Raw genomic sequence first — 56,422 nt, 5'->3', positions numbered from 1 at the left:
GGGCACTTAGTGGCCCATTTCAACCTCACCGCCGTGTGTCGTGATTCAGAATGACCCGAGGTCTCAGGGACTGCAAGGCATGCAATGGATATATCCACCGAAATTAATGAAGCACCCGCCATATGCGCCTTAAATCGGCTCGATATCGCCCTGTTCTCTCTGCGCGTGGAAATCTGCCTGCCAGCTGTCAAATGTGCCCGCCGCAATCGCATCGCGCATTCCCTGCATTATCTCTTGGAAATAGTGCAGGTTGTGCCACGTCAGCAGCATGCCCGAAATCATCTCATTCGCCCGAAAGACGTGATGCAGATAGGCGCGCGAGTAATTTGAGCAGGCCGGGCAAGAACAAGCCTCATCCAAAGGACGCGGGTCATCGGCGTGACGGGCATTCTTGATATTGACCACACCGCGGCGGGTAAAGACCTGTCCGGTACGGCCAGATCGGGACGGCAGCACACAATCCATCATATCGATACCGCGCGCAACAGCGCCCACGATATCGTCGGGTTTACCGACCCCCATCAGATATCGTGGCTTATCTTCCGGCAGGAAACCGGGTGCATAATCGAGACACGAGAACATGGCTTCCTGCCCTTCGCCCACAGCCAAGCCGCCAACCGCGTATCCTTCAAAACCGATGCTTTTCAGGGCTTCAGCGCTTTCTTCGCGTAAATCGCTTTCAAGACCGCCCTGCATGATTCCAAACAGTGCATGACCCGGTCGATCACCAAATGCTTCGCGCGACCGCTCAGCCCATCGCATCGACAGACGCATGGATTCAGCGATGCGTTCGCGATCTGCAGGCAGCGCCGGACATTCGTCAAAACACATTACAATGTCCGAGCCCAAAAGCCGCTGAATTTCCATTGAGCGTTCGGGCGTCAATTCATGCTTTGACCCATCGACATGAGATTTGAAGGTCACGCCCTTTTCGGTGAGTTTTCGCAAACCAGCCAGCGACATGACCTGAAACCCGCCCGAGTCCGTCAGGATGGGACGTTCCCAATTCATGAACTTGTGCAGCCCGCCAAGACGGTCGATCCGTTCGGCCGTTGGGCGCAACATCAGATGATAGGTGTTGCCCAGCAGGATGTCTGCCCCTGTGGCTCGCACGCTTTCAGGCATCATCGCCTTAACAGTGGCGGCAGTACCCACTGGCATAAAGGCCGGAGTGCGCACTTCACCTCTTGGCGTTTGAATCACGCCGGTACGGGCCTTTCCGTCTGTGGCCTTCAGTTCGAATGAAAACTGCTGTGTCATATGCACGCCTCGGGTCGCTGAACCGGGCAGGCTTTGCCCGATCTATACAGCCATTGCAACCCGTCAGGGCAGCGAGGCCACTCTCTCGGTGAAAAGACGAACGACGCCTGCCCCATCCACGTCTTTACAGACTCGTACAGACGGACGCGATGGATGAGGTTGCGTCGCTCCAAACTCTTCCCCATCAAGGACGACCTTCAGGCCTGTTTCCACTGTATCGAACATGGGCTCGTGTGAGCAGGCGATGACAGCCGTTGAATCATGCAGGCCACAACCTTCGAGACCGCCGATATCCCTATAAAACTGAAGATAAAAACGCGATATATCTCGCAGAAAACTACCCATATCGGGCGAAGATTGAGCAAGCGCTTCAAAATCTGCGGTCTCGTAGAGAGTTTTGAGCGTTACATCCAAGCCTACCAGAACCGTTTCGGGTGGGTTGGAAAAGACCTCATCAGCCGCTTTCGCATCATGATAGATGTTCGCTTCGGCATGCGCCGTGATATTACCAGGACAATAAACAGCTCCACCCATGATGACCAGTCGACGGATGTTTCCGGCAAACCCCGGATCCAGCTGCATCGCATCAGCGATATTGGTCAGGGGGCCAACGGCGCAAACAACCAACTCGTCTTTGTGCCGCTGCGCCATCTCAACAAGGAATTCGGCGGCATTCAGGTGGTGGTTCTCACCTACTTGCGGAATATCGGTCAGATCGCCAAAGCCCTCGGGTCCGTGAACATGCTCGGACGGGCTATGACTTTCAGCATGACGACCGGCGGACGCCCCTTCGGCCACGGGAATACTCAGCCCCAGTTTATCCGCCAGGAAACGGGCGTTTCTGCTGGATTGATGGACATGAGTGTTGCCGAACACAGTGGTTAGACCAATCAGGTCAATTTCTGGTGCTGCAGCAGCATATGCGATGGCCATCGCATCGTCGATGCCGGGATCAGTGTCGATAATCAGTTTCATCCCGCCCCGATAGCGCAACCAGATCGGGATGCAAAGCGGTCACAGACAACAAATTCCCCACTACTTTACCGATTTCACGCATATGATTCCGGTCGCATTCCATCCATACCAGAGTTGAAAATTCACGACTCAATCCCCAGATGTATACCGTCGTACACAATAAACGAGGACAGATATGACAGAAGACCAGATTATCGGACTGCTCACATCAAACATAATTTACCTTCTGGCGGCAGTGCTGATCATCATTGTCGTCCTGAAAGGCATCAAAATCGTTCCGCAATCCGAAAAATATGTGGTCGAACGGTTCGGGCGGCTGCATTCGGTGCTTGGCCCGGGCATTAACTTTATTGTTCCTTTTCTGGATGTTGCGCGTCACAAGATATCCATTCTGGAGCGACAGTTGCCGAATGCTACACAGGACGCAATCACCAAGGACAACGTTCTGGTACAGATCGATACATCGGTCTTCTACCGCATTCTTGAGCCGGAAAAGACAGTTTACCGTATTCGTGACGTAGACGGCGCTATCGCGACCACCGTGGCAGGTATTGTACGTGCCGAAATTGGTAAGATGGACCTTGATGAAGTTCAGTCGAACCGTGCGCAGCTGATTACCCGCATTCAGGAAAGCGTCGAAACCGCCGTCGATGACTGGGGAATCGAAGTCACCCGTGCCGAGATTCTGGACGTGAACCTGGATCAGGCAACTCGTGACGCAATGCTACAGCAGCTGAATGCAGAACGTGCCCGTCGTGCGCAGGTTACCGAAGCCGAAGGTCAGAAACGCGCAGTCGAGCTTCATGCCGATGCCGAGCTTTATGCGGCCGAACAAACCGCCAAGGCACGCCGTATTCAGGCCGAAGCCGAAGCTTATGCAACCGGTGTTGTAGCCAAGGCCATTCAGGATAATGGCATCGAGGCTGCGCAATATCAGGTAGCATTGAAGCAGGTTGAATCGCTGAACGCATTGGGTAACGGCACCGGCAAACAAACCATTGTTGTTCCTGCGAACGCACTTGAAGCGTTTGGTGACGCCTTCAAAATGCTGAAAGGAGGCAAATGATGGCTGATCCCTTCTGGCTGACCTGGTGGCTCTGGCTGGCTGGAGCTCTCGCAGTCGGTATTCTTGAGGTCATTCTGCCCGGGTTCATCTTTTTGGGCTTTGCAATCGGGGCGGCCATCACAGGGATACTGCTGATCATCCCCGGGGTTACACCATCGCTCCCGATTTTGCTGTTGATCTTCGCAGTGCTGTCGCTGGTCGCGTGGTTGGTGTTGCGCCGCATGTTCGCCTTACCGCATGGACAGGTGAAGACCTTCAACCACGACATAAACGACTAAATTGCTTTGGCGCCCGGTTTCGGGCGCCATTGCCCCTCTGGACGCTGCCTAAGGCTTTCCCTATATAAATTCTCAGGTAACAGACCCGAGGCTTCAATGACCCACCCAAGTGAACATCTTGAAGGTACGCCGCTGATCGCGCCTTCAACCGTGGAACACCCGCTGTATGATCCAGTGGTCGAGGCTTGTAGAACTGTGTTTGACCCGGAAATTCCGGTAAACATCTATGATCTGGGTTTGATCTATACGATCGATATTGCCAAAGATAATGCCGTCAAAGTCATCATGACGCTAACCGCTCCGGGTTGCCCGGTTGCGGGCGACATGCCCGGATGGATCGTTGAGGCGATCGAGCCAGTGGCAGGTGTAAAGGAAGTCGACGTTGAGCTGACCTGGGAACCACCCTGGGGAATGGAAATGATGTCGGACGAAGCCCGCCTCGAGCTTGGCTTCATGTAGGATACGTATTTATCCACAGAAAACAGGCCCTTGTCATAAAACGGTAATCTATACGTTACCGTTTCTTGGGATTTCTGTCACATAGAAATCGGACAACTTAACTGCACCGCCTGAGTAAGTATCTCGTCCGCGACGGGCCATCAGCCCTGACGCAGATGTCGTTGATACGTAAGCAGAGTTTATGTGGTGCGTGGGCTCAGTGACCGCTTGCTATCCCCCTGGAAGGCGAGCCCGGAATTCAGGACCGCTCTTGCCCGAGAGCGGTCCTTTTTTGACCCTCACCAGCAGTCGCGCGATATCATTTTATCCCGCAAGTCTCCTTGATTTCAGCGGAACGTTCGTCGAGCTTTTTGACGTAATCCCCTGATAACATTTCCAGTCTCTTGTTTTCAGTACCGGAAACCAGTCCCAGCAACGCCCCGGCTGGCGTAATCGCAAAAACGCTTTCAGCCTGCTGATCCTCAGCATGTTTCTTTTCCGCTGCGATCGCACGCAGGTCACCCTCTGCTGTGGCGCAGTTGACAGGATGGGTCTTCTCGGCACCTGCTGCCGATGCGGTGCTGGCCATTCCAATCAATGCCAGGCACGACAGTCCTGCCAATGCACGCGCCACCTGTGTCATTACTTTTTGTTCCATCTCTAAAACCGCCTCTTCTTCGACAAACTGCCTTCAAAATATCGCCTCTAGGAAAGAGGCTTGAAGCAACGCTAATGTGATACATGACGTTGATGCAAGAAAAGGAATTCGATCACATACTAAGAAAGTTAAGCCAACTTGTATGCTCTCTCTTGAGCCCGACCGGTGTCAGACTTAAATTGGATACAACGCGCGACAACGGAGACCACTATGTTCGGCATTCCCGGCAAACAAGCCGTGACCATAACGCCAAAGGCTGCAGAGCAGATCGTTCGCCTGATGACATCAGGTGGGCATGCCGGGTTGCGCATTGGCGTCAAGAAGGGCGGATGCGCAGGCATGGAATACACCATGGACTACGTAGATGAGGCCGATCCGAACGACGAAGTGGTCGAACAGGATGGCGCAAAGGTCATGATTGCCCCGATGGCGCAAATGTTCCTGTTCGGAACCGAAATCGACTACGAGGTTTCCTTGCTGGAATCCGGGTTCAAGTTCAAGAATCCGAATGTCGTCGACGCATGTGGCTGCGGTGAATCCATCAAATTCGACGAAAACCTGGCTGCTCAGCGCTAAGCGTTATCCTGCAGATGGACATAGGTTTCATTGAACCGGCGGGTCAGATGCTCTCCGGCACCGATTAGCTGATCGGATCCCGGTGGGGCGACGTTGGTTTCATATGACGGGTTAAAGAACAGCGGCACAGATATGCGTTCTTCCTGCCCGCCCCTGACCCGATGTAACGTTGCCTTGACCTGCCCGGCCGTCCAGAACTCAAGCATCTCACCAAAGTTGATCACAAAAGTTCCCGGCGCGGCATTCACGCCTTCCCATGTGCCATTTGGCATTTGAACTTCGAGGCCAGAGTTTCCGTCGGTCGCCAATAATGTCAGGCAGCCGTAGTCTGTATGTGCAGCAATCCCAAAGTCTTTTTCTCCTGCCCAATCAGGGCGTTCCGGATAAAAGTTGCCACGCAACAGAGCCATCGGAGTGTCAAAAGCGGTATCGAAGCTTGCCGCGTCACGCCCCAGAGAAACAGCGATCGCCCGGAGAACTCGCATCGCAACACCACATGCATCGGCATAATAGCTTTGAACAGTCTCCCGAAACTCCGACAGACCATCTGGCCAGAGATTAGGTGCATAGACGCTCAAACCACTGCCGGTATAGCGATTGCCTGGGGGTAACTCGTACCCACAATCGAACACCTCTTTGTAGTCGGGGTTTGCATTTGGATCGACCTGTTCGGATTGTGGCGCACCCCACCCTCGGTTCGCCCCGGTGCGTGCCATATCCACGCTGCGTTTGAACGTTTCTGGCATGCGGAAAAAATTTCGATAGGCATCAATTAGCTGACCGATCCTTTCGGCATCCAGCCCGGTATTTTTAATGGTCAGAAAACCAACTTCGCTTACTGCAGTTGCCAATCGGTTCAGTTCTACCGGATCGCGCAAATCCAGTTTTTTGAGGTCAAGATTATCGATCATACTGCTCTTACCTTTTGCGCGGGCAAACTGCCGTTTAGACATTCCTTTCGCAAGCGGAATTGTCAGCACCCGCGCACGATGTTAACTGGCTTAAAGACATTAAAAAGATCAGGGAGATACCGACATGCGGCGCAAACTGGCGGCAGGCAACTGGAAGATGAACGGCACCGGACCTGCGCTGGCCGAGTTGGAATCACTGGCTCATACTTTTCCGGATCCGTCGGTAGACATCCTGATCTGCCCTCCAGCCACTTTGCTGCACCGGGCCTCTCAAACGGTTCACCATACCGGAATCGCTGTCGGCGGACAGGATTGTCACGCAGCCACCTCTGGCGCGCATACAGGCGATCTAAGTGCTGAAATGTTGAAAGATGCAGGTGCCAACTCGGTCATTCTGGGTCATTCGGAACGTCGTGAAGATCACGGTGAGCAAAACGAAGATGTTCGGGCCAAAGCACGCACGGCAATGGATGCAGGTCTGACCACAATCATCTGCGTTGGGGAAAGTCTGGAACAGCGTGAGGCGGCGAACACGCTGGATATCATCGGCGGTCAGATGTCCGGTTCAATTCCGGACCAGTCGACTGGCGAAAACCTCGTGGTGGCCTACGAACCGATCTGGGCAATCGGCACCGGCAAAGTTCCTACGCTGGAAGAAATCGGTGAGGTTCACGATTTTATGCGTGCGCGATTGGAACGCCGCTTTGGCGAGGGCGTGGGTCGTTCAGTCCGGCTTCTCTATGGTGGCTCAGTCAAACCCTCCAACGCGGCCGAGATCTTTGGTGTGTCGAATGTTGATGGCGCACTGGTCGGTGGCGCGAGCCTGAAGGCAGAGGATTTCTCGGGCATCATTCGCGCACTCGAAGGCGCTTAACCGCTTCACGGGCCGAGCGGCCTTATTCAGCGATATCTTCTGCCCATAACTTGGGCTTCTCTTCGATGAAGCGCCGCATCAAGGCAATGCAATCAGGGTCTTCCGCCAGGATGACCTCGACCCCGCGCTGACGCAGAAACTCTTCATTGCCCCCGAAATTCACAGTGTCACCGATGACTACTCGCGGAATACCAAACTGAACGATGGTACCTGCGCACATCATGCAAGGTGACAGCGAAGTATAAAGCACGGTGTCGCGATAGCTTTTTTGCCGCCCGGCCTTGCGCAGGGCATCCATCTCACCATGAGCGATAGGATCGCCCTTCTGCACACGTTGATTGCGGCCCTGCGCAACCACCTGCCCTGCACGCGCAAGAACAGAACCGATCGGGCAACCACCTTCGTCAAAACCAGCTTTGGCTTCTTCGTAGGCAATTCGCAGCATTTGTGCGTCAGTTTCGTTCAGCATGAGTGGTACGGCTCCAATGGCTTTCAGTGCAGCCTGCCGAATACCCGCTCAGCGGTCAACGGCAGGTTGCATCAGACATCAGGCCAGCTTCATCGTGATCAACCCCACTACGATCAAGACAGCCGCCAAAATGCGCATTGGCGTCAACGCTTCACCCAAAAGCATCACACCTACGAGGAATGCACCAACCGCGCCGATCCCGGTCCAGATCACATAGGCCGTCCCAAGCGGCAGCGTGCGCATCGACAGAGCCAATAAGCCAAAAGACCCCACCATTGAAACACCCATGATAGCGGTGGGCCACAAACGTGTGAAACCCGCCGATTGCTTCATGGCTACAGCCCAAACGATTTCGAGCAAACCTGCAAAAAGAAGATAAATCCAAGGCATAAAGAGACCTCAATATCCGTTCGGGTCGTCCCGAATGATATCCCGTGATGGTGAGGTCGTCCTCTGCTCTTCAGTTATAAACAGAAACTGAAATTGCAAGGTCAACGAGCGACAAAGCTTTGTGAGAACCGAGGCTATGACGTCCTGATACCAAAGGCCATTGGAGCTCCAAAGAAGTCGTCATCAATCAATCTTGGACGAACACAATATTTTGATGCTAGACACCCAAAAGTTTGAGTCTGAACTCCGCAAGGCGCGGAAAACAGGCCGTTTTGAAGAATGAGATCATAAGAGGCTCAGAGCATGTCGCGTCAGAAGTTCTGCGTTGTCTGCATGAAGTGGGGTACGATGTATGGCAACGAATATGTCAACATGCTCCATCGTGCGGTCAGCGATCATCTGCAGGTCGATCACGACTTCATTTGTATAACGGACAATTTCGAAGGTCTGGATTCGGGGATCAAATGCCGCCCCCTCGACTTCCCTCAGATGGCCCAGTCCAATTGGGAATATGGCAAGTTTCCAAAGGTCCTCATGTTCGACAGACGTATCGTCGAAGGATATGATGCAGCGCTGTTTCTGGATCTCGACATCATGGTGACAGGCGATCTGACACCATTGCTGAAAATAGTTCGGGATAAGGGCGGTCTGTACCTGATGCCCAAGTTCCGCGGTTTGCTCTGGCGCATGATCCCGGCTGCATTCTGGGATCTGGTTCCGGGGTTCATGAATCAGGTTACACGCGGGAATTCCTCGGTCGTTGGTTTCGTTCCAGCCGAGCAATTCCATTTGTACGATAATTTTGATGCAGCAAAACATCATGACGAATATGGGAATGACCAGAACTACGTGTCCAAACTGGCTTACAAGCGCAAGTGCTATCCCAAGAACTGGTGCATCGGGCTTGTCCATCTGGTGCCCTATTGGCCTTTTGGCCTGATCTTCAAGACCTATCGCAAACTTCCAGACCGGCCGAAGATCGTGATCTTTCATGGCCGGCCAAACCCCGATGAGCTGGTGAATGACGATATCGGCTATTGGAGTATCGGGCGGCGGCACGCCTACGGTGGTATCGGCTGGGTGGCCGATTATCTGCAAAAATATGGCAGCTGATCTTTCAAACAGTCAGGGCCGGTTTTTAAACCGGCCCCGAATGCGGAACGTGATTTCCTAGTTTGTCACTATTTCCGGCCCCATGAACGTGTTCGGCAAGAATGTCGAAAGCCATGGGATGTAGGTGACCATGATCAGGAAGACGAACAGTACAGCCAGGAAGGGCAGCGCGGCCTTGACGACGCGCATCATTGGCATCCCGGCAACGCCCGAGGTCACGAACAGGTTCAACCCGACCGGAGGTGTGATCATCCCGATCTCCATGTTCACCACCATGATGATGCCCAGATGAATCGGATCAATATTCAGTTCGATTGCTATCGGGAAAACCAGCGGTGCGACGATGACCAGCAGGCCTGAAGGCTCCATAAACTGACCACCGATCAACAGGATCACGTTGACCACGATCAGGAACGTGATCGGCCCAAGCCCGGCAGACAACATCGCCTCGGCGATATGTTGCGGCACCTGTTCATCGGTCAAAACGTGCTTGAGGATGAGCGCGTTGGCGATGACGAACAACAGCGTCACGGTCAGTTTTCCGGCTTCAAACAGCGTATGTTTGGTATCGGGATGGAAGAATGCAGTGATCAGCGCATATGGTTTTTTCAGCAGCGAAAGGTTCTGTGTCCCTTCAGCCGTGCTGAGCGGCCCCATGTCCTTGTAGACGAAGCTTGCGATGAAGAATGCATACACCGCTGCAACAGCAGCAGCCTCAGTTGGGGTAAAGATACCACCATAGATCCCGCCAAGAATGATCACGATCAGGAACAGGCCCCAGCCGGCCTCGCGTGCCGAAACAAAGATCTCACCCCAGCCCTTCCAATCTCCCTTTGGCAGGTCCTTGACCTTGGCCATGACGTAGATGGTTACCATCAACATAAGACCAGCCAGCAATCCCGGGATGACACCAGCCAGGAACATCCGGCCAACCGAAACTTCGACAGCAGCGGCATAGACCACCATCACAATGGATGGAGGGATCAGAATCCCGAGTGTGCCCGCGTTACAGATCACGCCAGCAGCGAATTCCTTGGAATAACCTACCTGCCGCATCCCGGCGATCACGATGGATCCGATGGCAACAACTGTCGCCGGAGACGACCCGGACAGTGCAGCAAACAGCATACAGGCAAACACACCCGCAATTGCCAGACCGCCGGGCAAATGCCCGACGCAGGCAATCGAGAACCTGATGATCCGGCGGGCCACACCACCGGTCGTCATGAAAGACGACGCCAGGATGAAGAACGGGATAGCCAGCAGCGTAAAGTGTCCCTCAAACGCCTCAAACAGAGTACCGGCGACCGATGCCAGTGAACTGTCGGAATACATCAGCAGAAACAGGGTCGAGCTGAGACCCAGTGCAACCGCGATCGGAACGCCGATCAATAGCAGGCCGATGACCATGGAGAATAGAATTACAACGTCCATTAGTCATGCTCTCCTTGCTGAGCCCGGACCTCTTCGATCTCGTCTTCAACTTCGTGGCTTGCGACAAGGCGATCCGTCTCTCCGCGCCAGATCTGAACAGCGACCTGCGCAAAACGAATGACCAACAACAACATCGACAGGGGAAGAACGAGATAAGGCACCACTTTGGGCAGCTTCTCGTAGTATTCCCCATAATTTATGAGGTCTTCGAGAAAGCGCAGCGGAGCGATCATCGGAATGTCATCGACTTCATAGAAGCTCTGACTGCGCGCGCCGGTGTCGAACCCTGTCGGGAACCATCTGCCCGATGTGGGTGGCAGGTCAGCGAAAACCGCCCAATAGTCATAAGTTCCTTTGAGCATCAGAAGCGAAAACGTCAAACAACATGCAACCGCCACCAGCGCCATAATCCGGCGAGGTGCAGGTGCTAGCATGTTCAGGATTGCGTCCACACCTAGATGAGCGTGCTTCTTGACCGCATAGGATGCCCCTAGCAGCACAAGCCACCCAAAGGTGAATACGGTCAGTTCCAGTGCCCAGAGAATGTTGGAATTAAAGACGAACCGCGCAATCACGTTGGCAAATGTGATGACCGTCATCAGGCCAAGTAGCAACGCGATCAGGGTTTCTTCGATTTGGTCGACCAGCCCCGATGGGCCGGATTTCGCACCAGACATCTCATTGTCCCCATATTTTTATGATGAGAGTGGAATGCGGCGGGCCTGTATCGGCCCGCCTGACCTGCGCGTCCACAACTCCCCAGTCCCTGGACGGCGCGGTCTAGAACCGGGATTAGAACCCGGCGTTGATTGCCTGTGCAGCGTCAATCTTGTCCTGACCTACATCATCGGCAAATTTGTCCCAGACAGGCTTCATCGCATCGACCCACGCCTGACGCTGTTCTGGGTTCAGTTCGCGGATGATGGCACCCGTGTCGGTGATCGATGCCTTGGCGGCTTCGTTCACGGCAAAGGCTTCTTTGTTCCGCTGTTCAGTGACTTCCGAAAGGATTGTCAGGAACTGATCACGCACTTCTGGATCCAGGCTGTCCAGCCAGTCCACAGATGTCACGACCAGATAATCGATGATGCCGTGGTTGGTTTCTGTGATACCGTCCTGCACTTCGAAGAACTTCTTGCCGTAGATGTTCGACCAGGTGTTTTCCTGCCCGTCAACAACGCCCTGCTGCAGCGCGCCGTAAACTTCCGAGAACGCCATTTTCTGGGGGCTACCGCCGATGGCTTCCATCTGAGCAACCAGAACATCCGAAGACTGAACACGGAATTTCAGGCCATCCGCATCCGAAGGGTCAACCAGAGGCTTGTTGGCCGACATCTGCTTCATGCCGTTGTGCCAAAAAGCCAGACCTTGCAGGCCGCGGCGCTGCATGCTGTCTTTCATCGCCTGACCATCTGCCGATGCCTGGAACGCATCAACAGCTTCGATGTTCTTGAACATGAAGGGCAGATCGAACAGACGGAATTGCTTGGTGAATTTCTCGAACTTGGACAGCGAAGGCGCGGCCAGTTGTACGTCGCCCTGCAGCATCGCTTCGAGGACTTTGTCGTCGTTATAAAGTGTGGAGTTCGGATAGACCTCCATACACATCACGCCGTTCATCTCATCATTGACGCGCTGTTCCAGCAGCGAAGCAGCGATTCCTTTGGGGTGTTTGTCAGTGTTGGTAACATGCGCAAACTTGACGACAATCTCACCGTCATCACAGGCAGCCATGCCCGCCGTTGCAGTTACAGACAGCGCAAGTGCGGTTGCAGCCGTTGTCAGGAACTTCATTCGTTTTTCCTCCCGGACTTCCTTGAAACTTCTTTTGGACACTGGATCAGCGTCGCATGACGCGAAGTGAAACGAATCGGGAGTTATCGCTCAACTTTTTGATTCATCTATGTCGTACTTGATTTAAATTATTATTTATCAATGCACTAGGAGATGTACCCGAACGGAAAAGACTGATAGCGCTGTAGGCATGTGCGAAATCCCGCACACCACAATCAAGATTTGTGCGGAATTTCGCACAGCCTCGAATCACATCCGCGAATCGAACCGTGAACTTTTCATTGCTCCAAACGCAGGTCGGGTAGCTTACCCCACCTAACCTTATGAAAATATGTATTAAGGATATAGGAACAGCGGGGTCACCGGCGATAGTCCTCCGGCCGAATCTGGTAACGCGCCAATTTGTCGTAAAAAGTCTTACGAGGCAGTTTCAGCGCTTTGGCAGCCTCAGACGCCTTACCATTGTGACGCCCAAGCGCCGCAATCAGAAGAGAACGTTCAACCCGTGCCATCTGTTCGTTCAGCCCCAGATCAGCAGCTTGGGTAACCTCCTCAGGCATTCCGAGCACAAACCGCATTGCTGCCGACATCAGTGATCTTGCATTACCCGGCCAATCACTCGCCATGAGGGATGCCATGTGTTCAGAACTGACCTCGGGTTCTGCGATACCAGCTTGTTCAGCGGCCTGAGCTACGTAATGGCGAAAGATCACCGGTATGTCTTCGGGACGTTCCGCCAATGACGGGATGCGCACGCGCATGACATCAAGACGATAGAAAAGGTCGGCAAGGAACCCGCCCTGCGATGACAGTTCTGCCAAATCTGCGGTCGTACCGGCGACAATCCTTACCCCGGCACCCTGCTCAATCAATTCCAGCGCTGCATATTGCGTGGCTTCCGGCATTGCGGAAACTTCATCAAGAAACAAAGAGCCACCCGCTGCATCTTCGCAAACGCGCAGGAGGTCTTCGGCCAACAATCCTGCTGCTGGGCGTTTGACAAACGGGCCTTGTCCACGCGGAGACATCAGGTGCACCACTTCGGCAACCTTGGAAATGCCGCTGCCCGGTGGCCCTGTCACAAGAACCTCTGCACCTGTGGGCGCGACGCTTCTAACTCGATCTCGAAGTGCTTCGGCCTGAGCAGACAGTCCAAATAGCAAACGCGCGGCAGGATCTCCGCGCTCCAGCTCACTTTTCAGCGCGCGCTGCTCCAGAATCGCGGTTCGGCTGGCAAACGCGCGTTCCAACACTGCCAAAAGATCTGCTGCGGCGCAGGGCTTTTCCAGAAAGTCAAAAGCACCCTGTCCCATTGCCTGAACGGCCATCGGGATATCCCCTTCACCCGTCAGAAGGATGACTGGCAGATCCGGATCTATTTCTCGGGTATAAGATAGCAGGTGAAACCCATCCCGCCCCGGCATCCTGATGTCCGAGACAACTACGCCGGCAAAATCCGGGCGGATGTGATCCTTGGCTGCTACGAATGAACCTGCAGCAACCGGGTGATAATCTGCAAGCTCCAGAGTTTGCGACAATGCTTCGCGAACTGCCGCATCATCGTCGACCAAAAGCACCTTTTTGATCATGCGGCCTTGTCCTCTTTGAAGTATTCAAGCTCGACCGTGAAAATCGCGCCGGAACTTGCATTCGTACCACGAATGTTTCCGCCAAAGCTTTGGACAAGGCCATAGGAAATCGACAAGCCAAGCCCCATTCCTTCGGAAGAACCTACCGCTTTGGTGGTATAGAATGGCTCAAAAAGCTTCTCAGGCTCTTCGATCCCTGGACCAATGTCCCGAACAGTGACCGCCAGCCGTTCTCCGTTGTCTATGGCGATGCGAATAAGACGCTCTTCCTGATTACTCATCGCGTCAGCCGCATTGTTGATCAGGTTCACGAATACCTGCACCAACCTCACCTCCCCGCCCCAAGCGTAGACGGGCTCGGTATTGGGGTGCCAGTCCAGTGTGACCCCATCAGCATGCAAACGGGGCTCGGTGAGCTCCACTGCCGTTCTGATAACCTGCACCAGATCCACCTTGCCCATTGGTTCGCTTTCATTGCGCGCAAATGCGCGAAGGTTTTTGATGATCCGCGCCATACGGGCGGCCATTTCCGAAATTCGCCCCAGATTCTCGGTGGCTTTTTCACTCTTTCCTCGCGTTAGAAATGCAGCACCATTGTCAGCGAATTGCTGAATGGCCATAAGCGGTTGGTTTAGCTCGTGACTGATACCCGCCGACATCTGACCCAATGCATTTAGCTTACCTGCCTGCACAAGATCGGCCTGCGCCCGCTTCAGCGCGGCTTCCGCTTCCTGACGCTCGGCCACTTCACGCCTGAGTGCGACGTTTGCTGCTGTCAAAGCTCGCGTTCTCTGCGCAACGCGGCTCTCCAAAACTGCATTGGCATCCGCGAGAGTACGTCTACGCTCGGTCGCAAGGAAAAGCAGCGCACCGAATGCCAGAAAGATCGCTGCCACGGCAGCTGCCTGCAGTGCGGCCAATCGCCGTGCGGGCGCGATATCCATCAGCACTTCACCTGTCATCCCGATCACTGGCAGATCACGGGTCAGGTGCAATGCGCGTACCGGCAGGTACGGTCCCCACCCAATGCTCCAAATTTCGTGCGGCCCAATCCTGCTCGAGGCGAAGCTCCCCGCTTCTGCATGTGGCGGCGTGATCCCTACTTGCCCGTCAAATCTCTGCCAGAACAAAAGCTCGGATCGGTTGGAAATGAAAACCAGACCACTTCGGTCAATGAAGAACACAGCCTCGGTACTGCCGCGCCATGTACGTTCGACGTCTTCGATGTCTGCGATGATCATAACGGAACCGACGACCTGACCATCAGGACCAAAAGCAGGCGCAGCATAAGAGAATATGCGGTTTCCAATACCCGAGAGCACACCATGCGAGCTTCCCAATGCCCCGTGCATTGCACGCTCGAATGCAGGTTGGCCCTTCACATTTCCCTGAACAACATCATGAGCGGCGGCCAGAACCTGCCCATCACGATCGGCGTAGATGACGTCGATGGCCGCCGTTTTGTCAGCCACTTCAAGCAACAACTCACGTGCGGCAAATTTATCCGCTGGATTATCAAGCTGTTTAAGGGCCGGATGATCCGACATCAGGACCGCAAGTTCCTGATACACCTGCAGCTGCGAACTCAGCCCGTCCGATGCCAGCGCAAGATCCGCCTCAGCCTTTTCGCTGAGTTGAGTGAGCGCTTGTCGGTAGCCATAAGACCAGACCATCGCTGATAACAGTGCGACGGCGAACAAGTACCCGACAATGATCCAAAACCTGTGCATGACATAGGGTCTTGCATTCGCTGCGCCCCATGGCAAGTCTGCGCCGCATGAAGACACTCGCCCAATCCCCGACTGATCCTGAATTTGTGCAGAACCCCTACCCGTTCTATGACCGGGCCCGCGGCTATGGCGATCTTGTCTATTGGGATGAATACGAAATGCCCGCAGCTGTTTCGCATGAGGCGGTTCAGTCTCTGTTTCGGGATCGCAGGTTTGGACGTGAGGTTCCTGAGGAACTAGCGGTTGAAGGTCCCGCTCACCTCACGCCTTGGTTACTGGTCGAAAAGCACTCATTGCTGGAGGCGGAGCCACCCCGCCACACAAGGTTGCGCTCATTGGTACTTCGGGCATTTACTTCACGGGCAATAACGGCCCTTGCGCCCGGAATCGAAGATCTTTGCAACGAATTGATCGACACGTTCCCACAAGAACCATTCGACCTGCTGGACGCTTATTGCACACAAGTTCCGGTCATAACCATCTGTCGATTGCTGGGTGTGCCGGAAGAGATGTCTCCGCATCTGCTGCGGTGGTCGCATGACATGGTGGCAATGTATCAGGCCAGCAGAACACGCCGGACCGAGGATGTAGCAGCGCAGTCCTCACAGGAATTCACGGATTTCCTTGATGAATACATCGGGAAACGTCGAACCGAACCGCGCGAAGATCTGATAACTCGCCTGATTGTAGCCGAAGAAGATGGTGAGAAGCTCTCGCGTGATGAACTGATTGCAACCTGTATCCTGCTGCTCAATGCCGGACATGAGGCAACGGTCCACTCGTTGGGAAATGGTGTCAAAACGCTGCTGGAAACCGGGGCGGGTGCAGAGTCTTTGATGCCAGACACGATCGATAACACCATTGAGGAAATCCTGAGAATTGATCCACCGCTTCATATGTTCACGCGCTATGCATATGAGGATGTAGAACTTTACGGACACCGGTTCTCTCGCGGTGATCAGGTCGCCTTGTTATTGGGCGCTGCAAATCGCGACCCCTCGATCTGGAACGATCCGGATAGATTTGATCCGACACGCTCGATAAAGACAAACACCAGTTTTGGCGGTGGTCTTCACTTTTGCGTCGGCGCACCACTCGCCCGTCTAGAGATGCGTATTGCGCTGCCAATCCTGTTTGAGCGTTGCCCCGGCCTTCGCTTGGCCGAGGCACCTGAGTATTCCAACAGCTATCATTTTCATGGGCTGACAAAGCTGATGGTTCAGATCTGACTTCAGATATCCCCTGATGTTTTGATCATCTGCGGATCGGGATTCAGGATTCAGTCAGTGCATTCAAGGGCAGCATCGTGGTGGATTTGATTTCTTCCATGGAAAGCAATGCCGTCACATTGTGCACGCGCACTTCTGAGATCAGTGTCTGGTAGAATGCGTCATAAGCACGGGCGTTCTTCACACGTACTTTCAGGATGTAATCAATGTCACCGGCAAGCCTGTGTGCCTCCTGAACTTCAGGCCGGTCACGTAGGGCTTTCAAGAAACGCCTTTGCCACTCCGCTTCGTGTTCAGAAGTTCTGATCAGAACAAAGAACGTCGCCTCAAAACCCAGCGCCTCTGCATCCAAAAGCACGGTCTGCTGACCGATGACACCGGCCCCCTTCAGCTTGCGAATTCGATTCCAGACCGGCGTCTTGGAACTGCCAACTCTGGCCGCAATCTCATCCAACGACTGACTGGCGTCGCGCTGCAACTCGGCCAGAATTTTCCGATCCGTGTCGTCTATTCGCACTGACATCCCAATTTTCCTTCCAATTCAAAACTCGCGTCCCGCTTCACACCGCAGGCAGAACGTATGTCCTTATTTGCGCGGATATATGGCGCATGACCGGGAATATTTCCTATATTGCAGGTCAAGTCAAACAAACGCCAAGGCACTCCAATGCAGGTTACGCAGACACAAGGGCACGCAGGTCACGTCGATTTCGTCGGCGCAGGCCCCGGTGATCCCGAATTGCTGACCCTCAAAGCGCTGACCGCCTTCGAGGCGGCGGAAGTCGTATTGCATGATCGCCTTATCAGCGATGAGATTCTGCTGTTGGCAGGCCAAACCGCTGAACTGGTCGATGTAGGCAAAGCTGGTTTCGGCCCTTCTTGGAAACAGGAAGACATTGATGCGCTTCTGGTCGAATACGCACTTAAAGGTCTGCGCGTTGTTCGCCTGAAATCAGGTGACGCCACTATCTTTGGACGACTGGACGAAGAAATCGATGCGCTCGACGCAGCGGGCGTCTCGTGGAACATCGTGCCCGGCATTACTGCTGCCTCAGCCGCAGTCGCCGGAATTGGTCAAAGCCTGACACGGCGCGGGCGCAACTCCTCGGTCCGGTTCCTGACTGGCCATGACATGAAGGGATTTGCAGATCACGACTGGACGGCGCTGGCGCGCCCCGGTTCTGTGGCCGCAATCTACATGGGTAAGAAATCCGCCCGTTTCATTCAGGGTCGTCTGATCATGCACGGCGCTGATCGTGCCACGCCTGTGACACTGGTCGAAAATGCCTCACGCCCGGACCAGCGCGTTGTGGCGACAACACTCGACCAATTGCCCACCGATCTGGCAGCTGCCGAACTCGATGGCCCTGCCCTTACATTTTACGGCCTTGCCCCGCGCGACGCGGCCAAAGCCGCAACTGAATTCAACAAGGAGCTTGCCTGATGGCCCGCGCTTTTACCCCCAAAGTCGTCACCGCAAATGACTTGCTGGAAGGCGATGTGATTTATCTGACCGAAGATGATCGCTGGTCTCGTGACCTGAGCGAAGCAGAGCTGATCACTGACGAGGCACATGCGCAGGTTCGCCTGCTGGATGCCGAGCGTCAGGTCAGCAAGATCGTGGGTGCCTATCTGGCTGACGCCGTAGCTGGTGAGAACGGCCCGGAACCCACCCATTTTCGGGAGGACTTCCGCCGAACTGGTCCGTCCAACTATGCCCACGGCAAACAGGAATCTTCCCAGCAGCCCCGGGTCTGACCTCAGGCCCCTCTCTCCCCTATATGGCCCCGGATCCGGGGCTGCAAAAAAGGACAGCTAGACATGTATCGCTACTCCGAGTTTGACAAAGATTTTCTGGCAGAGCGTAACGCCCAATTCCGTGCTCAGGTCGAGCGCCGCATTGACGGCTCGCTGACCGAAGACGAGTTCAAACCTCTGCGCCTGATGAATGGTCTGTACCTGCAGTTGCACGCCTACATGCTGCGCGTTGCGATCCCGTACGGCACCCTTTCCAGCGCACAGATGCGCCAATTGGCCCTGCTGGCCGAGAAGTGGGACAAAGGCTATGGCCACTTCACCACGCGCCAGAACATCCAGTACAACTGGCCGAAACTGAACGACGTGCCGGACATGCTCGACGCGCTGGCCGAGGTTGGCATGCACGCCATCCAGACCTCGGGCAACACAATCCGTAACGTGACCGCCGACCATTTTGCCGGTGCCGCCGCGGACGAAGTCGCTGACCCACGCCCATACGCTGAACTGCTGCGCCAGTGGTCCACCGACCACCCGGAATTCCAGTTCATGCCGCGCAAGTTCAAGATCGCCATCACCGGCTCGGAAAACGACCGTGCCGTGATCAAGGCACATGACATCGGCCTGCAACTGGTTGAGCGTGAGGGCGTGCTGGGCGCCCGCGTTATCGTGGGTGGTGGTCTTGGCCGTACCCCGATGATCGGTAAGGAACTGTCCGAATTCGTCGCCTTTGACGACCTGCTGGCGTATCTGGAAGCCATCGTTTCCGTGTGGAACCAGATCGGCCGCCGCGACAACAAGTACAAGGCGCGTATCAAGATCACCGTGCACGAGCATGGCATTGACGCCATCCGCGCCAAGGTGAATGAGCGATTCCTGCAAGTTCGCCCGCAGTTCAAGGGCGCCGATATGGCTCTGCTGGATGAGATCAAAGGCCACTTTGCACCTCCGGTCTTCCGCGAAGCTTCGGTTGCGTCGTTCGAAAGCGCCTATACCAACGATCCGGTCTTCCGTTCTTGGGTCGACACCAACATCGCGCCGCACAAAAACGCGGACCATGCGATCGTCACGATCTCGATCAAGAAGCATGGTCAGACACCGGGTGATGCGACTGCCGAGCAGATGCGTGTGATGGCCGACCTGGCCGAAGAGTTCGCCTATGATGAACTGCGCATCAGCCATGAGCAGAACGTGATCCTGCCGCATGTCCACAAGTCGGACCTGCCGGCAATCCATGCCAAGCTGAAAGAGTATGAGCTGGCCACCGCCAATATCGGCCTGATCAGCGACATTATCGCCTGCCCTGGCATGGATTACTGCGCGCTGGCAACTGCCCGTTCGATCCCGGTTGCGCAAGAGATTGCGACCCGCTTTGACGAGCTGAAGCTTGAGCATGACATCGGTCACCTGAAGATCAAGATTTCAGGCTGCATCAACGCATGTGGTCACCACCACGTAGGTCACATCGGCATCCTGGGTCTGGATCGCGCAGGCGTCGAGAACTACCAGATCACTCTGGGTGGCGACGCAACAGAGACCGCCGCTGTTGGTGATCGCACCGGGCCTGGCTTTGCTTACGACGAGATCGTGCCCGCCGTGGAACGTATCGTCGACGCCTATCTGAATCAGCGTGACAGCGCAGAGGAGACGTTCTTGCAGACCTACCGCCGCGTTGGCATGGCACCGTTCAAAGCGGCGCTTTACCCCGAGGCGCAGGCCAATGCCGCTTGACCTGATCCAGACGGAACTGGGTGCAGATCGCGCGGAACTGACCGAGAAGGTTGAAGCGCTGAACGCCCAGTTCCGCCACCACAGTGCCCATGACGTTATGCATGGCGCGTTGCAGGAAATCGAAGAGCTTGCTCTGGTCTCCAGCTTTGGTGCGGAATCGGTTGTGTTGCTGCATATGGCGGCAGTGGTCGACAAAGCCACGCCTGTCCTGTTCATCGACACGCAGATGCTGTTCACCGAAACATTGGAGTATCAGCAGGAAGTCAGTGAACGTTTGGGCCTGACCAATGTCAAAATTATCCGGGCGGATGACGAAGATGTTGAGCGTGATGATCCCTACGGTGCACTGCACCTGCGCGATACCGACGCTTGCTGCAACTTGCGCAAGACGTTTCCTCTGCAACGGGCGCTGAGCGGGTATTGCGGCTGGATCTCAGGACGCAAGCGATTTCAGTCCGGCACCCGTGCCGAGCTTGAGTTTTTTGAGGTCGAGGACGGCACCGGACGCATCAAGGTCAACCCGTTGGCCCATTGGGCGCCAGAAGATGTTCGCGCCTATATGGACGAAAACCGCCTGCCCCGGCACCCGCTGGTGGCCAAAGGATACCCTTCGATCGGCTGTGCCCCCTGCACTTCGCCAGTCAAAGAAGGTGAAGACCCCCGCGCCGGACGCTGGCGTGATCAGAACAAGGAAGAATGCGGCATCCATTTTGTCGACGGCAAGATGGTACGCGCAGGAGAGATACAATGAACGTAATCGTAACTGATGAAGGCTTTTCGCCTGATGACTGGACCGATGGCTACGTCACGTTGGAAGACGCCGCAAACGACGTCGTTGCGCTGGACGTGGCATCTGATACCGACCCCGATGAGCTGATCGACCGACTGGGCAGCGCCAAGATGGTGCGTGTGGACTTTCCGTCTTCAGCAGACGGACGTGGGTTCACAATCGCGCGCGTGTTGCGCCTGAAAGGCTACACCGGCCGTCTGCGCGCCAAAGGTCATGTCTTGGCTGACCAATATGCGATGGCGCGTCGCAGCGGATTCGACGAGGTTGAAATCGACAACGCTCTGGCCACCCGCCAGCCCGAGGATCAGTGGCTTGCCCGTTCTGATTGGCAAAGCCATAACTATCAGGCCCGCCTGCGCGGATAATCCCGCCAATCGCCAGCTTGTGACGAAATGGGGGCAACTTGCCCCCTTTTCCTGACTTGGATCAAAGATTAAACGGAGATGTCGGTTAAGCAGACCGATAGTGAAACGATGACAGAGATGAAATCCGTGACCGAAGCAACCGCCGTAAAGGCCCCTGTCCTTCCGGACGCACAAACCGTACTTGATGTGAAGCACTGGACCGACAGCTTGTTCTCGTTCAAGGTCTCACGCCCAGCCTCGCTGCGGTTCCGCTCGGGCGAATTCGTGATGATCGGCCTGCTGGGCGACAACGGAAAGCCGCTGCTGCGGGCCTATTCCATAGCCTCGCCGTCCTGGGACGAAGAGCTGGAGTTCTACTCGATCAAGGTTCAGGATGGCCCGCTGACCTCGAAACTGCAGCACATCAAGCCGGGTGATCAGATTATCCTGCGGCCCAAGCCTGTTGGCACACTGGTGCACGACGCGCTTCTGCCAGGTAAGCGTCTGTGGTTCTTTGCGACCGGTACTGGATTTGCGCCGTTTGCTTCGCTTCTGCGCGAGCCGCAAACCTACGAGGACTACGACGAGATCATCATCACCCATACCTGCCGTGAGGTCGCTGAGCTGGAATACGGTCGTCAACTGATCGAAAACATCCGTCAGGACGAGATGCTGGCTGAACTGATGGGCGAAGGCTTTGCCGACAAGATCCGTTACTACCCGACCACTACTCGGGAAGAGAGCCCCAAGATGGGCCGCATCACCGAGTTGCTGAAAGACGGTACTGTCTTTGCAGATCTGGGCATCGAAGGTGGCATTGAGGCGGAAACGGATCGCGCAATGGTCTGTGGCAGCCTCGCGTTCAACCATGATATCAAGGCGATCCTTGAGGAATTCGGCCTGCGCGAAGGCGCAAATTCGGATCCCAAAGAGTTCGTTATCGAAAAAGCCTTTGTGGGTTAAATTGCTTACCGGTCAGAGAATCGATCTCTGACCGGTCTACTAACTATCGTGAAACCCGCGAAAATCAGCTATTTCCGCGTTTATGGCGCTTGAAACACCGCCCGGGGCAGTCTAAATTCCGGGCTCGAAATTCTGCAATCATCAAAGGAATGAACCCATAGCCCGCAGACCTCACAACGCGCCGCCGCAAAGAGACACCGGCCCTCGCGTCAATGACAAGATCCGTGCCCCCGAAATTCGACTGATTGGTGCCGAAGGCGAAAATGTCGGAGTGGTTCATCCCGCCAAAGCCATGCAGATGGCTGCAGATGCCGGACTTGATCTGGTCGAGATCTCGCCCAACGCGAACCCGCCGGTCTGCAAGATCATGGATTTCGGCAAGTTCAAATATGAGCAGCAGAAGCGCGAAAGCGAAGCCCGTAAGAAGCAGAAAATCATCGAGGTGAAAGAGGTCAAGTTCCGGCCCAACACCGACACGCATGACTATGACGTCAAAATGCGCAACGTGGTTAAGTTTCTCGAAAACGGCGACAAGGTCAAAGTGACCCTGCGTTTCCGCGGACGTGAGATGGCACACCAGAATCTGGGCCGTGAACTACTGGAACGCGTTGCTGAAGATATCAAGGAAATCGGCAAAGTTGAAAACATGCCGAAGATGGAAGGCCGTCAGATGATCATGATGATTGGCCCTCTTCCGCAAAAGTAATTGCTGCGGATATCCAGTTTCGAACCCTGTCAGAGACACTCTGGCAGGGTTTTTTGTTCACCGGAAATTCAATTGGCGCGATTTGTAACGCCAGCAGCCAATCAACAAATTCAGAAAGTCTGAAACCGACGGAGTGTCGATTTCAGGCACTCTGATTTCGACGATTGATTGGCGCAAAGTGAAAAGCTCAGAATCCTCTTTTGCCTCAATCTGGTGCGACCAGACAAAGGAGGCGGCTATGGGTGAGATGTCTTTTTCCGGCGGCGTGTATCGATCGCTTCCTGCCCGGGCGTATTGTGACGAAGGCGTATTCACCCAAGAACGCGAACTAATCTTCAAGCGATCGTGGCAGTTGGTTGGGCACGCAACAGATATCCCGAACTTTGGAGACTATGTCGTCGAGGATATCAGCGGTGTTTCTGTGATTGTCATTCGCGGGCAGGATGGCAAAATCCGCGCCTTCTACAATGTCTGTGTACATCGCGGCCACGAATTGCTGAACGGCAAGGGCTGCACCAAGAAGATGACTTGCCCCTATCACGCGTGGACCTACGACACGACGGGTCAACTGCGCGCCGCCCCAAACGCTACGGCCTTTCCGGGGTTCGACAAAAGCCAGTACAAGCTGCGACCGGTTCGGGTTGAAATGTTCTTTGGTTTGATTCTGGTAAACCTCGATCCCGAAGCGCGACCAATGGCAGATCTGGCCCATAGCGCCCTAAGCGAGATTTCGGACTATGCCCCCAATCTTGCCACCTACAAACGCGCGGACCGGACGGAACGGCTTGCACAGGCTAACTGGAAGGTAGTCGCCGAGAATTTCAACGAATGCTACCACTGCGCGGTGGTTCATAAGACACTGACATCCGGCGTTGTCGACCCTGACCAATACCGGACCCGTGGCTTTGACTATGGCATTCGACACGCCAGCCCTGCCCGACCGGACTCGCAAAAATCCTACAGCTATGTCGCCGACCCCGAGGCGCGCACTGACAAGTTTCTAACCTGGTGGTTCTTTCCTCTGTTCGCACTCCAGGTCTATCCCGGCGGCATCGTGAACACCTACCGCTGGAAACCGCTTGGCGTGAACAGGACAAAGATCGAGGTTGACTGGTGGTTGCCCGCCTCCGAACCAAACGACGTCGAGCGCGAGATCATTCTACAGCATCGCAACACCACATTTGCCGAAGACGGCCCTATCGTGGATTCGGTGCAGCGTGGGCTCGAAAGCGGAGCGTTAGGTTACGGTGCACTTGTGGTTGACGATGCATGCTCATCTCAGTCTGAGCATCCGATCATGGCATTCAATGAGCATTATCAGAGGGCCATGGGCGACACCGCCCTCTGATTTTATTGTTCTCTTAAGCTGGCAGCGAAACGTCGATTGCCTTCGATAGCTTGCTGACAAGCTCGTCGATCTGCGCATCCTCGATGATGAATGGCGGCGCAAGCAAAACGTGATCGCCGATCTTACCATCGCGCGTCCCGGACATCGGATAGCAAATCAAACCTTCGGCCAAGGCTACCTTTTTGATCTTTCCGGCAATCCCTAGCGCGGGATCAAACGGGGCACGTGTTTCACGGTCGGCTACAATCTCAACCCCACGGAACAACCCCCTGCCGCGAATATCGCCGATGTTGGGATGTTGGCCGAAAGCGGCCTCCAACGCGGATTGTAGCTTTTCGCCCATCACACCGGCACGCTCAGGCAGTTTGCGCCCGGTCAGTTCGCGAACCACGGCCAGAGCGGCAGCTGTTGCAACCGGGTGACCGATATAGGTGTGCCCGTGCTGAAAAAAGCCCGAACCATCACGGATCGCATCATAGATTTTACCTGTACACATCATCGCACCGATCGGCTGATAACCAGCCCCCAATCCCTTGGCAATACACAGGATATCCGGCGCCACCCCGTCGTGATCACAGGCAAACAGATGTCCTGTCCGACCCATACCACACATGACCTCATCAAGGATCAGCAACACCCCGTACTGATCACAGATTTCGCGGATCCGTTTGAAATAACCGTCCACCGCAGGGACAGCACCAAGAGTTGCTCCAACCACCGGCTCGGCCATAAAGGCCATCACGGTGTCAGGACCCAGACGCAGAATTTCAGCCTCCAGTTCATTGGCGATCCGCTGGCCATAGTCAAAGCTGCTCTCATCTTCAGGCTTCTCAGCATACTCGTAGCAAGCCGAGATATGGGTCATGTCGATCAGCATAGGCGCGAACTGCGCGCGTCGCCATGCATTGCCGCCAGCCGACAAAGCACCCAGTGTATTCCCGTGATAGCTCTGTCTCCGAGCGATAACATGACGGCGTTCAGGCTGACCGATCTCGAGATAGTACTGACGGGCCAGCTTGATCGCCGCTTCGGTTGCTTCAGATCCGCCCGAAACAAAATACACTCGGTCCAGATCACCCGGCGCATGTTCAATCAGCAAGTCCGCCAGCTCTTCGGCCGGTTCCGAGGTCATGAACCCGGTATGCGCAAAGGCAATTTGTTCAACCTGATCCTGAACCGCCTTGATCACCGCAGGGTTGGAGTGTCCAAGACAGGAAACTGCGGCATCACCACAATCCAGATACCGTTTGCCCTGATCGTCAATCAGGTAACATCCATCTCCACCCGCTGCGACAGGAAGCACAGATTTTGTATGGCGTGGAAATACGTGGCTCATTTCAAATTCCTTTCAAACGATTGACCAGCGCTGCGACCGATGCCGCGTTATCCGCCCAGGGTTTATCCTCTGAGTTGGTCAGGCTGTTCTCAAAACCAACTCTTACATCCGCACCGCGGAGCGCAGCCGCTCGCAGACAATCATGCTCCTGCGATCCAAACGCGCAGATCATCCATGGGTCTTGATGCGTCGGAAACCGATCGAGATCTTCAGGCGTTGATTCCTGATCTGTGGAATAACGTCCCAGCACCAACAGACGGTCGACCTGATCGGTACGAACAGTTCCGATGCGTTGCCACTCACTCAACAACTCTGCATCAGCAGCGTCATACAGAATATGCTGAACGCGCGTACCCTGATCCGCGCACAACGCGTAAACGCTTTCAGCCATTTCGGGCATTCGCGCAATCTCACGTATCGAGATCGAGGCCCAACTGGGTTGCACTTTCTTCAGGCATTCGAATTGAGCCGGAACATCAAAAACACCGGCAGCTTCGGTGGTGATCTGGATATCCATCGAAGGAACCGCCCGCTGCACCTCGGCGATTGTCTCGCGGTATCTCCCTGCATCCAGTGAATGTGCACCCAGGTCATCGCGCACATGCAAATGCAATCCATTTGCCCCAACCTCGGAACACGCACGAGCTGTATCGACGATTTCATCCAGAGTTACCGGAAGACCAGCGTGATCATCGTGGCCTCTTCGCGCTCCGTTCGGGGCAACCAGGATATACGGCAAAACCACTCCGCTGCTTGAAACTTTGTGTTGTTGTTTGATGCCAGACATAGCTCAGCCTCCATGGGTCAAAGCCGATGTATCTGTTGAGAGAACGTTTTCAACTTGCTTATTTCAAAACATATGTTTTTTTCACTTTATGACACAGACAACGACCCAACTGATCGACCGGCTTCGCCGCGAAATCGACCAGATGCCTGCGCAACTTCAGGCGGCGACCAAGTACATCATAGATCACCCTGCTGATTTCGGGATCGATTCAATACGGGTAAGTGCAGATAAGATTGGCGTCAGCACAAATGTTATAGTGCGGCTGGCGCATTATCTGGGGTTTGAAGGATTCGAAGCCTTCCGCCACCCCTTTCGGCAGGATCTTGTAACCGACCGCGAACTCCTGCTCGGACAAGATTGGCTATCAAGAATGCAGGGCGGTGATTCATTTGCCGCATCGCAAGCAGTATTTGCCCGGAACGAACTGAACGTCGTCACGCGTTCGCTTCGTCTGTCTGAACCCGACAGAGTAAAGCAGGCCGTTGAATTGATCACTTCTGCCGACCGATGCTTTGTAACCGCGACCCGCGCCAGCTACGCCTTGGCGTATTACTTTCATTATGCCGGTCGCATGGCGCATCCGGGGCTTCAATTGATCCCACGGCATATGGGGTCAGCGATCGACGATTTGCTTAAGGCAGATCAGAATGATTGCCTCTTTGCCATAACGGTCCATCCCTATTCCGCTGATACCATTCAATCGATGCGTTTCACCCGTGATCGGGGTGCAAAGATCATAATGTTGTCCGATAGCGATGTGGTCGCACCTGGACTTGAGCCCGACGTCGTGCTGAAAATCAGCACCCGCTCTCAACATCATTTCTCCAGCTTTTCCGGCGCCATGGCCGTTCTGGAGTGCCTGTTAGGACATCTTTTCGAAGCCAACGGCGATGCTGCGCGTCGGCGTGTTGAAGAGTATCAGACGGCTCGGGAAGATACCGGTGCGTATTGGCGCGCAGCACCGCGCCCCAAGATCAGGCGAAAATAAAAGCCCCGAAGAAAACTCCGGGGCTTTGGGACGATTTGTTCAACCGTTCAGATGCAGGCTTCAACAGCGCGTTTGGTCATGACGCCAACAAGATGCGCACGATATTCCTTGCTGCCATGCAGATCACCGATCATGTTCATCGGATTAATCTTCAGATCCATCAGCGCATCAGGTCGAAACTCTTTGTTCAACGCCTCTTCTGCTTCTGACCAGCGGAACACGCCATCTTCGCTGGCACCAGTCACCGCTACACGCACCCCATCAGCAAATCGAGCGAGGAAAACACCAACTAGTGCAAATCGGGACGCCGGTTGCAGGAATTTCTGATAGCTCGCTGCTTGCGGGATCGGGAAGTGGACGGTCGTGATGATCTCACCTTCATCCAGTGCAGTTGTGAACATGCCCTGAAAGAAATCATCTGCCGAAACACTGCGATTGTTCGTGATGATCGTTGCACCCGATCCCAACGCCGCTGCCGGATAGCAGGCCGCCGGATCGTTGTTGGCAAGTGAGCCGCCGATAGTACCCCGATTACGTACAGCGGGATCACCGATATGACCGGCAAGATCGGACAGCGCCGCATATTTGTCTGCTGTCTCAGCTGCGACCATTGCGTGTGTCGTTGCTCCGCCGATGGCAAGTGAGCCGTCATCTTCGACACAAACACCCTGCATCTCGGGGATACTGCTTAGGCTGACCAAAGTCGTTGGTGCGGCCAATCTTTGCTTCAGCGTTGGGATGAGTGTTTGTCCACCCCCCAATGCCTGAGCATCCTCGGATCCAAGCGCGGCAACGGCGTCCGCGATGGTCGAGGGTTTTTCGAACTCGAAACTATACATTTCGCTTTTCCTTTCCGAAGAACGCAGATCCGTTCTTCATCTGGCTATAGATATTTCGGAGGTCCGGGAGGCAAAGCCCCCGGTCCACCCTCTCCATTCAACTGTTCATTGCTGCCCAGACACGCGACGGGCTGACAGGCATATCGATGTGATCGACAGCCTTTCCACCCGAGTTCAACGCATCGATAACAGCATTGACCACTGCCGGCGGAGAACCGATGGCTCCTGCCTCACCACACCCTTTCACGCCCAGCGGGTTGTGGGTGCATGGGGTCTGGCTGGAATGATCAACCTCATAAAACGGCAGATCATCGGCACGCGGCATTGCATAGTCCATGAAGGAAGCGCTCAGCAGCTGACCATTTTCATCATAGGCACAGTTTTCAAGCAGCGCCTGTCCGATGCCCTGACCGATACCGCCATGCACCTGACCGTCAACAATCATCGGGTTTATGATGTTGCCAAAGTCATCGGCGGCGGTGAAGGCCTCGATGGTCACCTGACCGGTCTCCGGGTCAACTTCGACCTCACAGGCATAAGCACCTGCCGGGAAGGTAAAGTTCGCCGGATCGTAAAACGCGGTCTCCTCCAGCCCGGGTTCAACCTCCAGCGGATAGTTGTGCGGCACATAGGCTGTCAGGGTCACATCGCCCCAAGCCACCGATTTGTCGGTGCCTGCGACGCTGAACTGACCGTCCTTCAGCTCGATATCCGCCTCGGAGGCTTCCAACAGGTGGGCCGCGATCTTCTTGGCCTTCTCGATCACCTTTTCAGTCGCTTTGACCATTGCCGAGCCACAGACCGCCAGTGAACGCGACCCATAGGTACCCATGCCAAACGGGATTTTCGAGGTATCGCCATGCACGATCTCGACCATCGACTCGTCGATACCGATCATGTCAGCCACAACTTGCGGGAAGGCGGTTTCGTGCCCTTGTCCGTGGCTATGTGCGCCAACCATTACGCTGATCGAACCGGTGGCGTTCACCCGCACAGTCGCGGCATCATAAAGGCCAGCGCGGGCCCCCAGCATGCCAACGATATTGGACGGTGCGATACCACAGGCCTCAATATAACAATTGACGCCCAGACCACGCAGCTTGCCATTCGCCTCGCTTTTCGCCCGACGCGCGGCAAAGCCTGCCAGATCGGCAGCGGCCTCAAGCTTGTCCATTGTCCCGTTATAGTCCCCGGTGTCATAGGTCAGCGCCACCGGCGTGTCATAGGGGAACTGGGTGACAAAGTTCTGACGGCGTAGGGCAATCGGATCGACGCCCAACTCTCGTGCTGCTTTATCGACGACACGTTCCAGCTGATAAGTCGCTTCGGGACGGCCAGCGCCACGATAGGCGTCCACCGGTACCGTGTTGGTGAACATCGCCTTCACATTCACCTGAATGACCGGTGTCTTGTAGTTGCCCGCCATCAGCGTGCCATGCAGCCAAGTCGGAACCGAACTGGAGAAGGTCGACAGATACGCGCCCAAATTGGCATAGGTGTTAGTCCGCAGACCGATGAAGTTGTTATCTGCATCCAGCGCCAGTTCGATCTTGCTGACATGGTCACGGCCATGGGCATCCGACATGAACGCCTCGGACCGGCTGGACGTCCATTTGACCGGACGGCCGCAGGCTTTGGCGGCAAAGGTACAAAACGCCTCTTCCGCATAGTGGAAGATCTTGGTGCCAAAGCCGCCGCCCACATCCGGGGCCACCACGCGGACCTTGTGCTCGGGCAGGCCTAGAACAAAGGCGCACATCAGCAGGCGGATCACATGCGGGTTTTGCGAGGTGGTATAGAGAGTATACTCATCCGTCCCGCGCTTGTACTCGCCCACCGCCACGCGCGGCTCCATCGGGTTGGCGACCAAGCGGTTGTTCACCAAATCCAGCGTCGTCACGTGCGCCGCGTTGGCAAAGACCTCGTTGACCTTTGCGTCGTCGGTCTCGCCCAACTGCCAGTCATAGCAGATGTTGTTCTTTAGATCGTCGTGAACCAGCGTCGCGCCATCTTGCGCGGCTGCTTTCATGTTCATAACTGCCGGCAGTTCTTCGATATCCAGATCGATCGCCTCGGCCGCATCACGGGCCTGTTCGAGGCTGTCGGCCACAACGGCGGCAATCGGGTCACCCACATGGCGCACCTTGCCTTGTGCCAAAATGGGGTGCGGCGGCTCCTGCATAGGTGCGCCGTGCTTGTCGGTCACTTCCCAGCCGCAGGGCATCCCGCCCACACCTTCGAAATCCTTGCCGGTGAAAACCTTGACCACGCCCGGCATGCCTTCAGCTGCAGACGTGTCGATGTTTTTGATCCGTCCATGCGCGATGTCGGACCGCAGAAAATGTACATAGGCCTGGCCATGTACGTTGATGTCGTCGGTGTAATTGCCCGCTCCGGTCAGAAAGCGTACGTCTTCGCGTCGCTTGGAACTGGCTCCGATGCCACTGTCTTTGGGCATTGCTTGTTCTCCTCCCATAAACGGATGCTGGTGCACCCTATGTCATCCCACGGGCGTCCTCCTCACGCCCGCAGCGGCATCATTCCGCAGCGATGCTGCTGACGTCCTGACCGGATGCGGCCATGATCGCTTTGACGATGTTGTGGTATCCGGTACAGCGACACAGATTGCCCTCCAGATACTTGCGTATTTCGGATTCTGTCGGGCGCGGATTCTCTTTCAGCAGGGCCGCTGCGCTCATCACCATTCCCGGTGTGCAAAAACCGCATTGCAAACCATGATGATCCTGAAACGCTTGTTGGATCACATTCAGCGAGCCATCCGCGTTGGCCTGCCCTTCAATCGTGCCCACATCCGCGCCGTCTGCTTCAAGCGCCAGCATGTTGCAGGATTTTACCGCCTCGCCATTCACATGCACCACGCATGCGCCGCATTGTGCAGTATCGCATCCGACATGCGTTCCGGTCAGCGACAGGTGTTCACGTAGAAAGCTGGACAGCAAAGTCCGGCCCTCGACATCACCGCTCACGGACTTTCCGTTCACGGTCATTGAGACCTGTGTCATAAGCTCCTCCCATTTGGTATTTTTTCCTCACGTCGAGTTAAACACGGGAAAATTTGTTTGAGAACAAAAATATTTGCCGTTTTTTGAGGCATTTCAGTCTCATGATCTCCACCAGCTATAGTGGCAGTCGCAGCGGTCAAATCTGCCGCTACGTCACTTTCCTTTGCCTGCCCTCGGCTGAGGTCTGGTGGGAATTTCCTTGAGCAGACCGCCGACGCCCATGCCAGCGATGTCTTCGCCTGTGGTCGCAATACCGCAGGCGACCCGGGACAGCACCCAGTCAGCACCATTCAGCGCAGGTGATCGCGCGCAGCCCGGCAGACCGATGACTGGTTTGTCTTTCAGCGCCCCTATGAACAAAAGATTGCCGGGATCGACCGGCATCCCAAATCGGTCTACGAACCCTCCGGCTACCCTCACCGCGCTTGGTGCGACATCGTTCTCATCCGACGTTGCGGATCCAGTCAGGATCATTGCGACATCGCCCTGCAGGTCAGATACAGCAGCGGCCAATTCATCAACACGATGCGGAACGATCTTGATATCGCTGAGGTCCATACCCAGGGCCTCTATCCGCCCCCGTATCGCAGCGATGCCCTTTTCGTTCGGTGGTCCACCCGGAATGTCGGTGACGATCAGGCCTGCTGTTCTGTGAACGGGCGCTGCCAAACGGATCGAAGCCTGAGCCAAACGCGCGGCATGCATGACGTCCGAACCGGGTACCGCATAGGAAATAACCTTGATCGTCGCGACCATGCCGCCCGCACCCATCTGTTGATACTGCGGAACAGTAGCAACGGTGATCATCGGGTTAACCAGATTGAACCGTTGCAGTGCAGCGGTATCCAGTACAACAACCCCCGGTCCATCGGCCAAAAGGTTTACACGGCCGGTAAACGGCTCTGTCACGCGAAGGTTCACCTGCGCTGGTTCCGGTGCCAATGCAGCAGCAAGCATTCGGGCTGCTTCATCTTCGTGGCAATCACCTGGCTCCAGCCTCGCGACGATGACCTCAGAATGGCCTGCCTGCTCCAACATGCTGATATGCTGGTCTGTCAGTTCAAGCCCTTTGCGGAGCTTTTGGTCTCCGGCTTTGACGGAATGTGCAAGAATTGCGCCTGCAGCCTCAGAAATCGGTACCGGACCAAACTTCATACTTTACCCCGAAGCACGGCTGTCATTTGTGCAAGAATGGCCACCGCGATTTCCGATGGCCCCGCTGCGCCAATGTCCAAGCCAATCGGGCCATGAATCCGGTCGATCTGTTCACCCGTGAAGCCAGATTCCTTCATACGCTCAACACGCTTGGCATGTGTGCGTGTCGAACCCAGCGCCCCAATGTAGAAAACGTTCGCCTCAAGAGCGGCCTCCAACGCCGGATCATCAAGCTTGGGATCGTGGGTCAGCAAAACCACTGCAGTGCGCGTGTCCAGCCCCAGTTTGGCGACCGCTTCATCCGGCCAATCTGTCAGGATCGTCTCGCCTGGAAATCTCGAACTGGATGCAAATGTCTCGCGCGGGTCCACGATCGCCGGATCATATCCGGCTATCCGGGCCATTGGTACAAGGGCCTGCGCGATGTGAACAGCACCCACTACGATCAGACGCAATGGCGGGTTGTGAACGGCCACAAATGTCTGACCATCCTCTTCAAAACCAGACCGGTCCATGCGCAGTCGGTCGGCATATGCATTTCGGCGCAATGCGCGTTGCCCGGTCTCCACGTTGACCTCGTATGCCAACGGCTCGCGCCGAGCGCGTGCTGCAACCAGTTCGGCCAACATCGGTTCGGGAAGGACTGACCCTACAGGTTCAACCAACACCCGGATCGTTCCACCACAGGCCAAACCGACCGCAAAGGCGTCTTCGTCACTGACCCCGAACTCGAGCAGACGCGCCTCGCCCTCTTCAATGGCCTCCAGTGCTTCGACAATAACTGCGCCTTCGACACAACCGCCAGAAACAGAACCTTCGATGCGGCCGTCGCCACCAATCACCAGCTGCGATCCCACACGTCGTGGCGCACTGCCCCAAGTCTGAACAACCGTGGCCAATGCGGCACCACTCCCATTGCGATACCAATCCAACGCTGTCTCGGGGCTGTTGTCGAATCGATCCATGAAAACCTCCGGGAATTTCATGGACTAACATAGGTAGGTTTGGCGCAATGAAAAGCGGCCCGGCAGTATCACGGGACGCCGGGCCGCGATGCGAGGGCGTGTCCATCTCACTGCGCCTCGCATGTTTCGTTGGGTTTATTCAGCAGGTTGCGCTTGTACCGTCTGTCCAATAAGCCTTTCTGGCAGAGCAAACGCGATCGCGACGAAGGCCAATCCCATCACGATGCCAACGATATCGCCGGGCAATGATGTCAGACCCTCGTATCCAGAACCCGAGACCGTCCCCAAGGTCACTTTGCCACCTGCGATCTTGTCGAGCAGGCCAGACGCTTTCCAGGCCGGGTAGGTCATCATGTACGCAGCAGCCCCCAGCAATCCTCCGGCGATAAAGAACAGTGCATCTTTGCGCCCTGACGCTGCAGCAACCACACCAGTCCCCGGGCAATATCCGGAAACGGCCCAGCCTGCGCCCAGCAAGAGGCCACCGATAAACACGCCTACATAGGCTGTTTTCACAGACATGTGCCCCACATCGACCAGCCCGAGCATTTGTCCACCAAACATAAGGATGGAACCCGTTCCGATGGCCAGCAAGATAGACTTCGCAAGGTTGATGTTCGTTAGATTCAGCATCCGGTTGATGATTGTAGGGTTGGATGCACCTACACGATCAAGCACTGCGCCGAAGGCTGCACCAATCACCAAAGCAAGTAGAATCGAGGTCATGGATCAGGCCTCCTTTTTGAACATGATCAGAGATACGGGGATCGCAGCGGCAAAGGCACCGGCAGCAAATATGTAGCCGCTGACAGCTGTTTGCATCATGCCGGACATCATGTGGCCTGAGGTGCACCCGCCTGCCAACCGCGCACCATACAGGACGATAAAACCACCAAGAAAAGCTGCTGCGTATCGCTTCTTTGCGCAGTCGCCGAAGTTAGCCCTCCAAAGCGCTGGAATGCTGCGATCGGAAGCTTCAATGCCGCCACGAAGCATTGCAGACAAAAACCCACCCAGCATCATGGCCACCACAAACACGAAGGAATAGTTCAACGGGTTTGAGACAGCCTTGGCATACTTGCCATCAGATTTGGCCAGATAGGCATTTGTCGAAGTGTATCCCTGGTCCGTTGCGGTCACGAGGCTCGGGTTTACGGCGTCAGCCACGATGCCGTCGAGAATGACGAACTGCGTTGACACACCAATTGGCTTGACCAGCAGGACCGCCATAAAAAAGACAAGGCCCAGCAGAACGCCGCCTAGTTTCCAGTTGAGTGGCACGGTTTGATTCCTTCGCGCTATTACATTCTAAATACGGAATACATAATACATTCCACTTTGTGAATGATATAAATCAAGTCGCATTCAAATGTTCTGAGCATTGATTGTGACTTACGCAAACACTAGCTTGCGCTTGTACAGGGTGACTTCCGCCCTCGTTACACCACCAAGAATTTTAAAATGGAGACAAAGAGTTGAAACGCATTCTTACACTAGGAACGGCAATTGGTCTTTTGGCATCGACTGCCGCTTGGGCTGATACATTTGTACGCTATGGTGAGGTCGAAGGCTGGAAGGTCTTCGTCGATAACGAAAAGAAATCCTGCTTGATCGAAGCCGTTGATGACGCTGAAAACGTGGTTCAGATGGGTCTGACCGAAGATCGCAGCGTTGGCTATGTCGGTGTCTTCACCAAGGCCAAAACCGATATCAAGCGCGGTGAAAAAGAGGCCGTGGCCATTCTGCTGGGCGACAATATCTATGTTGGCGAAGCTACTGGCATGAAAGGCAACATCACCAAGGGTTATTCGGGTGGATATGTCTTGTCAGATGATCCTCAATTCGCTGATGACATTGCAAAACAGAAAGTCATGGTCGTGTTCCCCGAAAAGGAATTCGCGTTCACCGTCGATCTGACCGGCACCTACAAAGCCATGGAAATGGCGCGTGAGTGCAACGAAAAGCAGCTTGGGTAATCCCTCAGGCAGAAAGCGCGGCCAGCAGTCGCGCTTTCTCTCCCTCATCATCAGGCTTCGAGATGACGTTCGCCAGATCCTCGAGTGAGGCGATGGAATGACCTGCACGGAAGCTGTCAACATGTGGCAGCATCGTCATGATCCCCTGAGCTTTGGGCGCAAATCCATCCCATCTGAGCAACGGATTGAGCCAGATCAGCCGGCGTGACGACAGATGTAGCCGCTCAATCTCTTTTTCCAGTTCCTCCGGCGCGCCGCGTTCCAAGCCATCGGTGATCAGCAGAACAACAGCACCCTGCCCCATGACACGGCGCGACCAGTCGCGATTGAATTGATGCAGGCAATCCCCGATCCGTGTGCCCCCCTCCCAATCCTGTGCTTCTGCACCAGCGGCAGCAAGTGCAGCATCGACATCCCTTTGATGTAGATGACGGGTAATGTTGGTCAGACGCGTTCCAAAGGTGAAAGCGTGAACTTTGGCCCACCCCGCACCTTTGGCATTTGAAACCGTATGGAGGAAATGCAGGATAATCCTGCTGTACTGGCTCATTGACCCTGAGATATCGCACAAGGCAACCAGATTGGGCCAGCGGGGTTTGGGCTGCAGACGGGCGATATCCCGCAGCTCGCCTCCCTGACGCATTGCCGAACGGAGTGTTCGCGCACGATCAATTCGATGCCCCAGATGACTGGCCTGCCCGCGACGCGAATTGATGGGTTTTACCGGCAGGTTGAGGCGCGACAGAATACGTTTGGCCTGAGCCACCTCTTCTGTACTCATTTGTTCGAAATCCAGATTTCGCAAGCGTTCTTCACTAGACGCAGTTTGCGTGGCATCTATCTCGATTTCTGTTTCACGCTCCTGTTCGGCGATATCAGGAAGATCGCGATCCACCCCATCCAGCAAAGCCTCAGCCGCCCGCTTTTCTCCAGCATCCGCCGTGCGTTCTTCCTGAACACCCCGAATGGCCGGCAGCATCATCGACATCATATGCTCCAGATATCGAGGGTCACGCCAGTACAGACGAAACACCTGAGCAAAAACAGTTCGATGTTCAGGCCGGTTCACAAAACAGGCGTGAAGGGTCCAGTAGAAATCCTGCTTTTTTGTGAAACCTGCTGCCTCGACGGCGCGGATTGCATCAACAACCCTTCCTGTTCCGATCGGCAGTCCCACCTTTCGCAATGCCCGCGCAAAATGAGTGATATTCTGCGCCAGCTTGGGATCGGAGGGGATATCCAGCGGGAGCTGTTCAGCCATCAGACCTTATGGAGGCTCCGCCGCCAACCCCATCAGCTTCTGAATAAAGATGAAGCATCATGCTGGTTCCAGCGAAGCTTTCGCCTGATCCAGAATACGCTTGGCTTCAGATCCTTGCAGCTTCTGAATGTCGTCCTGATATTTCAGGATTGCCCCCAGCGTGTCACCGATGACCTCGGGGCTAAGATTGATGACATCAAGCGCCAGGAGGCATTTCGCCCAATCGATTGTCTCAGCCACTCCGGGTTTTTTAAACAGGTCTTCTGTACGCAACCGCTGCACAAAGGCGACCACCTCTCGGCTGAGCGTCTCGGCAGCTTCCGGTGCACGTGCATGCAGGATTTCGATCTCACGATCAAAATCTGGATAGTCGACCCAGTGATACAGGCAACGGCGTTTCAGGGCGTCATGTACTTCGCGTGTACGGTTCGAGGTAACGATGACGATGGGCGGTTCGGGTGCTTGAACCGTTCCCAACTCGGGGATTGTCACCTGAAAATCACTCAAAGCCTCTAGTAGAAATGCCTCGAACGGCTCGTCCGTGCGATCCAGTTCGTCAATCAACAGGACAGGTGCACCATTTTCATCCGGTCGCATGGCCTGCAACAACGGACGTTCGATTAGGTATTCGTCCGAGAACAACTCTGACTGTAGCGATCCGCGATCTGCACCACCTGATGCCTCGGCAGTTCGAATAGCCACCATTTGCGCCGGAAAGTTCCATTCGTAGACAGCCGAGGATGCATCCAGTCCTTCGTAGCACTGCAACCGGATCAGTCGTCGGTTCAGCCCGGCAGCCAGCGCTTTGGCAATCTCGGTCTTTCCAACACCCGCTTCACCCTCCAGAAACAAGGGGCGCCCCAGTTTCAGAGACAAGAAAACCACCGTAGCCAGCGATCGCCCGCAAACATAGCCCTGTTCGCCAAGCATACTTTGAACCGCATCAATAGAATTCGCCTGCGTCATGACCTTGTCTCTCCTCCTCGCACAACAGGTCATGCCAGCGCCTGTGCGTCAAGACCGTGCTCCCCAAAAGGACTTACGGCGCGATGGTGAATTGGCAAGTATTTCAGTCGCACCAAGCCGCCAATCATTTGAGCGCCAGGGCATTGGTTTGCCTTTAATGCCCCCGGCGGCTGTGCTAGCGGAAGGGGCATGACCGATACCCTCACGATCCGCCGCCCCGACGACTGGCATCTGCATCTGCGCGATGGCGCCATGCTGCAGGCCGTCCTGCCCGAATCCGCCCGCCACTTTGGCCGCGCCATCATCATGCCAAACCTTGTGCCCCCGGTCGTGACCGGGGATCAGGCCGCAGCTTACCGCGACCGCATTATGGCTGTGCTACCTGACGACATGACGTTCGAACCGTTGATGACGTTGTATCTGACCGAGGATTCTGACGCAGATGATGTCGCCGCAGCACATGCCAGCGGATTGGTGAAGGCGGTCAAGCTCTACCCTGCAGGCGCCACAACCAACTCGGCCTCGGGTGTTCGCGATTTCGACAAGGTTCGTCCCGTACTCGAGAAGATGGCCGAAATCGGTCTGCCCCTTTGCGTTCATGGTGAGGTGACCGATCCAGAAATCGACATCTTCGATCGCGAGGCAGTGTTCATCGACCGTGTTCTTGACCCGATCCGAAAATCGACCCCAGGTCTGCGTGTGGTAATGGAGCACATCACCACCTCAAACGGCGTCGACTACGTTAAGGCGAATGAGGCTGATCTGGGTGCCACAATCACCGCGCATCACCTGATCATCAACCGCAACCACATTCTGGTGGGTGGCATCAAACCACACTACTACTGCCTGCCTGTTGCCAAACGTGAAGAGCACCGGCTGGCATTGCTGGCTGCGGCGACCTCAGGCGATGCGAGGTTCTTCCTTGGCACTGACAGTGCACCGCACACCGATGCGAACAAGGAAATGGCCTGTGGCTGTGCCGGCTGCTTTACGGCAACAAACACAATGTCACTGGTGGCAGAAATGTTCGACCGGGCTGACGCGCTGGACAAGCTGGAAGGCTTCACCTCGCTGAACGGTCCCGCATTTTACCGTCTGCCTGTGAACGAGGGGAGCATCACCCTGACCAAAGGTGAACCCGTTGAGTATCCCTCAAAAATCGAAAGCGGCGACGGCCCGGTGACGGTATTCGATCCCGGCTTCCCTCTTCACTGGCGCGTGGTCTAACCCTCAAGCCTGTCAGACAGTTCTGCTGCGCGCCCTCCGGTGCGCAGCATTGACCAGATCGCGTCGGCCTCTTCGCCGCCAATCAGCTTCGACGCTTTTTCGCGCACCCGATCCTCGCGATCTGACAGTGACATCGGCGCCAGCAAGTCATGCGTAGCCTCCCTCCGAATACCGTCACGGCGCAGCAATGACAGATGGGCCTGCGTTTCAGACAACCCGTCATCCGCTTCGACCGTGATCCGATCCCGCAGGGAACGCAAACGTGGGTCGGCGCATGTTTTGTCCGAAAAGTTCTCTGGCAAGGCAGTATCATACCCGATTGCGAGCATCGCGATCACCGTACGGTACGAGAACTTGGCCCCCAGACCTGTCGTTGGCGACAACTGGTTGCAAACACTCATCCAACGCGGATGGGTCTTGACCTTGATCTCGGCCACTTCGGGCTCAGCTATGTCGAGATCACGCGCCGCCTCCAGCGCTGCGTGAAGGCCGTGGCAACAAGCATGAAACTTATGGCTGACACTTTCAAACAACCACTCGTCCCCGATCCCATCGAGAGCGGCTGACAGGTCATCGGCACCTTTATGAGTCGCACCAAAGCCGTATTGCCCCTCCAGCGCACCCTCGTTCGGCTCGAAACCCCGGTGAATCAGCAATGCCGTTTCTACGCCTGCGGATGAAGCAAGACCGGCATTGTATGGTTTGCCCATCGTTCCAAACTGCGCCTTTAGGCCGGCCGCACGTGTAGCGGTCAGCCCCAAAGCCTGTCGCATTTGCGAGGGATTGAAGCCCAAGACACGCCCTGCAGCTGCCGTTGCCCCAAAAGCACCTGCCGTGGCGGTCTGGTGAAACCCGGCCTGATAATGATCCCGGCCCAGCCATAGCCCAAGGCGAATAGACAGCTCCATCCCGACAAGTGCTGCCTCGAGCAAATCTACGATTGGTTTATCTTCCCACGTGGCAACAGCCAGAGTAGCCGGAAACACCGCAACAGATGGATGACCGATATGTGCGAAATGGGTGTCGTCATAATCCAGCGCATGCGAGATGGTCCCGTTCGCCAGAGCCGCCGCACGTAACGGAGCCGCTCCGTCGCCGAAGATTCTGGCCTGTTCTGCACCGCCTTCAGCCAGAACCATTTCCCGGATGATCCGCGAAACCGGTTCTTCGGCCCCCGCCCGTCCCACGGCCAGCCAATCCAGCGCGGACAAAGAAGTGACAATGCGGGTCTGGAGCGTTGTCGAAACAGGCCCCGTCGCAAACTCGGCAAATGCAGTGGTCAGATCAGTCATGCGGCGCAGTCTAGCGCGCGCGTAGCCGGGGTAAAGCCTCAGCCGTACAGGTCAGCAGCGCGTTGTTCAAACGCGCGAACAATCCGGTTCATGGCCTCGTTGAAAACGACCCCGATAATACCCTGCAAAACCGCATTCTTGAATTCGAAATCCACATGGAAGAACACATTGCAACCGCCATCCGGCGCGTCCTCAAAATGCCAGTCGGATTTCATGTATTTGAACGGGCCATCCAGATATTCCGTGTCGATTTTCTTTTGTTCCGGAAACAGCGTTACTCTGCTGCCAAAGCGCTCGCGAAACACTTTGAACGAGATGACCAGATCAGCCTCAAGCACCTTGGCCTCATCAACCGCATAGGTGCGTCGGATTCTGGCGGCTGCGCACCAGGGCAGAAATTCGGGATACTTGGCCACATCCGCAACCAGATCATACATCTGCTGCGCGGTATATTGCAGGTGGCGAGTTTCCGAATGTACTGGCATGGCGTATCAGGTATTTGCAGGTGACAATGGCGCGTCATGTCGTATGTTGCGCGCCAAAGATCAAGGGGGCAGCGATGAGCCAACGCGCATATGTGATAGATGAGATGATCTCGGCCAAGGCGATTGCCGCCCGAATAGAAGAGCTTTGCCGCAAAATCACCGAAGAGTTTGGTAACACAGACAAGCTAGTTGTTGTCGGCCTTTTGCGCGGAAGCTTTGTATTTATCGCTGATCTGGTGCGCGAACTCGATCTGCCTATCGAGGTGGATTTCCTTGAAGCGTCGTCTTATGGCGACTCGATGGAAAGTAGCCGGGAAGTTCGCATTCTTAAAGACTTACGTGGTGCCATTGAAGGTCGAGACGTGCTGGTGGTCGAAGACATCGTCGATACCGGCCATACTCTGAATCACGTCACCAAGTTGCTAAAAAGCCGCAAGCCCACGCGGTTGAAATCGATTGCCCTGCTGGACAAGCCAAGCCGCCGCGAGGTTGATTTCCGCTCTGACTGGATCGGGTTTGAGATCCCTGATGAATTTGTCGTGGGGTATGGGATCGACTATGCTCAAAGAAACCGAAACCTGCCGTTTATTGGCAAAGTCAGGTTCGTCGAGGATTGATTTTGCCACCCTTGCATCGGAGGCCGAATGAACCCGCGTCATCTACTGCGTATGTCAATGTTGGTGAGAAAACCACCCTCGGAACGGCGCGTGCTGATGGTGTTCGGGATCATTGCCGTCTGCCTGATCGTCGGCGGAATTGAGTATCTGGGCTGGTGGCCTGAATGGGCGACCTCCCCTCCCCAAAAGATCAGACCCTGAGGTCTCCCTCCAGCACCTGCTCAATTGCACTCAGAAAAATACCTGTTCCGATTGGGATCAGGGCATCCGGAAAATCGTAGTCTGGATTGTGTAGCTGAGGATGGTTCTTTCCAGAGCCTAACCAGAACATGGCTGACTTGGCACCTTTCCCGAATTGACCGAAATCTTCAGAGAATCTTTGAGGTTCTGAAACCAGTTGGTACTGAACACTCTGTGTGGCACAGGCTTGAGCTAAAACCTCGGTAGCATCGGCATTGTTGGTGCAAGCTTCGAAAACATCATCGTACGAGATGTCCACTGCCAATCCTTCAGATTTGGCAGCAGACTGCACCAGGTTTTCGGCATCCTGAATCAGGCGAGACATGCGGTTGTCAGACACTGTTCTCAACGTCACCCAAAGCTCTGCGTGTCCCGGCGCAACACCAAAGGTTGCTTCGCCCAAACTGGCGTGAGTGACTGTTGTCAGCGCAAAATCTGCGTCAAGCGCCCCACCCTTACCAAGATCTGCCAAAACAGGAATGAGCTGGGACAATGCACCCGCAGGCGAAACACCATCTTGGGGTGCCGCAGCGTGAGAGGTCTTGCCCATGAACACAATTCGCATCCCACGCGATGCACAGTTGGCTGGCCCCTGGCACAGCTCAACCTCACCTAAGTCGAGTCCTGGCAGGTTATGCAGTGAAAACATGTAATCAGGCGCGATCTCAGCGAACTTAGGATCAGCACGATAAGCAATCGCTCCCTGCCCGGTTTCCTCGGCTGGTTGGAAAATCAGCACCACTTTTCCGTTTGGTGGCCGTGATTTCCCCAAGGCCTCGGCAACACCCAGCACCATTGTCATGTGACCATCGTGACCACACAGATGCCCCTTCCCAGGAATGCGCGAGACATAGGGTGCATCAGAGATTTCCTGAATCGGCAAACCGTCAAGCTCGCATCGGATACCAACCGTTGGCCCCGCCTGTCCGCTGTCAAACAGGGCAGCAAGACCGTGGCCACCGATATCCTTCAGGATCCGGTCGGGTGAATGTTGCTCCAACAACTCCGCAATCTGCGCAGCAGTGTTTTTCTCTTCACCGGAGATTTCAGGTGATTGATGCAGCTTGTGGCGCAGCGATGTCAGCCGCGCCAGAGTTTCAGGGGTCACGCCTGACCCAGCTTCTTCTGCCGCGCCTCGCGCAAGCGCGCAAAGTCATCGCCCGCGTGATAGGAAGAGCGGGTTAGCGGCGTTGCCGAAACCATCAGGAAACCCTTGCCATAAGCAGCCTTTTCGTAGGACGCGAATTCCTCGGGTGTAACGAAACGATCCACTCCATGGTGCTTGGGCGTCGGCTGCAAATACTGTCCAATGGTCAGAAAATCGATGTCCGCAGCCCTCATGTCATCCATGACCTGACGAACTTCCTGCTCCTGTTCGCCCAGTCCCACCATGATGCCGGACTTGGTAAAGATCGACGGATCAAGCTCTTTGACGCGCTGCAACAGTCGCAAAGAATGGAAGTAGCGCGCGCCTGGACGAACTTCGGGATACAACCCCGGAACCGTTTCAAGATTGTGGTTAAAGACATCTGGCTTTGCATCAACCACGATTTTCAGAACCGACGGATCGCATTTCAGAAAATCTGGAGTAAGAATTTCAATCGTGGTTTTGGGCGAACGGTGCCGGACCGCGCGGATGGTCTGCGCAAAGTGTTCCGCCCCGCCATCCTTAAGGTCATCGCGGTCGACCGAAGTGATCACCACGTGATTCAGACCAAGCTTTTCAACCGCATGTGCAACACGACCCGGCTCAAACGCATCCAGCGTATCCGGGCGACCGGTGGCGATATTGCAGAAAGTGCAGCCGCGCGTACAAATCTCGCCCATGATCATCATCGTGGCGTGACCCTGGCTCCAGCACTCACCCACATTCGGGCAACCCGCCTCTTCGCAGACTGTCACCAGATTGTTTTCGCGCATGATTTTGCGCGTATCGGCATACCCTTTTCCACCCGGCGCCTTGACGCGAATCCAGTTTGGCTTTTTCGGCTGAGCATTGTCGGGCCGATGGGCTTTTTCCGGGTGCCTTTGCTCCGGGATTTTCAGATCACGCACTGAAGAACTTCCTGACTTTGGGTCAATTCGGTTTACCCATAACATAAACTGATCAGGCTGATTACGCTACCCGTGCATACCTGCTATGCACACCCACCTTGCAAACGCAGAAATCAAGCTAAAAACAATAGACATTTGCCCTGTAATTTCATTGCGTTTCAACGGTTATTGGGAAATTTGCAAACGCGGCATATCAGTCATTGAAGCACTTTTAGAATCCTTTTAGATCGCAACTCAAACGCATGTGATTCACAGGAGTTTGAACATGAAGACTGGCGCGAAACTGCCCGAAGTGACCTTCCACACCCGCGTACGCGACGCATCGATCGAAGGTCCCAACCCATTCCGTTGGGAAGACAAAACCACAGCTGACTATTTTGCGGGCAAGCGGGTAGTCCTGTTCTCGCTGCCAGGCGCGTTTACACCGACCTGCTCGACCTATCAGCTTCCGGGTTTCGAGAAGGGTTTTGACGACTTCAAAGCTCAGGGCATCGATGAAATCTACTGCATGTCGGTCAATGACAGCTTTGTCATGAACAAATGGGCGCAAGATCAGGAACTGAGCAACGTCAAAGTCATCCCAGACGGTTCGGGCGAATTCACCCGTAAAATGGGCATGCTGGTCGATAAGGACAATCTGGGCTTTGGCATGCGTTCCTGGCGTTATGCGGCCATCATTAAAGACGGTGTCGTCGAAGCCTGGTTTGAAGAGCCCGGCCTGATGGATAACTGCCCCGAAGATCCATATGGCGTTTCTTCGCCTGAAAACCTGAAGAAGTATCTGGACGAAGCCAAGGAACCGGCACTCGCCTGATCCAGTCGTTCAAATGTCACGAAGGCCCGCATGATTGCGGGCCTTTTCTATATCCGTGTGCCTCCAACAATGTCCTCGCCAACCTGACGAATGACCTGAGCTAGCTTTTCAAACCAATCCTCATTCGCAGTCGATGCACGTCGCACAAGTCCAACCGTACGAGCGGGTTGCGGTGCGCTAAATCGCAACAAACGCAAACCCGGAACTGCGTCGGATTCGGACTGCGCGGCAATCTCTGGCATGAGAGTCAGCCCAAACCCTTCGGCCACAAGACGCGACAGCGTGGCAAGCGACGATGCCCCCATGTTGATCTGAGCACTGGTGCGGTCCTGACCGCACACTTCCAGCGCCTGATCGGTCAGACAATGGCCGTCTTCCAACAGCATTAACTGTGCAGAACCCAAATCGATCGGTCGCAACGCTTCGGGGCTGACTGACAATCGGCTCAATCGAGCTTCGCTTCCAGCCAGCAAAAATCTGTCTTCGAACAAAGGGAGCTCTTCCAGCTCGCTTCCACCTACTGGCAACGCTAACACTGCGGCGTCAATCTCACCCCTGCGTAGCATCGACAACAGACGTTCGGTGCGCGCTTCGCGTATTTGAACACGAAGCGAGACATCCGCGGCACGTAGACCAGCTAAAACTCCCGGCAACAAATATGGTGCGACGGTCGGAATGACGCCAATAGAAAGAGATCGATGCCCACCCGAATGGTCACGAGCGAACCGGTCCAGACGATCCGCTGCACCAAGAACACCCCGCGCGTGTTCAAGTACGTCACGCCCAAGCGGCGTGAGCAGAATATCCCGGGCCCGCCGCTCAAAAAGCGGTCCGCCCATTGTTTGCTCTAACGCTTTGATCTGCACCGAAAGAGCGGGCTGTGAGACATGGCAAACTTGCGCAGCGCGTCCAAAGTTACGCTGCTCGGCAACCGCTCTGAAGTACTGGAGTTGTCTGAGGGTGAAATTCATAACCCTTGATTATCACTCAGCCACAAAACTGCAAGATCGGCAAATGAATGATTGGGCTAGATCAGCCGATCATTCGGTCTTTCTCAGCTTGATCTTCGTAATGCCGTTTTAGGCGTTGCAGTGCGATACGCAGTACAATTTTCCCCGACCGGGCAGACCATCCCATTCGCTTTTCAGCTAACTCCAGACCTTCAAGGTAGCAGCAACAACGCAATGCCACATCGCTCAAACCTGGACCTAGATCCGAAAGCGCATTCGCGACCCGATCCCGAGCGTCGGAAGATCCTCGCCCCACATGGGCATCCGCCACGAAACCACCCCGGCCGCCACCAGTGAGAAACTTGTCCCAGTTTTGGGTGACCTGAGGCCCAATCTGCGCGAGTTCAAAGTCCTCGCGCAACCGCTCGCCCGCTGCTACAAGCGCCTCGTCAAGAAATGGGTTCCCATCTCGATCCCGGCGACGAGACAAAGCAATCAGAGGACTTTCTGCGGCACTGTAGCGGATACGTCTTTGCCGATTTGGTTGTGCGCTAGCCCCCGCCTTAACCCTTTGATCTGCCTGAAAGGGTGTCTGCGCTTCGGCCATGCCAAACTCATTGCGAGCCCGCGCCCGGTTTTCTGCCTCGGCAATCAGTCGACCCAGTGCAGATCGGCCCGTAGTCGAGATACGATAGCGAGAGATGCGCCCCGGGTTGTCGCAAGTAATCCAGTCTTGCAGCGCAAGCGCCTGCGCGATCTTGCAATCCACTACTGCTGTACGAGTTGCGCCAGCATCCCCGCTATCACGTACAACAACGGCTTTATCCATGTCCTCTGCAACGGCGAGTACCGAACCCGATTCGCACAGCCTGCGCAGAACTCGTAAAGCTTCACGATCAAACTCATTGTCTTCGTTGCTCGGCTGCAGGGCAAAGTCTTTGGTGCCTTGCGATGCGAAACCCCTCCTCCCTTGCTGATCTTCGGAAGGAAAATGGGTCTCGGCCAAGGATTGCAGCGCGGCATCAACCAGAGGGTCATCCCGACGCATTTCGATCCGCCTGATCTGTCGCAGAATTGTCGAAGCATGACACCCGGCCGATCGCGCAAGGTCTCGGATCGACCTACCAGCCTCGGTGTGGGCCAGATACCTTTGCGCGCCCTCAGGAACCCATGCCGGAACGGTGAAAGCCAAGCTGTTTTCCATATTTATTTGCCCTCGTCGACAACAACAAACTGTCAAATTTCGCCGTCAGATTTTTCGTTAACCAAATCTAACTAGAGCCGCTTTCGTTACTTGTTCGTTAACCACAAACGGCGTGAACCAGAATTGATTCAAAAAGATAAACAGTCGTGAAACCATCGTTCGGGGAGAACAGAAACAAGGCAACACCCGCAATGGTTGTGTGACAAATATCGCGTTCAATTCTGATAACAAGGAACGCTTTGATGCATGACCTGTCGACCATGATCGCCGCACTTCGTCGCCCTCGCTTGCTGACGCGAGCAGCCAGAATCGGGGCACAAGACTATGATCGGGAACGACATTTACAACGCATCCTTGGCTTTGGCACTCTGCCAAAACCAAGTGCGTCATTGATCCGCCTGATGGAGCTTGAGCGCGAGGTCAACGCCATGAGGAAGGAGTCAGATGCCGCATATTCATTGGTGCGGCATCTGGATTTGTTGATCGCAGTGATCGGTGAGGCGCAGCTGTACCGGGCCAGCCGCGCTTCACAATATCAGTGATCAGGTGAAGGCGTCTGGTACGGACGCCTTCTTTTCCGCAACATATGCGTTCAGTGCTTCGTTGACAGCAGGGTCGAGCTGCGGCTGCTGGTAATTTGCCAACAGATGTTCGACCCGTGACGTGGCCAACTGACGCGTGTCGCGGCCGCCTTCGTCTTCCCAGGTCTCGAAGGGTTTGTAGTCGAGAACCTCAGACTTCCAGAATGCGTCTTTGAAGTTTGCCTGCGTATGGGCGCAACCTAGGTAGTGACCACCTGGACCAACTTCGCGGATCGCATCCATCGCCTGCGCATTTTCGTCATACGCAACGCCTTTGGCCAGACCGTGCAGAACACCCAACTGATCGGCATCCATGACGAACTTCTCGAAGTCGGCAACCAGACCGCCCTCGAGCCAGCCACATGAGTGCAACATGAAGTTCACACCCGACATCAGGCCCATATTCAGTGAGTTCGCGGTTTCATAGGCGGCTTGTGCGTCGGGCAGTTTCGAGCCGCAGAATGACCCGGCCGAACGGAACGGCAGGTTCAGGCGACGCGCCAGCTGACCCGCGCCATAGGTTACCATTGACGCTTCGGGCGTGCCAAAGGTCGGCGCACCCGAGTTCATGTCGATCGAAGATACAAATGCACCAAAGATTGCAGGTGCACCCGGACGGATAATCTGGCTGTAGGCTACGCCTGCTAGAACCTCGGCCAGAACCTGAGTCAACGTCCCTGCCACCGAAACCGGTGCCATCGCGCCACCCACGATAAAGGGCGAGATGATGCATGCCTGATTGTTTGCAGCATATACTTCAAGCGAACCCATCATCACGTCGTCGAATGTCATCGGCGAGTTGATGTTGGTCAGCGATGTCATGACAGTGTTTTCCTGAACGAACTCTTTGCCGAACAGGATCTCGCACATCTCAACCGAATCCTGCGCGCGGCTGGGATCGGTGACCGAGCCCATGAACGGCTTGTCCGACAGGGTCATGTGCGCCATCAGCATGTCCAGGTGACGCTTGTTCACCGGAATATCCGTCGGCTCACACACCGTACCGCCCGAGTGGTGCAGCCACTTGGACATATAGGCCAGTTTCACGAACTTGTTGAAATCATCCATAGTCGCATAGCGACGGCCGCCCTGCGCATCCCGCACGAACGGAGGGCCATAGACCGGTGCCAGCACCAGATTACGACCACCGATGACAACAGATTTTTCGGGGTTGCGTGCATGCTGGGTGAACTGGCTGGGTGCTGTCTTGATCAGTTCGCGGGCCAAACCGCGAGGAATGCGCACACGCTCACCGTCGACATCGGCACCAGCATCTTTCCAGCGCTGCAACGCACCGGGATTGTCAACAAAGTTGACACCGACTTCTGCCAGCACGGTTTCTGCATTTGCCTCGATAATCTCCAACGCTTCTTCGTTGAGGATCTCGAAGTTGGGAATGTTGCGTTCGATGTATTTCGCCGTTTCGATGCGAACCGCGGTGCGCTCGGCCCGGCGGGCGGCGCCACCGCCACCTCGTGCTCTGCGCCGGGTGTTTGCCTCTGCCATGAGATAATCCCGTCTGGATGGTTAGATTTGCAAGTTTGTTACAGGAAGCTCGGACCTGACCAAATGTAGATTACGTCGCAATAGGGGTAAAAGCGACATGAATAGCCTGACGTGCGCCAGTTACCCCGCGTTCGGTCAGTCCAGCGATTTGAACATCCAGACTTTGTTGCCCTCAGTTTCTTCTTCGCGCCACCCCAAATGACGATAAACTGCCCGCGTATCCTGCATCTGTCGATGGGTCGCCAACCGAAGTACGTTGCACCCCTGCTCTCGCCCAGTTCGTTCTGCAATCTCCAATAGCTTCCGCGCCACACCTTGCCCTTGGGTCTCTGTAGACACAGCAATATTAAAGACTATGATCGCCTGGTCGATCCGGGCAAAGACTATGACACCAACAAGAGCGTCACCTATCTCTGCGACACTCACCCAATGATCTCGAATATCCTCTTCGATGCCCGCCGAAACATCGGGCAAATCCGGAATGTCACGCCGTGCCGCGGCATAAGCTTGGTCGATACACTTCCTGATTGCTTGCGCATCACCCACACTTGCATTTCGGAAACGAATATCAGCCATTGCGCCTCTTCCCTTCGATTGACTGGGCCACATCTCCGCCAATTGGTGTCATTGCGCTTGCACATGCAAGGCTTGCAACCTAAGAGCCGGGTATGACCCAGACATCCCACGACCGCCTTCTGATCATCGACTTCGGCAGCCAGGTTACGCAGCTTATCGCCCGCCGCCTGCGCGAGCTGAATGTCTACTGTGAAATCCACCCTTACCAGAACGTCACGATGGACTTCGTGCGAGACATGGCACCCCGCGCCGTGATCTTTTCTGGCGGGCCCGACAGCGTGACGCGTGACGGATCCCCCCGCGCCCCGCAGGAGATCTTTGACTACGGTGTGCCCATACTGGGCATCTGCTACGGTCAACAGGTGATGATGCACCAGCTGGGCGGCAAGGTTGAAAGCGGCCACGGCACCGCCGAGTTCGGACGCGCTTTTGTCACGCCGAAAGGGCAACTGGATATTCTGAACGGCTGGTTCACGGATGGCGACGAACAGGTCTGGATGAGTCACGGTGACCACGTCAGCGAGATTGCACCGGGTTTTGAGGTTTTCGGAACCTCCCCGAATGCGCCTTTTGCTATCACTGCGGACACTGAGCGGCATTTCTACGCTGTCCAGTTCCACCCGGAAGTGCACCATACTCCCAAAGGTGCCAAGCTCTATGAGAACTTCGTCAGACTGGCGGGGTTCAAGGGCGACTGGACCATGGGAGCCTACCGTGAGCAGATGATCGAGAAAATCCGCGAACAAGTAGGCGATAAGAAAGTCATCTGTGGCCTGTCCGGCGGTGTCGACAGCTCAGTCGCGGCTATCCTGATTCACGAAGCCATCGGTGATCAGCTAACTTGTGTGTTTGTGGACCATGGCCTTCTTCGAAAGAACGAAGCGCAGGAAGTCGTCTCGATGTTCCGCGACAACTACAACATCCAGCTGATCCACGCAGATGAGAGCGAGTTGTTCCTCGGAGAACTGGATGGGCAAAGCGATCCGGAAACTAAGCGCAAGATCATTGGCAAGCTGTTCATTGATGTGTTCCAGAAACATGCGGACACGATTGATGGTGCCGAATTCCTTGCTCAGGGCACTCTATATCCTGACGTCATCGAATCCGTATCCTTCTCGGGCGGTCCCTCGGTAACGATCAAATCGCACCACAATGTAGGTGGCCTGCCCGAGAAAATGGGCCTGAAGCTGGTCGAACCTCTTCGCGAGCTGTTCAAGGACGAGGTCCGCGCACTTGGTCGCGAGCTGGGATTGCCCCAGAGCTTTATTGGCCGCCACCCCTTCCCCGGACCAGGACTGGCGATCCGTTGCCCTGGCGAGATCACACGCGAAAAACTGGATATCCTGCGCGAAGCCGATGCGATTTACATCGATCAGATTCGCAAACACGGCCTGTATGACGAGATCTGGCAGGCCTTTGTGGCGATTCTTCCGGTTCGCACGGTCGGTGTAATGGGTGATGGTCGCACCTATGACTACGCTTGCGCACTTCGTGCCGTAACGTCAGTAGATGGCATGACCGCTGATTATTACCCTTTCAGCCATGAATTCCTTGGTGAAACGGCAACCCGGATCATCAACGAAGTTAAAGGCATCAACCGGTGCACCTATGACATTACGTCAAAACCACCGGGAACGATCGAGTGGGAATAAGTTGAAAAGCCGGGCTTTGTCCCGGCTTTTTTGTTGTATGTTCGGGCCAAAAAGAGATTACTCATCAATGCTATAGAACGAGACTTCATCGGAGTTCGGTGTGACCGAAAAGAAAGCTGAAATCGGTAAGGCCGCCCTCTGGATGACGGGTGCCATAGCTTCATTCTCGTCCATGGCGGTTGCCGGACGTGAGCTCAGCCTTTCACACGACACCTTTGAAATCATGATGTACCGCAGCGTGGTCGGTGTTTTCGTAGTGTCCCTGATCCTGTCATTTACCGGAAACTGGCACCAGGTATCGACGAATAGATTAGGCCTGCACGCAGTCAGAAACACGCTTCACTTCACGGGGCAAAATCTATGGTTTTACGCCGTAGGCGTCATCCCTTTGGCTCAGGTTTTTGCGCTGGAATTCACTCAGCCGATTTGGGTCATCCTTCTCTCCCCACTCTTGCTAAAAGAGCGTCTGACAGCCCTGCGAATGACGTCGGCGATTATTGGATTTGCTGGAATTCTCATCGTCGCGCGCCCCGGGGTGACGGCGATTAGCCCGGGCGTGATCGCGGCAGCCGCATCTGCCATTTTCTTCGCTTTAACAACGATTTCCACAAAAACACTCACGCGCCATACCAGCATCGCCTGTATCGTTTTCTGGTTGACGGTGATGCAGGCCATTCTTGGACTTGCCGCAGCTGGATTGGATGGTCAGATTGCACTGCCGACAGTGGAAACTGCTCCGTTCCTGATCCTTGTTGGGCTGGCTGGTTTACTTGCACATTTCTGTATCACAAACGCTCTGGCCATCGCGCCTGCAACCGTTGTGATACCCTTCGATTTTGCCCGCCTGCCAACGATCGCGATCGTCGGAATGATCCTGTATCACGAGCCGCTGGATCAATGGACCCTGCTGGGGGCCGCTGTAATCTTTTCGGGAATTTTCCTGAACGTCTGGTCTGAAAATCGTATCAATTCCGCAACACAGCCGCAGAACACTCGCTGAAACTAACGTTCGGTCACTGGTTGACGTTTTTTAAATGTCTACGCGATTATCAGGAACCTATAAAAAATAGCAGGGGTATGTCGGTCACTCTGACGCACCCGAGGCTATCGGATAGTGAAAAGGGAGGACGAAATGAAAAAAGCGCTGCTACAAGCGTGCGCGGTATGTGTCGGGGCGACGGCAGTACAGGCGGGCGGCCTGGACCGAAGCGGTCAGGGCGTCAATATCTTGTTCGAAGAAGGTTCGGTCGTGCAGTTCCGTTTGGGGTACGCAGACCCCAAAGTGAGCGGTGAGCAAAACGGCGTCTCTTCCGGTAACGTGGCCAAGAGCTTCTTCACACCACACCTAGCATACAAGCATTCGTTTAACGACAAACTGGATTTCGCGCTCATTTATGATGAGCCGTACGGTGCTGACGTTGAATATCCGTCGAACTATCCGCTATCACAGAACCCCTTGGCTGGTTTTGGTGGTCGTACCGACGTTCTGCGCGCAAAGGCGGATGTTGATGCCATTACCGCCTTGGTGCGCTACAAATTTGATGGTGGCTTCAGCGCAATCGGCGGCGTTCGTGCCCAACGAGCTAAGGCGACTGTCTCAGTTCCAGTAGTTGCAGGATATCAGTTCGACTCAGGTTCCGAGATTGACTTCGGTTATGTTGTCGGTGTCGCTTGGGAACGCGCTGACATCGCTGCGCGTGTCGCGCTGACCTACAACTCGAAAATCACGCACGACTTCGACTCGACGGAATCCCTCAACCAGAGGCCTCCGCCAGTTCCGGCACCGATTGTGACCACGCAGTCTCCAACGGAAGTTGTTACACCTCAGTCGGTGAACCTGGATTTCCAAACCGGCGTCGCACCTAAAACGCTGTTGTTCGGGTCGATCCGCTGGGTTGACTGGCCACAAACTGTTCTGGCGCCGCCGGTTTATACAGCTGCCGCGAGACAGAACCTCGTTGACTATGCGGACGACACTTTCACCTACACTCTGGGCCTGGGCTACAAGTTCACCGAAGAGTTTTCCGGCGCGGTCTCTGCAGGTTATGAAACCTCCAGTGGTTCGCTTGTTTCGAACCTCGGCCCGACCGACGGCTTCTGGAGCTTTGGTGTTGGCGGCACCTACACCTTCGAACAGGCTCAGATTTCGGGTGGCATTCGCTACACCGATATCGGCGATGCAACCACGACTACTGGCGGGCGGTTCACCGGCAACAGCGCCTGGAGTGTTGGCCTGCAGGTTACCTACGCCCTCAACTGAGCGTAACCTGATTTTAAAATCGGATTGCCCCGCCCCTTCGGCGGGGTTTTCTTTTCGCAAGAAACGGGTCGCATATCTGAGCCCAACGATGCGACACAGAGCCATGGCATCACATAAAACCCTTTCCCCCCGCGCCTGGTTTGAACTCACTCTCTTAGGAGTTATCTGGGGCGCTTCGTTCCTCTCCATCCGCATCGCACTCGACACGATCCCGGTCATGACATCGGTGTTTCACCGCGTCTTCTGGGCGTCCTTGGTGTTGTGGACTGTAATTCTGATACGCGGTCAGAAGGTCCCCACGAGCCTACGAATATGGGGGGCGTTTCTGATCATGGGGTTGCTGAACAACGTACTACCGTTCTCGCTGATGGCATGGGGGCAGCTTTATGTGGACACCGGTCTGACCTCGATCCTGAATGCTGCAACCGCGATATTCGGGGTTTTGCTCGCAGCCGTTTTCTTTCGGGACGAACGTCTTACCGGGCTCCGTTTGCTTGGTGTCGGGTTGGGGTTCTTAGGCGTTGCCACAACAATCGGAATTGAGAATTTCCTGAGCTTTGATTTGCGCAGCGTGGCGCAGATCGCCATCCTGGCCGGTACCGTGTCATATGCGTTGGCCGCTGTCTGGGCGCGGTTTCACCTTTCTGACCTTTCGCCCCAGGTTGCCGCAGCAGGGATGCTGACAGGATCAACTGTGATGATGCTCCCGATCATGCTGATCGTGGATGGGATCCCTTCCCTTTCATTACCCTTGGAGACCTGGTTAGCGATCGGATACTACGCGATCATCGCAACGGCCGGTGCATATTTGCTTTACTACCGAGTGCTGGCCATTGCCGGCAGTGGAAACCTTCTGCTGGTGACTCTGGTCATCCCACCGGTCGCCATACTGCTTGGCACTCTGTTACGTGGCGAGTCACTGCCTCCCAATGCCTATATCGGGTTCGCTATACTTGCAGTTGGCCTTGTTATCCTCAGCAGATCAGGACGGCGCAATTGACGCCGCCCTCGGGCCGATTTAGCTAGAGCAAAACAAGGGATAGCGGATCATGATCTACGGCTCGGCAAAGGATTGGCGCGATGCGGCGCGTAAAAAAGTGCTGTTTTTCGGCATGTCCGGGTTGGGCAAGACATATGTATCAAATGTACTGAGAGATTCCGGGGACTGGTTTCACTATTCCATCGATTACCGGATCGGCACCCGTTACATGGGCGAGTACATCACCGACAACGCCAAAGCCGAAGCGATGAAGGTGCCCTTCCTCCGCGACCTGTTGCTTTCGGATTCGATCTATATCGGATCGAACATCTCGTTCGAAAACCTCACACCTGTGTCCGCCTATTTGGGCAAGCCGGGCAACCCTGATCTGGGTGGTCTTGAGATTTCTGAGTACCGCAGGCGACAAGAGCAGTTTCGACTGGCGGAAATTCACGCCCTCCTGGACACAGAATACTTCATCGATCGGGCCAGACGTCTGTATGACTATCCTCACTTCATTTGTGACACCGGCGGGTCAATCTGTGAATGGGTCGACCCCAAAGACCCTGGTGATCAAGTGATGTCGGAATTGTCACGCCAGACACTCATGGTTTGGATCAAGGGCGACGAAGATCACACAGCCGAACTGATCCGCCGTTTCGACAAGGCCCCCAAGCCGATGTCTTATCAGGCCGAGTTTCTGACCAAAGTCTGGGACGAATACCTGGCCGAGCACGACTGCTCGAGCGCCGAGGTTGACCCTGACTCGTTCATTCGTTGGACCTATGCGCGGGCATTGGCCCATCGCCAACCCAGATACGAAGCTATGGCCAGGAACTGGGGCATCACGATCACTGCTGACGATGTGAGCAAAGTACGGGATGCACATGATTTCGATGAGTTGATCGAACGTACCCTTGAGACCAACCCAAAGCGCGCCTAAGTTCCAAACCTCCCTAGAAGCCTGAAAAGTCTGAACCAATGCCGATCAAGATTCCATCAAACCTGCCTGCCTTCGACGTCCTGACCCGGGAAGGCGTCATGGTCATGGCAGAGGATCACGCGGCCCGTCAGGATATTCGCCCTCTTCGGATCGGTCTCTTGAATCTGATGCCAAAAAAGATTCAGACCGAAAACCAGTTCGCGCGCCTCATTGGCGCAACGCCATTGCAGATTGAACTAACGTTGATCCGCATGACCGAGCACCGTACCAAGAACACGGCCGCCGAACACATGAGGGATTTTTACCGGCCGTTTCAGGAAGTGCGGGATCAGAAGTTTGATGGTCTGATCATCACTGGTGCGCCGATCGAGCATCTTGAATTTGATGACGTCACCTACTGGAATGAAATCTCAGAGGTGTTCGAGTGGACCCAAACCAACGTGCATTCCACATTTGGCGTGTGCTGGGGTGGGATGGCGATGATTAATCACTTCCACGGCGTTAAAAAACACATGTTGGATGCGAAAGCCTTTGGGTGCTTTCGCCATCAGAACATGTCACCGGCCTCACCGTTTTTGCGCGGATTTTCTGACGATTGCGTCATCCCAGTCAGCCGCTGGACGGAAATGAAACAAAGTGAGATCAGCGATGCTCATGGTCTGGTGACTTTGTTGGGCAGCGAAGATGTTGGACCTTGTCTGGTTGAAGATCCCGCGCACCGTGCGCTCTATATTTTCAATCACTTCGAGTATGACAGTGACACACTGAAGCAGGAATATGACCGGGACATAGAAAATGGCACGTCTATCAACGTACCGATCAACTATTATCCTGACGACGATCCCTCTCAAACACCTCAGAACCGCTGGCGTAGCCATGCACACCTGCTTTACGGTAACTGGATAAACGAGATTTACCAGTCTACCCCATTCGATATGAGCAAAATTGGCGACTAAAATTCTGATATCCCTCGGCGTTGTTCTGGTTTGCCTTGCTTCGGTAACCGCATGGTTATCTGCAAGAAACGAGGCACGCGCCGAGACAGAATTTCCACCCGAAGGACAAATACTCGATGTCGATGGGGTTCCCGTTCATGCAGTCGTCATGGGCGAAGGGCCTGACGTCGTCCTGATCCACGGGTCCAGCGGAAACACCCGCGATATGACCTTTGCCTTAGCCCCGATACTCGCTCAAAACTACCGGGTAATCGTTTTTGACCGTCCCGGGCTTGGATATTCCGGCAGCTTCAATCCTGACGGTGAAACCATCACCGAACAGGCGGAAATCCTGCAGCGTGCAGCAGCTTTGCTTGGGGCTGACAAGC

The 56,422-nt window shown here is 55.1% G+C and carries 59 protein-coding genes and 1 pseudogene (1 of these 60 cut by a window edge); 29 read left to right on the top strand and 31 right to left on the bottom strand.

What is annotated here, in order from left to right; genetic code table 11:
- Positions 1–129 precede the first annotated feature (129 nt).
- Both tgt and ACR0CW_RS04255 read right to left on the bottom strand, forming a co-directional pair.
- Positions 130–1,260: a tRNA guanosine(34) transglycosylase Tgt gene (tgt, locus tag ACR0CW_RS04260; protein WP_480786914.1), complete on the bottom strand. Its 1,131-nt coding sequence runs from the start codon at positions 1,258–1,260 to the stop codon at positions 130–132.
- A 63-nt stretch (positions 1,261–1,323) separates the two neighbouring features.
- Positions 1,324–2,235, bottom strand: a complete 912-nt coding sequence (locus ACR0CW_RS04255) for a nucleoside hydrolase (protein ID WP_480786913.1) — start codon at positions 2,233–2,235, stop codon at positions 1,324–1,326.
- Between the two features lie 175 nt (positions 2,236–2,410).
- Between ACR0CW_RS04255 and ACR0CW_RS04250 the strand changes: the two genes are divergently transcribed.
- The 3 genes from ACR0CW_RS04250 to ACR0CW_RS04240 all read left to right on the top strand — a co-directional run bounded on the left by ACR0CW_RS04250 (position 2,411) and on the right by ACR0CW_RS04240 (position 4,038).
- On the top strand, positions 2,411–3,301 hold the full coding sequence (locus ACR0CW_RS04250; protein WP_155141979.1) for an SPFH domain-containing protein: 891 nt from the start codon (positions 2,411–2,413) through the stop codon (positions 3,299–3,301).
- Positions 3,301–3,579: an NfeD family protein gene (locus tag ACR0CW_RS04245; RefSeq protein WP_155141981.1), complete on the top strand. Its 279-nt coding sequence runs from the start codon at positions 3,301–3,303 to the stop codon at positions 3,577–3,579. Before ACR0CW_RS04250 ends, ACR0CW_RS04245 begins: the two co-directional genes overlap by 1 nt.
- A 96-nt stretch (positions 3,580–3,675) precedes the next feature.
- Entirely contained in the window at positions 3,676–4,038 is a 363-nt protein-coding gene (locus tag ACR0CW_RS04240; RefSeq protein ID WP_480786912.1) for an SUF system Fe-S cluster assembly protein, read from the top strand.
- Between the two features lie 298 nt (positions 4,039–4,336).
- Here the strand turns inward: ACR0CW_RS04240 and ACR0CW_RS04235 are convergent, their stop codons facing one another.
- Positions 4,337–4,675 (bottom strand): hypothetical protein, encoded by a 339-nt coding sequence (locus tag ACR0CW_RS04235; protein ID WP_480786911.1) that lies wholly within the window; start codon positions 4,673–4,675, stop codon positions 4,337–4,339.
- Between the two features lie 210 nt (positions 4,676–4,885).
- Here ACR0CW_RS04235 and ACR0CW_RS04230 point away from each other — a divergent pair, with 210 nt between their 5' ends.
- Positions 4,886–5,251 (top strand): HesB/IscA family protein, encoded by a 366-nt coding sequence (locus tag ACR0CW_RS04230; RefSeq protein ID WP_480738493.1) that lies wholly within the window; start codon positions 4,886–4,888, stop codon positions 5,249–5,251.
- On the opposite strand, the gene ACR0CW_RS04225 is transcribed toward ACR0CW_RS04230, so the two are convergent.
- Positions 5,248–6,162, bottom strand: a complete 915-nt coding sequence (locus ACR0CW_RS04225; RefSeq protein ID WP_480786910.1) for an isopenicillin N synthase family dioxygenase — start codon at positions 6,160–6,162, stop codon at positions 5,248–5,250. The genes ACR0CW_RS04230 and ACR0CW_RS04225 overlap by 4 nt on opposite strands.
- A 124-nt stretch (positions 6,163–6,286) precedes the next feature.
- Here ACR0CW_RS04225 and tpiA point away from each other — a divergent pair, with 124 nt between their 5' ends.
- Positions 6,287–7,036, top strand: a complete 750-nt coding sequence (gene tpiA / locus ACR0CW_RS04220; protein WP_480738497.1) for a triose-phosphate isomerase — start codon at positions 6,287–6,289, stop codon at positions 7,034–7,036.
- Positions 7,037–7,058: 22 nt separating this feature from the next.
- Here the strand turns inward: tpiA and ACR0CW_RS04215 are convergent, their stop codons facing one another.
- On the bottom strand, positions 7,059–7,505 hold the full coding sequence (locus ACR0CW_RS04215; RefSeq protein ID WP_480786909.1) for a nucleoside deaminase: 447 nt from the start codon (positions 7,503–7,505) through the stop codon (positions 7,059–7,061).
- A 78-nt stretch (positions 7,506–7,583) separates the two neighbouring features.
- A complete protein-coding gene (locus ACR0CW_RS04210) occupies positions 7,584–7,895 on the bottom strand; it encodes a DMT family transporter (protein WP_155141994.1) in 312 nt (103 codons plus the stop codon).
- A gap of 303 nt (positions 7,896–8,198) precedes the next feature.
- Here ACR0CW_RS04210 and ACR0CW_RS04205 point away from each other — a divergent pair, with 303 nt between their 5' ends.
- Positions 8,199–9,008, top strand: coding sequence for a hypothetical protein (locus ACR0CW_RS04205; RefSeq protein ID WP_155141996.1), 810 nt, complete (start codon positions 8,199–8,201; stop codon positions 9,006–9,008).
- Positions 9,009–9,065: 57 nt separating this feature from the next.
- Here ACR0CW_RS04205 and ACR0CW_RS04200 read toward each other — a convergent pair whose 3' ends face one another.
- The 5 genes from ACR0CW_RS04200 to ACR0CW_RS04180 all read right to left on the bottom strand — a co-directional run bounded on the left by ACR0CW_RS04200 (position 9,066) and on the right by ACR0CW_RS04180 (position 15,555).
- The gene (locus tag ACR0CW_RS04200) at positions 9,066–10,442 is read right to left on the bottom strand and encodes a TRAP transporter large permease (protein ID WP_155141998.1); all 1,377 of its coding nucleotides are present in this window, start codon (positions 10,440–10,442) and stop codon (positions 9,066–9,068) included.
- Complete coding sequence (locus ACR0CW_RS04195) at positions 10,442–11,119, bottom strand: TRAP transporter small permease (RefSeq protein WP_480786908.1); 678 nt, start codon at positions 11,117–11,119, stop codon at positions 10,442–10,444. The genes ACR0CW_RS04200 and ACR0CW_RS04195 overlap by 1 nt, the downstream gene beginning before the upstream one ends.
- Positions 11,120–11,234: 115 nt before the next feature.
- Entirely contained in the window at positions 11,235–12,236 is a 1,002-nt protein-coding gene (locus ACR0CW_RS04190) for a DctP family TRAP transporter solute-binding subunit (protein WP_170333083.1), read from the bottom strand.
- Between the two features lie 359 nt (positions 12,237–12,595).
- Positions 12,596–13,825, bottom strand: coding sequence for a sigma-54-dependent transcriptional regulator (locus tag ACR0CW_RS04185; RefSeq protein ID WP_170333081.1), 1,230 nt, complete (start codon positions 13,823–13,825; stop codon positions 12,596–12,598).
- Entirely contained in the window at positions 13,822–15,555 is a 1,734-nt protein-coding gene (locus tag ACR0CW_RS04180; RefSeq protein ID WP_480786907.1) for a sensor histidine kinase, read from the bottom strand. Before ACR0CW_RS04180 ends, ACR0CW_RS04185 begins: the two co-directional genes overlap by 4 nt.
- Before the next feature lie 47 nt (positions 15,556–15,602).
- Between ACR0CW_RS04180 and ACR0CW_RS04175 the strand changes: the two genes are divergently transcribed.
- Complete coding sequence (locus ACR0CW_RS04175; RefSeq protein ID WP_480786906.1) at positions 15,603–16,784, top strand: cytochrome P450; 1,182 nt, start codon at positions 15,603–15,605, stop codon at positions 16,782–16,784.
- Positions 16,785–16,827: 43 nt separating this feature from the next.
- On the opposite strand, the gene ACR0CW_RS04170 is transcribed toward ACR0CW_RS04175, so the two are convergent.
- Positions 16,828–17,307: an Lrp/AsnC family transcriptional regulator gene (locus ACR0CW_RS04170; protein WP_155142006.1), complete on the bottom strand. Its 480-nt coding sequence runs from the start codon at positions 17,305–17,307 to the stop codon at positions 16,828–16,830.
- A 171-nt stretch (positions 17,308–17,478) separates the two neighbouring features.
- On the opposite strand from ACR0CW_RS04170, the pseudogene cobA reads away from it, so the two are divergent.
- From cobA to ACR0CW_RS04130, 8 genes and pseudogenes are all read left to right on the top strand, one after another.
- Positions 17,479–18,228 (top strand): annotated as a pseudogene (gene cobA, locus ACR0CW_RS04165) (uroporphyrinogen-III C-methyltransferase); the annotation flags it as partial.
- Positions 18,228–18,542, top strand: coding sequence for a DUF2849 domain-containing protein (locus tag ACR0CW_RS04160; protein ID WP_155142010.1), 315 nt, complete (start codon positions 18,228–18,230; stop codon positions 18,540–18,542). The pseudogene cobA and the gene ACR0CW_RS04160, both read left to right, overlap by 1 nt.
- Positions 18,543–18,605: 63 nt before the next feature.
- The gene (locus ACR0CW_RS04155; RefSeq protein WP_480786905.1) at positions 18,606–20,270 is read left to right on the top strand and encodes a nitrite/sulfite reductase; all 1,665 of its coding nucleotides are present in this window, start codon (positions 18,606–18,608) and stop codon (positions 20,268–20,270) included.
- Positions 20,260–21,021 (top strand): phosphoadenylyl-sulfate reductase, encoded by a 762-nt coding sequence (locus ACR0CW_RS04150; protein WP_155142015.1) that lies wholly within the window; start codon positions 20,260–20,262, stop codon positions 21,019–21,021. The genes ACR0CW_RS04155 and ACR0CW_RS04150 overlap by 11 nt, the downstream gene beginning before the upstream one ends.
- A complete protein-coding gene (locus ACR0CW_RS04145; RefSeq protein ID WP_155142017.1) occupies positions 21,018–21,425 on the top strand; it encodes a DUF934 domain-containing protein in 408 nt (135 codons plus the stop codon). Before ACR0CW_RS04150 ends, ACR0CW_RS04145 begins: the two co-directional genes overlap by 4 nt.
- Before the next feature lie 108 nt (positions 21,426–21,533).
- The gene (locus ACR0CW_RS04140; protein ID WP_480786930.1) at positions 21,534–22,367 is read left to right on the top strand and encodes a ferredoxin--NADP reductase; all 834 of its coding nucleotides are present in this window, start codon (positions 21,534–21,536) and stop codon (positions 22,365–22,367) included.
- Positions 22,368–22,482: 115 nt separating this feature from the next.
- Positions 22,483–23,073 carry a translation initiation factor IF-3 gene (gene infC, locus ACR0CW_RS04135; RefSeq protein WP_480786929.1) on the top strand — a complete coding sequence of 197 codons (591 nt, stop codon included), beginning with the start codon at positions 22,483–22,485 and terminating at the stop codon, positions 23,071–23,073.
- A 238-nt stretch (positions 23,074–23,311) separates the two neighbouring features.
- Positions 23,312–24,421 (top strand): aromatic ring-hydroxylating oxygenase subunit alpha, encoded by a 1,110-nt coding sequence (locus tag ACR0CW_RS04130; RefSeq protein WP_480786904.1) that lies wholly within the window; start codon positions 23,312–23,314, stop codon positions 24,419–24,421.
- A gap of 13 nt (positions 24,422–24,434) precedes the next feature.
- On the opposite strand, the gene ACR0CW_RS04125 is transcribed toward ACR0CW_RS04130, so the two are convergent.
- On the bottom strand, positions 24,435–25,757 hold the full coding sequence (locus ACR0CW_RS04125; RefSeq protein WP_480786903.1) for an aspartate aminotransferase family protein: 1,323 nt from the start codon (positions 25,755–25,757) through the stop codon (positions 24,435–24,437).
- Between the two features lies 1 nt (position 25,758).
- A complete protein-coding gene (locus ACR0CW_RS04120) occupies positions 25,759–26,544 on the bottom strand; it encodes a beta-keto acid cleavage family enzyme (RefSeq protein WP_480786902.1) in 786 nt (261 codons plus the stop codon).
- Positions 26,545–26,632: 88 nt separating this feature from the next.
- On the opposite strand from ACR0CW_RS04120, the gene ACR0CW_RS04115 reads away from it, so the two are divergent.
- Positions 26,633–27,532 carry a MurR/RpiR family transcriptional regulator gene (locus ACR0CW_RS04115; protein ID WP_480786901.1) on the top strand — a complete coding sequence of 300 codons (900 nt, stop codon included), beginning with the start codon at positions 26,633–26,635 and terminating at the stop codon, positions 27,530–27,532.
- A 47-nt stretch (positions 27,533–27,579) separates the two neighbouring features.
- On the opposite strand, the gene ACR0CW_RS04110 is transcribed toward ACR0CW_RS04115, so the two are convergent.
- The 7 genes from ACR0CW_RS04110 to ACR0CW_RS04080 form a co-directional block, all read right to left on the bottom strand.
- A complete protein-coding gene (locus ACR0CW_RS04110) occupies positions 27,580–28,371 on the bottom strand; it encodes an FAD binding domain-containing protein (protein WP_480786900.1) in 792 nt (263 codons plus the stop codon).
- A gap of 97 nt (positions 28,372–28,468) precedes the next feature.
- Positions 28,469–30,829 carry a xanthine dehydrogenase family protein molybdopterin-binding subunit gene (locus ACR0CW_RS04105; protein ID WP_480786899.1) on the bottom strand — a complete coding sequence of 787 codons (2,361 nt, stop codon included), beginning with the start codon at positions 30,827–30,829 and terminating at the stop codon, positions 28,469–28,471.
- Between the two features lie 79 nt (positions 30,830–30,908).
- Positions 30,909–31,394: a (2Fe-2S)-binding protein gene (locus ACR0CW_RS04100; protein ID WP_155142029.1), complete on the bottom strand. Its 486-nt coding sequence runs from the start codon at positions 31,392–31,394 to the stop codon at positions 30,909–30,911.
- A 153-nt stretch (positions 31,395–31,547) separates the two neighbouring features.
- Complete coding sequence (locus ACR0CW_RS04095) at positions 31,548–32,549, bottom strand: molybdopterin-binding protein (RefSeq protein ID WP_480786898.1); 1,002 nt, start codon at positions 32,547–32,549, stop codon at positions 31,548–31,550.
- Entirely contained in the window at positions 32,546–33,514 is a 969-nt protein-coding gene (locus ACR0CW_RS04090; RefSeq protein ID WP_480786897.1) for an XdhC family protein, read from the bottom strand. Before ACR0CW_RS04090 ends, ACR0CW_RS04095 begins: the two co-directional genes overlap by 4 nt.
- A gap of 135 nt (positions 33,515–33,649) precedes the next feature.
- Complete coding sequence (locus tag ACR0CW_RS04085; RefSeq protein ID WP_155142034.1) at positions 33,650–34,240, bottom strand: YeeE/YedE thiosulfate transporter family protein; 591 nt, start codon at positions 34,238–34,240, stop codon at positions 33,650–33,652.
- Positions 34,241–34,243: 3 nt separating this feature from the next.
- The gene (locus ACR0CW_RS04080) at positions 34,244–34,795 is read right to left on the bottom strand and encodes a YeeE/YedE thiosulfate transporter family protein (RefSeq protein ID WP_368669636.1); all 552 of its coding nucleotides are present in this window, start codon (positions 34,793–34,795) and stop codon (positions 34,244–34,246) included.
- Positions 34,796–34,989: 194 nt separating this feature from the next.
- Here ACR0CW_RS04080 and ACR0CW_RS04075 point away from each other — a divergent pair, with 194 nt between their 5' ends.
- On the top strand, positions 34,990–35,490 hold the full coding sequence (locus ACR0CW_RS04075) for a hypothetical protein (protein ID WP_155142036.1): 501 nt from the start codon (positions 34,990–34,992) through the stop codon (positions 35,488–35,490).
- Between the two features lie 4 nt (positions 35,491–35,494).
- Here the strand turns inward: ACR0CW_RS04075 and ACR0CW_RS04070 are convergent, their stop codons facing one another.
- Together ACR0CW_RS04070 and ACR0CW_RS04065 are read right to left on the bottom strand one after the other, a co-directional pair.
- Entirely contained in the window at positions 35,495–36,751 is a 1,257-nt protein-coding gene (locus tag ACR0CW_RS04070) for a vWA domain-containing protein (protein ID WP_480786896.1), read from the bottom strand.
- 57 nt (positions 36,752–36,808) lie between these two features.
- Positions 36,809–37,717: an AAA family ATPase gene (locus ACR0CW_RS04065; RefSeq protein WP_480786895.1), complete on the bottom strand. Its 909-nt coding sequence runs from the start codon at positions 37,715–37,717 to the stop codon at positions 36,809–36,811.
- A gap of 189 nt (positions 37,718–37,906) precedes the next feature.
- Between ACR0CW_RS04065 and pyrC the strand changes: the two genes are divergently transcribed.
- A complete protein-coding gene (gene pyrC, locus ACR0CW_RS04060; RefSeq protein WP_480786894.1) occupies positions 37,907–38,944 on the top strand; it encodes a dihydroorotase in 1,038 nt (345 codons plus the stop codon).
- Here the strand turns inward: pyrC and ACR0CW_RS04055 are convergent.
- A complete protein-coding gene (locus tag ACR0CW_RS04055; RefSeq protein ID WP_480786893.1) occupies positions 38,941–40,236 on the bottom strand; it encodes an MmgE/PrpD family protein in 1,296 nt (431 codons plus the stop codon). The genes pyrC and ACR0CW_RS04055 overlap by 4 nt on opposite strands.
- A gap of 38 nt (positions 40,237–40,274) precedes the next feature.
- Complete coding sequence (locus ACR0CW_RS04050) at positions 40,275–40,721, bottom strand: type II toxin-antitoxin system RatA family toxin (protein WP_155142047.1); 447 nt, start codon at positions 40,719–40,721, stop codon at positions 40,275–40,277.
- Positions 40,722–40,795: 74 nt separating this feature from the next.
- Here ACR0CW_RS04050 and hpt point away from each other — a divergent pair, with 74 nt between their 5' ends.
- Together hpt and ACR0CW_RS04040 are read left to right on the top strand one after the other, a co-directional pair.
- Positions 40,796–41,338, top strand: a complete 543-nt coding sequence (hpt, locus tag ACR0CW_RS04045; RefSeq protein WP_155142049.1) for a hypoxanthine phosphoribosyltransferase — start codon at positions 40,796–40,798, stop codon at positions 41,336–41,338.
- A gap of 27 nt (positions 41,339–41,365) precedes the next feature.
- On the top strand, positions 41,366–41,539 hold the full coding sequence (locus ACR0CW_RS04040; protein ID WP_480786892.1) for a hypothetical protein: 174 nt from the start codon (positions 41,366–41,368) through the stop codon (positions 41,537–41,539).
- Here ACR0CW_RS04040 and ACR0CW_RS04035 read toward each other — a convergent pair.
- Together ACR0CW_RS04035 and lipA are read right to left on the bottom strand one after the other, a co-directional pair.
- Positions 41,529–42,686 carry an amidohydrolase gene (locus ACR0CW_RS04035; protein ID WP_480786891.1) on the bottom strand — a complete coding sequence of 386 codons (1,158 nt, stop codon included), beginning with the start codon at positions 42,684–42,686 and terminating at the stop codon, positions 41,529–41,531. The genes ACR0CW_RS04040 and ACR0CW_RS04035 overlap by 11 nt on opposite strands.
- Positions 42,683–43,633, bottom strand: coding sequence for a lipoyl synthase (gene lipA / locus ACR0CW_RS04030; RefSeq protein ID WP_170333038.1), 951 nt, complete (start codon positions 43,631–43,633; stop codon positions 42,683–42,685). Before lipA ends, ACR0CW_RS04035 begins: the two co-directional genes overlap by 4 nt.
- Positions 43,634–43,898: 265 nt before the next feature.
- On the opposite strand from lipA, the gene ACR0CW_RS04025 reads away from it, so the two are divergent.
- Positions 43,899–44,447, top strand: coding sequence for a peroxiredoxin (locus ACR0CW_RS04025; protein ID WP_170333036.1), 549 nt, complete (start codon positions 43,899–43,901; stop codon positions 44,445–44,447).
- A 47-nt stretch (positions 44,448–44,494) separates the two neighbouring features.
- Here ACR0CW_RS04025 and ACR0CW_RS04020 read toward each other — a convergent pair whose 3' ends face one another.
- Complete coding sequence (locus ACR0CW_RS04020) at positions 44,495–45,418, bottom strand: LysR substrate-binding domain-containing protein (RefSeq protein WP_480786890.1); 924 nt, start codon at positions 45,416–45,418, stop codon at positions 44,495–44,497.
- Positions 45,419–45,479: 61 nt separating this feature from the next.
- Positions 45,480–46,601, bottom strand: coding sequence for a DUF6456 domain-containing protein (locus tag ACR0CW_RS04015; RefSeq protein ID WP_480786889.1), 1,122 nt, complete (start codon positions 46,599–46,601; stop codon positions 45,480–45,482).
- A gap of 242 nt (positions 46,602–46,843) precedes the next feature.
- Here ACR0CW_RS04015 and ACR0CW_RS04010 point away from each other — a divergent pair, with 242 nt between their 5' ends.
- Positions 46,844–47,143, top strand: a complete 300-nt coding sequence (locus ACR0CW_RS04010; RefSeq protein ID WP_480786888.1) for a DUF6477 family protein — start codon at positions 46,844–46,846, stop codon at positions 47,141–47,143.
- On the opposite strand, the gene ACR0CW_RS04005 is transcribed toward ACR0CW_RS04010, so the two are convergent.
- Positions 47,144–48,688: a trimethylamine methyltransferase family protein gene (locus ACR0CW_RS04005; protein WP_170333028.1), complete on the bottom strand. Its 1,545-nt coding sequence runs from the start codon at positions 48,686–48,688 to the stop codon at positions 47,144–47,146. It abuts the gene before it with no gap.
- Positions 48,689–48,823: 135 nt separating this feature from the next.
- Positions 48,824–49,264, bottom strand: a complete 441-nt coding sequence (locus tag ACR0CW_RS04000; RefSeq protein ID WP_155143708.1) for a GNAT family N-acetyltransferase — start codon at positions 49,262–49,264, stop codon at positions 48,824–48,826.
- A 92-nt stretch (positions 49,265–49,356) separates the two neighbouring features.
- On the opposite strand from ACR0CW_RS04000, the gene guaA reads away from it, so the two are divergent.
- From guaA to ACR0CW_RS03965, 7 genes are all read left to right on the top strand, one after another.
- The gene (gene guaA, locus ACR0CW_RS03995) at positions 49,357–50,916 is read left to right on the top strand and encodes a glutamine-hydrolyzing GMP synthase (RefSeq protein WP_155143710.1); all 1,560 of its coding nucleotides are present in this window, start codon (positions 49,357–49,359) and stop codon (positions 50,914–50,916) included.
- 100 nt (positions 50,917–51,016) lie between these two features.
- Positions 51,017–51,916 (top strand): DMT family transporter, encoded by a 900-nt coding sequence (locus ACR0CW_RS03990; RefSeq protein ID WP_368669690.1) that lies wholly within the window; start codon positions 51,017–51,019, stop codon positions 51,914–51,916.
- A 132-nt stretch (positions 51,917–52,048) separates the two neighbouring features.
- Positions 52,049–53,176 carry an OmpP1/FadL family transporter gene (locus ACR0CW_RS03985; RefSeq protein WP_155143712.1) on the top strand — a complete coding sequence of 376 codons (1,128 nt, stop codon included), beginning with the start codon at positions 52,049–52,051 and terminating at the stop codon, positions 53,174–53,176.
- A gap of 103 nt (positions 53,177–53,279) precedes the next feature.
- Positions 53,280–54,176: a DMT family transporter gene (locus ACR0CW_RS03980; RefSeq protein ID WP_480786887.1), complete on the top strand. Its 897-nt coding sequence runs from the start codon at positions 53,280–53,282 to the stop codon at positions 54,174–54,176.
- 49 nt (positions 54,177–54,225) lie between these two features.
- Complete coding sequence (locus tag ACR0CW_RS03975) at positions 54,226–55,098, top strand: ATPase (RefSeq protein WP_480786886.1); 873 nt, start codon at positions 54,226–54,228, stop codon at positions 55,096–55,098.
- Positions 55,099–55,136: 38 nt separating this feature from the next.
- Positions 55,137–56,054: a homoserine O-acetyltransferase MetA gene (gene metA, locus ACR0CW_RS03970; protein WP_480738584.1), complete on the top strand. Its 918-nt coding sequence runs from the start codon at positions 55,137–55,139 to the stop codon at positions 56,052–56,054.
- Positions 56,044–56,422, top strand: partial view of an alpha/beta fold hydrolase gene (locus tag ACR0CW_RS03965; RefSeq protein ID WP_480786885.1) — the start only. 575 nt of this gene lie beyond the right edge of the window; 379 of the gene's 954 nt are visible here — the first part of the coding sequence; the start codon lies at positions 56,044–56,046; the stop codon falls past the right edge of the window. The genes metA and ACR0CW_RS03965 overlap by 11 nt, the downstream gene beginning before the upstream one ends.

This window comes from Ruegeria sp. CH6, assembly GCF_056537005.1.
The sequence above is the reverse complement of the archived record's forward strand: the minus strand, read 5'-3'. Positions and strand labels throughout refer to the sequence as shown.

Coding starts and splice junctions, on each gene's coding strand:
- ACR0CW_RS04055 (WP_480786893.1), bottom strand. CDS start 40,236: ATGACTGATCTGACCACTGCATTTGCCGAGTTTGCGACGGGGCCTGTT.
- ACR0CW_RS04010 (WP_480786888.1), top strand. CDS start 46,844: ATGCATGACCTGTCGACCATGATCGCCGCACTTCGTCGCCCTCGCTTG.
- ACR0CW_RS04160 (WP_155142010.1), top strand. CDS start 18,228: ATGGCCCGCGCTTTTACCCCCAAAGTCGTCACCGCAAATGACTTGCTG.
- ACR0CW_RS03985 (WP_155143712.1), top strand. CDS start 52,049: ATGAAAAAAGCGCTGCTACAAGCGTGCGCGGTATGTGTCGGGGCGACG.
- ACR0CW_RS04235 (WP_480786911.1), bottom strand. CDS start 4,675: ATGGAACAAAAAGTAATGACACAGGTGGCGCGTGCATTGGCAGGACTG.
- ACR0CW_RS04225 (WP_480786910.1), bottom strand. CDS start 6,162: ATGATCGATAATCTTGACCTCAAAAAACTGGATTTGCGCGATCCGGTA.
- tpiA (WP_480738497.1), top strand. CDS start 6,287: ATGCGGCGCAAACTGGCGGCAGGCAACTGGAAGATGAACGGCACCGGA.
- ACR0CW_RS04145 (WP_155142017.1), top strand. CDS start 21,018: ATGAACGTAATCGTAACTGATGAAGGCTTTTCGCCTGATGACTGGACC.
- ACR0CW_RS04020 (WP_480786890.1), bottom strand. CDS start 45,418: ATGAATTTCACCCTCAGACAACTCCAGTACTTCAGAGCGGTTGCCGAG.
- ACR0CW_RS04250 (WP_155141979.1), top strand. CDS start 2,411: ATGACAGAAGACCAGATTATCGGACTGCTCACATCAAACATAATTTAC.
- ACR0CW_RS04190 (WP_170333083.1), bottom strand. CDS start 12,236: ATGAAGTTCCTGACAACGGCTGCAACCGCACTTGCGCTGTCTGTAACT.
- ACR0CW_RS04170 (WP_155142006.1), bottom strand. CDS start 17,307: ATGTCAGTGCGAATAGACGACACGGATCGGAAAATTCTGGCCGAGTTG.
- pyrC (WP_480786894.1), top strand. CDS start 37,907: ATGACCGATACCCTCACGATCCGCCGCCCCGACGACTGGCATCTGCAT.
- ACR0CW_RS04230 (WP_480738493.1), top strand. CDS start 4,886: ATGTTCGGCATTCCCGGCAAACAAGCCGTGACCATAACGCCAAAGGCT.
- metA (WP_480738584.1), top strand. CDS start 55,137: ATGCCGATCAAGATTCCATCAAACCTGCCTGCCTTCGACGTCCTGACC.
- ACR0CW_RS04115 (WP_480786901.1), top strand. CDS start 26,633: ATGACACAGACAACGACCCAACTGATCGACCGGCTTCGCCGCGAAATC.
- ACR0CW_RS04215 (WP_480786909.1), bottom strand. CDS start 7,505: ATGCTGAACGAAACTGACGCACAAATGCTGCGAATTGCCTACGAAGAA.
- ACR0CW_RS04125 (WP_480786903.1), bottom strand. CDS start 25,757: ATGAGCCACGTATTTCCACGCCATACAAAATCTGTGCTTCCTGTCGCA.
- ACR0CW_RS04155 (WP_480786905.1), top strand. CDS start 18,606: ATGTATCGCTACTCCGAGTTTGACAAAGATTTTCTGGCAGAGCGTAAC.
- ACR0CW_RS04090 (WP_480786897.1), bottom strand. CDS start 33,514: ATGGATCGATTCGACAACAGCCCCGAGACAGCGTTGGATTGGTATCGC.
- ACR0CW_RS03980 (WP_480786887.1), top strand. CDS start 53,280: ATGGCATCACATAAAACCCTTTCCCCCCGCGCCTGGTTTGAACTCACT.
- ACR0CW_RS04025 (WP_170333036.1), top strand. CDS start 43,899: ATGAAGACTGGCGCGAAACTGCCCGAAGTGACCTTCCACACCCGCGTA.
- ACR0CW_RS04195 (WP_480786908.1), bottom strand. CDS start 11,119: ATGTCTGGTGCGAAATCCGGCCCATCGGGGCTGGTCGACCAAATCGAA.
- ACR0CW_RS04210 (WP_155141994.1), bottom strand. CDS start 7,895: ATGCCTTGGATTTATCTTCTTTTTGCAGGTTTGCTCGAAATCGTTTGG.
- ACR0CW_RS04095 (WP_480786898.1), bottom strand. CDS start 32,549: ATGAAGTTTGGTCCGGTACCGATTTCTGAGGCTGCAGGCGCAATTCTT.
- ACR0CW_RS04015 (WP_480786889.1), bottom strand. CDS start 46,601: ATGGAAAACAGCTTGGCTTTCACCGTTCCGGCATGGGTTCCTGAGGGC.
- ACR0CW_RS04180 (WP_480786907.1), bottom strand. CDS start 15,555: ATGCACAGGTTTTGGATCATTGTCGGGTACTTGTTCGCCGTCGCACTG.
- ACR0CW_RS04140 (WP_480786930.1), top strand. CDS start 21,534: ATGACAGAGATGAAATCCGTGACCGAAGCAACCGCCGTAAAGGCCCCT.
- ACR0CW_RS04240 (WP_480786912.1), top strand. CDS start 3,676: ATGACCCACCCAAGTGAACATCTTGAAGGTACGCCGCTGATCGCGCCT.
- ACR0CW_RS04105 (WP_480786899.1), bottom strand. CDS start 30,829: ATGCCCAAAGACAGTGGCATCGGAGCCAGTTCCAAGCGACGCGAAGAC.
- ACR0CW_RS04110 (WP_480786900.1), bottom strand. CDS start 28,371: ATGTATAGTTTCGAGTTCGAAAAACCCTCGACCATCGCGGACGCCGTT.
- ACR0CW_RS04070 (WP_480786896.1), bottom strand. CDS start 36,751: ATGGCTGAACAGCTCCCGCTGGATATCCCCTCCGATCCCAAGCTGGCG.
- ACR0CW_RS04200 (WP_155141998.1), bottom strand. CDS start 10,442: ATGGACGTTGTAATTCTATTCTCCATGGTCATCGGCCTGCTATTGATC.
- ACR0CW_RS04185 (WP_170333081.1), bottom strand. CDS start 13,825: ATGATCAAAAAGGTGCTTTTGGTCGACGATGATGCGGCAGTTCGCGAA.
- ACR0CW_RS04085 (WP_155142034.1), bottom strand. CDS start 34,240: ATGACCTCGATTCTACTTGCTTTGGTGATTGGTGCAGCCTTCGGCGCA.
- hpt (WP_155142049.1), top strand. CDS start 40,796: ATGAGCCAACGCGCATATGTGATAGATGAGATGATCTCGGCCAAGGCG.
- ACR0CW_RS04150 (WP_155142015.1), top strand. CDS start 20,260: ATGCCGCTTGACCTGATCCAGACGGAACTGGGTGCAGATCGCGCGGAA.
- ACR0CW_RS04205 (WP_155141996.1), top strand. CDS start 8,199: ATGTCGCGTCAGAAGTTCTGCGTTGTCTGCATGAAGTGGGGTACGATG.
- ACR0CW_RS04245 (WP_155141981.1), top strand. CDS start 3,301: ATGGCTGATCCCTTCTGGCTGACCTGGTGGCTCTGGCTGGCTGGAGCT.
- ACR0CW_RS03975 (WP_480786886.1), top strand. CDS start 54,226: ATGATCTACGGCTCGGCAAAGGATTGGCGCGATGCGGCGCGTAAAAAA.
- ACR0CW_RS04065 (WP_480786895.1), bottom strand. CDS start 37,717: ATGACGCAGGCGAATTCTATTGATGCGGTTCAAAGTATGCTTGGCGAA.
- ACR0CW_RS04050 (WP_155142047.1), bottom strand. CDS start 40,721: ATGCCAGTACATTCGGAAACTCGCCACCTGCAATATACCGCGCAGCAG.
- ACR0CW_RS04005 (WP_170333028.1), bottom strand. CDS start 48,688: ATGGCAGAGGCAAACACCCGGCGCAGAGCACGAGGTGGCGGTGGCGCC.
- ACR0CW_RS04100 (WP_155142029.1), bottom strand. CDS start 31,394: ATGACACAGGTCTCAATGACCGTGAACGGAAAGTCCGTGAGCGGTGAT.
- ACR0CW_RS04130 (WP_480786904.1), top strand. CDS start 23,312: ATGGGTGAGATGTCTTTTTCCGGCGGCGTGTATCGATCGCTTCCTGCC.
- ACR0CW_RS04000 (WP_155143708.1), bottom strand. CDS start 49,264: ATGGCTGATATTCGTTTCCGAAATGCAAGTGTGGGTGATGCGCAAGCA.
- guaA (WP_155143710.1), top strand. CDS start 49,357: ATGACCCAGACATCCCACGACCGCCTTCTGATCATCGACTTCGGCAGC.
- ACR0CW_RS04175 (WP_480786906.1), top strand. CDS start 15,603: ATGAAGACACTCGCCCAATCCCCGACTGATCCTGAATTTGTGCAGAAC.
- tgt (WP_480786914.1), bottom strand. CDS start 1,260: ATGACACAGCAGTTTTCATTCGAACTGAAGGCCACAGACGGAAAGGCC.
- ACR0CW_RS04255 (WP_480786913.1), bottom strand. CDS start 2,235: ATGAAACTGATTATCGACACTGATCCCGGCATCGACGATGCGATGGCC.
- ACR0CW_RS04040 (WP_480786892.1), top strand. CDS start 41,366: ATGAACCCGCGTCATCTACTGCGTATGTCAATGTTGGTGAGAAAACCA.
- ACR0CW_RS04120 (WP_480786902.1), bottom strand. CDS start 26,544: ATGTCTGGCATCAAACAACAACACAAAGTTTCAAGCAGCGGAGTGGTT.